Below are 57,507 nucleotides of genomic sequence, written 5' to 3' on the forward strand. Positions count from 1 at the left end.
TGGCACCGCGCCGCTTGGTCTCGACGATCGCCAGCTTGCAGAACTCGATACCGGTGCAGGCCATCGTGCCGCGCCGGAAAGGTGACGGATTGACCCGCAGGTCCAGCGCCTCAAGACCGGCCACCAGCGAGTCGATCCGGTCCTCCGCCACATCGAGCACGATCATCTTCTGCTCGGCGGTGGTACGCAGCCGGCCGGAGCCGTGCGCCGCCGCCAGCTCGGCGATCTTCGTCAGCGTGGCGCCGTCGACCCGGCCGACGCGGGGCGCGAACCCGACGTAGAAGCGGCCGTCGCGCTGCCGGTGCACACCGACATGGTCCCGCCAGCGGTGCACGGGCTGCTCGGGCGCGGGGCCGTCGACCAGCTCGCGCTTGAGGTACTCCTCCTCCAGGATCCGGCGGAACTTCTCCGCGCCCCAGTCGGCGAGCAGGAACTTCAGCCGGGCGCGGGTGCGCAGCCTGCGGTAGCCGTAGTCACGAAAGACCGAGATGACACCGGTGTAGACGTCCGGGATCTCGTCGAGCGGCACCCAGGCACCGAGCCGCTGGCCGATCTTGGGGTTGGTGGAGAGCCCGCCGCCGACCCAGAGGTCGAAGCCGGGGCCGTGCTCGGGGTGGTTCACCCCGACGAACGCGATGTCGTTGATCTCGTGCGCGACGTCCAGCGACGGCGATCCGGAGATCGCGGACTTGAACTTGCGCGGCAGATTGGAGAAGTCGGGGTTGCCGATGATCCGGCGCTGGATCTCGTCGATCGCCGGGGTGCCGTCGATGATCTCGTCCTCGGCGATACCGGCCACGGGTGAACCGAGGATCACCCGGGGGGTGTCACCGCAGGCCTCGGTCGTGGAGAGCCCCACCGCTTCGAGCCGGTGCCAGATCTCCGGCACGTCCTCGATCCGGATCCAGTGGTACTGGATGTTCTGCCGGTCGGTGATGTCGGCCGTCCCGCGCGCGAACTCCTGCGAGATCTCACCGATGACCCGCAGTTGCTCGGTCGTCAGCCGGCCGCCGTCGATCCGTACCCGCAGCATGAAGTACTCGTCGTCCAGCTCCTCCGGCTCCAGGATCGCGGTCTTGCCGCCGTCGATCCCGGGCTTGCGCTGGGTGTAGAGACCCCACCAGCGCATCCGGCCGCGCAGATCATTGGGGTCGATCGAGTCGAACCCGGCCTTGGAGTAGACGTTCTCGATGCGCGCCCGCACATTGAGGCCGTCGTCGTCCTTCTTGAACTGCTCATTGCCGTTGAGCGGAGTGAAGTGACCCACGGCCCACTGGCCCTCGCCGCGGTGACGGCTCACCTTGCGGCGTGGCGTGGCGCTGGAGGGCTTTTCCGGGGTGGCGGCCATGGCGGATACGTCCTTCGAGACATGCAGGAGGGCGGCTCTGAGCCGCACACGCGCGCGTGGGCGCGGCGGTGCGCGGCATGGTTCAGAGAGGAAATCGAGAATTACGGGAGAGCGGGAGACCGCGGCATCGCGGCGGTGCTGGGACTCTCAGCCCGCCGGACAGATGGCGCTGGACATGCGGCCGAGGTCGACGTGCAGCCGACTCACCAAGGCAATACCAGCTCGGGACATGACGGAAGCGTGGCACGCGGGTCTCCGGGCAGTCCACTGTTATCCATCATGTGGATTCAGTCGTCTCATATCGCGAGACGATGTGGTGACCGTCACGGGCCCTCGGGGTTTACGCGGTGGCCGGGGGCTCCTCCTCGACCTTGGTGTCGAAGAGCCTGAAGCCCCGGCGCAGATAGTTGTCCATGGCGTACGGCCCGTCCTTCGAGCAGGTGTGCAGCCAGACCCGCTTCGTCGGTTCCGTCCCCGGCCACCGCTCGGCCAGATCCCAGGCCCTGGCCACCCCGTACGACAGCAGATGGCCGCCGATGCGCCGGCCCCGGAAGGCCGGGATCAGCCCGAAGTACACGATCTCGACCGTGGCCCCGTCCTGCGCCGCCAGCTCGATATACCCCGCCGGGGTGCCCCGCTCATACGCCACCCATGTCTCCACGCCGGGCGCGGCGATGATCTCCTGCCACCGCTCCCGCGTCAGCGAGAGCCGGTCACGCCAGCTCACATCGTCGCCGACGGCCGTGTACAGGAACCGGCTGAACTCCGCCGACGGCACCTGCGCCCGGACGATCCGCACCTCGCCCGGGGGCTCCGCCGCGGGCCGCAGATCGTCGGGTGAGGTCTGTTCCAGGGACCAGGTGGTCACAGAGATGCTCATACCGGCCAGCGAACCACGCCGCCAGGACGCCGCGGGACGCGGCCCCGTACCGGCCGGGCCGCACCGCCCCTCAGGGACAGGGCAGCCGCCGCGCGCCGAGCACCGCCGGGGCCGTCGAGTGCGGCAGCAGATCGGCGGGGTCCCGCGGCCGTACGACCTCCACCTCGACCTCCTCGCTGAACCGGTAGGGCCGGTGCGCCAGCACACCGGACAGATGGCGCCGCACCCGCGACATCTCGGCCCGTACCGTCACCGTCCTGGTGGGGTCGCCGAACACATCGCCCGCCAGCTCCGCCGCACTGCGGCCGGTGCGGTGCACCGCGAGGATGTACAGCAGCTCGGCATGGCGCGGGGTCAGCTCCTGCGCCCAGCTGCCCGCGGACCCGGACACCGCGACCGACCAGCGCCGCGGGCGGCTCAGGTCCAGCACCACCCGGCTGATCGTCTCACTGTGCGGACGCTCCTCGTCCACCTGTATGAGCCAGCCGCCCGGCAGCGGCTCGACCGAGCACATGCCCAGCGAGGGCTGCCACAGCCGGCCGGCCCGCAGTGTCTTCGGCAGTGGCAGCCGGTCCACCGGCGGCATGCCCGTCACCGCGGCCGTCCAGCCATGGGGGTCGACCGCCAGGGCGCGGCCCCCCAGCCGGCACAGGATCGGCGCCGCCACCGAACGCAACCGTTCCACGGCCCTGCCGTGCCGCTGGCGCAGCTCGCTCTCCGCGAGCCGGGCGACGGAGCTGACCAGCGCCAGCGTCGTCGGATGGAAGCCCGTCGCGGGGCCGCTCACATCGACCACCCCCAGCAGCCGCCCGTCGCGCGGATCGTGCACCGGTGACGCCGCGCAGGTCCAGGTGTGCAGACCGTGCACGAAGTGCTCGGCCGAGTGGACCTGTACCGGTGTGCGCATCGCCAGCGCCGTGCCTATCGCATTGGTCCCCATGGCCCGCTCGGACCAGCCGGCGCCCTCTTCCAGACAGATGCCGTTCGCCTGCCGCAGCGTGGCGGGACAGCCTTCCCGCCACAGCACCCGTCCCTCGTCGTCGGTCACCACCATCACCTGGTGCGAGGAGTGGACGATCTCGCGGAGCGCGCCGCTGAGCGTGTCCATCGCCTCGCTCAGCGCGGAGTCACGCCTGCGCCGCTCCAGTTCGTCCGGCGCCAGCAGCACACCGTACGCGGACAGGTCGGGGTCGAGACCGAGCCCGAGCATCCGCCGCCAGGACGCCTCGATCAGCGGCCGGGGAGCCACCGGCGGCGGTTCACCCGCCAGCGCGGCGTCCCGTACGCGGTGCAGCAGCCGGGCGGCCCGCGCACCGTCCATGGCCATGAGGCGCGTCAGATCGAGCGGCCCGTCGTTCAGCGGTGTGTCCTTCAGCGGTACGTCCTTCATCGGGCCCCCGGGTCACCTGCGGTGCAACGGATATCCAGCGCACCCGCATGCAACGGCCTGCAACTCTGGCGGACCGCGGGCGAGTACGTGAAAGTGAAAACAAGTCAGGGGTGGTGCCGTGTCGGCGCGGCGCCACCCCGGCTTGCCGCCGGACAGCGCCAGGGCCTGTCCGGCGGGCCCCGTCAGCCGACCGGCCGCGCCCGGTCCACGACGGACGCCAGATCGAGCGTGGGGGGCAGCGTGCCGAAGGCCGTACCCCAGTCCCCGCCCAGCCGTGAGGCACAGAACGCGTCGGCCACCTCCGGCGGTGCCCAGCGCACCAGCAGTGAGCCCTGGAGCACCAGCGCCAGCCGTTCCACCAGCCGCCTGGCCCGCGCCTCGATGCCGGACAGATCCGCCAGTTCGGTCAGCAGCCCCTTGATCGCGCCGTCCAGCCGGTGATCGGCTCCGCGCGCCTCGCCGACCTCCTGGAGCACCGCGTTCAGCGCCTCGGGTTCGCGCTGGAGGGCCCGCAGTACGTCAAGGGCCTGCACATTCCCCGATCCCTCCCAGATCGAGTTGAGCGGTGACTCGCGCAGCAGCCGCGGCATACCCGACTCCTCCACATAGCCATTGCCGCCCAGGCACTCAAGCGCCTCGGCCACGAGCGGCGTACAGCGCTTGGTCACCCAGTACTTGGCCGCGGGCACCGCGAGCCGCAGAAAGGCCCGCTCCCGGTCCGCGCCGTCGCCGCCGTCCTGGACGGTGTCGTACGCGGAGGCCAGCCGCAGCGCGAGCGTCGTCGCCGCCTCCGACTCCAGCGCCAGATCGGCCAGCACGTTGCGCATCAGCGGCTTGTCGATCAACTCACCGCCGAACGCGCGGCGATACGTGGTGTGATGCACCGCCTGCGCCACCGACTGCCGCATCAGCGCGGCCGAGCCCAGCACACAGTCGAGCCGGGTCGCCGCCACCATCTCGATGATGGTGCGCACCCCGCGGCCCTCCTCGCCGACCCGGCGCGCCCACGTCCCGTCGAACTCGACCTCGGCGGACGCGTTGGAACGATTGCCCAGCTTGTCCTTGAGCCGCTGGACACGGAACACATTGCGGGTGCCGTCGGCCAGCACGCGCGGTACGAGGAAGCAGGTCAGACCGCCGGGCGCCTGCGCCAGCACGAGAAACCCGTCGCACATCGGCGCCGAACAGAACCACTTGTGCCCGGTGAGCAGATACTCCTCGCCCGCGTCCAGCGGCACCGCCCGCGTCGTATTGGCCCGTACGTCGCTGCCCCCCTGCTTCTCCGTCATGCCCATCCCGAAGAGCGCGCCGGCCTTCTCCCCGGCGGGCCGCAGCCCCGGCTCGTAGCGGTGGGAGGTCAGCCTCGGCTCCCACTCGGCGGCCGGCGCCGGATCTGTGCGCAGGGCGGGGACCGCGGCGTGCGTCATCGACACCGGACAGCCGTTCCCGGCCTCCACCTGCGTCCAGACGAAGAAACCGGCCGCACGGCGCAGATGGCCGCCCGGCCGGCCCCAGGCGTCGGTCAGCCCCACCTCGACCGAGCGTCCCAGCAGCCGATGCCAGGCCGGATGGAAGTCCACCTCGTCGATCCGGTTCCCGTAGCGGTCATGGGTGCGCAGCTTCGGGGGATTCTCATTGGCCAGCGCACCCCACTCCTGGACCTCGGCGGATCCGGCGGCCCGGCCGAGGGCCGTCAGCTCCGCGCGGGTCACATCGAGGAGTGCGGGCGCGCTGTGCCGCTCCACGCCCTCGGTCAGGGCCCGGTCGGCGTTGAAGACGTCGTACCCCACCAGGGGCGGAACCTGGTTGGTCACTGTGTGGGTGCTGGCTGCCATGCCGATACGGTAAGGAGGTGCAGGCAGCAAAAGAAACACCCGAGCGGCCAGCGGGTCGACTCCACCGGGCCCGAGTCCTCTATCGCGACGTATCCAAACGGAAGATGGCCTGGCTGCTGCTGAAGGACACCGTCAACTCGTGCATCGAGTACCGCATCCTGGGGCTCGCGGCCGAGGCGGCGTTCTTCACCCTGCTCTCGCTGCCCCCGCTGCTGCTCGGACTCATCGGGCTGCTCGGCTATGTGGACGACTGGACCAACACCACCACCGTCGCCTCCATCGAGAAGAACATCCTCTCAGCGGCCGGTACGGTGCTCTCGGAGCGAGGCGTCGACGAGATCGCCAAACCCCTGCTGAAGGACATCACCCATGGCGGGCGGCCCGATGTGATCTCGCTCGGCTTCGCGATCGCGCTGTGGTCCGGCTCCCGCGCGGTCAATGTCTTCGTCGACACCATCACCGTGATGTACGGGCTCGACGGCCGGCGCGGCATCGTCGCGACCCGGCTGCTCGCCTTCCTGCTGTACCTCGTGGCGATCGTGATCGGCGCGGTGGTGCTGCCGCTCGCGGTGGTCGGCCCCGACCGGGTCGTCGAGCTCATCCCCTGGGGCACGGAGGTCGTCAGCATCCTCTACTGGCCGGTGGTGATCCTGCTCTCCATCGTCTTCCTCACCACGCTGTACCACGTGTCCGTACCCGCACGCTCACGCTGGATCGAGGACCTTCCCGGCGGTCTGGTCGCCCTGGGGATGTGGGTGCTCGGCAGCTTCCTGCTCCGGATCTATCTTTCCAACGCCGTCGAGGGCCCCACCATCTACGGCTCCCTCGCCGCCCCCATCGCCGTGCTGCTCTGGATCGGTGTCTCCGCGTTCGCGGTGCTGGTGGGCGCGGCGGTCAACGCCGCCATCGACCGGGTCTGGCCGTCGGTCGCCACCGCGGCGGCGCGGGCGGCCAACGAGCGGCTGCGCGCCGCCCAGGCGGCTGAGCTGGTGGCCCGTACGGCAGGGATCGAGGGGCAGGAAGGGCCGCAGGACGACGATGTGACCGATCCGGACATGCCCTCGGAGTTCCCGGAGCGATGGTCCAGGTTCCTGCCGCCCGACGATGTCAAGTCGCGGATGAGGTCGGGGCTGCACGGGACACGGGACAACCGTGACAAGGACGGGAACGGCCAGGGGAATTAGAGCCAGGTCCTAGGTATCTGTGTTCTCGTCCTCGGCGGCGGTATCACCGCCGCCGAGGAGACGGCGCCACCAGGACGGCCGGCCAGGGGGCTGGGGCGGCGCGTAGTGAAACACCCGGTACCAGACCACATGGATGGTTCCGTCCTCGGCCGCCGTGTCGAAGGGGAGGTAGCCCTCGGGCGCGCCGGCGCGCCGGTACAGGTCGTCCCGTAGCCCCAGCGTCATGGCGATCTTCCCGAACCCCAGGCCGCCCAGTGATCCCAGGGCCGGGGACTTCCGCTCCAGTTCCAGCGCCAGGGGGTCCGGCGGCCCCGAGTGGAGATGGACGGTCAGCGCCACCGGCAGCGGGAAGAGCAGACGCGACATCCCCTCGGTGAGGGTCGGCGCGAACGGGTCGGTGAGCCGGTCGAGCACCTGGGCCAGGGTGTATTCCGGTGCGGCCGCGACCCGGAGCAGGGTGTCCGGCACCATGGCGGTGCCGCGCTCCTCGAAGACGCCCGGGTCGCCGAACGCCTCCCGGCACGCCCGCCGGAGCCGGGGGATGAAGAACAGCGAGGCTTCGGTACGGGTGTCCCGGGGGACACCGAACAACTCGGCGCCACCGATGGAGAGGTGGACATCGTCGCCCTGGACGATCTCGGGCCGGGCCTCCACCGGGGCGCCGGTCCCGGCCGCGGGCGCGGCCTGCCGCGGGGACATGGCCCCCTGCGGGGGTAAAGCCTGCCACCACGCCGTGCCCGGCTCCGGCAGCGCGTCGCGCGCGGCCTGCAACGAGTTCCGCCACCTGCGCAGTCGCGCACGCTCATGCTTCGCCCAGGCGCCCTCGACGCCTTCCAGCGGCTCGCCGTACCAGCCCCCGAGCGCCGTCTCGTACAGCTCGGCGGCGCGCTGTGTCTCGCCCGCCTCCGCCGCGAGACGGGCGTCGGCGGCCAGCCGCTGCGCGACGGAGAGGTCCAACTCGGTTTCGAGCCGCAGACGGTAGGCCCCGTCGGGTCCCTCCACGGCATGCCCGTTGTCCAGCAGGACATCGAGGACGTCCGTGACGAGGGCCTCGTCCCACGGCGATCGCACGCTCCCCAGCGCGAGGCCCAACTCCTCCCCGGACACCGGCTCGTCGCCCGCCAGCAGCAGTCGGCTGAGGACGATCCGCCCGGCGGGCGAGGCGGGGGTACGGTCGCGCCCGCCGTGGAGCGCCCTCAGCGGCCCCAGTACGCCGTACTGCCACGTGCTCCCCGGTACGCGCGACCTCAGCGCGTCGGCGCCGCGTCGGCGGGTCTCGGGGACGTCGGAGAGGAGATTCAGGATCGGCGCCTCCAGTGAGGGGGGTGGCCGTCGCGTCGGTGGCGGGACCTCCGCGGTACTGAGGGGGCCGTGGCCGGTGGCGAGTTCGAACAGCACACGGCCCAAGGCATGGAGTGCGTCGTGGACTTCGTCGTGGGCTTCGTCGTCCCGATGGGCGCCCCCGAGGCCGAGGAGCTTCACCGTGCCGTTCGGCAGCCGGATGATGTTGGTCAGGGAGGGGGGCTCCGCCCGGACGTTCTTCTCTCCGGCGTAGGACAGCACGTCGAGCACCTGTGACGCGATATCGATGATCTCGCCCACGGGGAGCGGACGGTGCCCGTTCTTCACCATGAGTTCGCGGAGGGTGCTCCCCTCCAGAGGCTCGCTGACCAGATGGACGACGCCGCTGTCCGTGCCGCTCTCCTGAAGCTTCACCACACCGGGGTGCCGCAGCCAGGTGAGGGAGTCCTGCTCCGATCGCGCCATCGCCCAAAGGGATTCGCGGGTCGTCCCCGGGTGGGCGAAGATCTTGACGAGGACCGTGCGGTACTGGTCGCGCGCGCGCCACACCACCCCGTGCGTGCCGCGATCGAGGATGTCCACCGGCCGGTACCGCCCGGCCAGCGGCCACGCGTCGTGCCCTGGCTCCGGCGCGGATCCCCGGAGCAGCCGTACGCTCTCCCGGCTGACCAGTGCGAACGGTTCGCCCGCCGCCCGGCCGGGACCCGCCGGGCCGCCGACGGACAGCAGCGCCCGGAACTCGCCGCGCGCCGCTCCCGCGCGCGATTCGATCACCGCCCCCACCCGTTCGAGCAGGCCGACCGTGTGGGCCAGCCCCGTACGCGGCAGCGCACCGAGCAGCAGCTCACGCACGCCGGGGCGGAAGTCGTAGGAGCCCGCGGGGCCCGGAACGGCCGTGAGCATGCCGCTCAGCACCACCTCCGCCAGATGCTGCGGCTGCGGATGCTCCTCGATGGCCGCCTGTACGAGTCGCATCACCGGCAGGTGCGGTGGGCCCACCGCCAGATGGGCCGCCAGCCGGACCGCCTGCGGGGAGGCGACCGAACGGAAGCGCAGCACCAGCTCCCTGGCCGACAAGTCCCCGTATATAACCCCGGCCTCGTCCTGCCCGTCCCCGTCTCCGCCCTTCCCGGGGAGCGTCGCGGAACGCCCGGCCACCGGTCCGGCGGGCAACAGGGCCGCCGCTCCCGGGAATTCGGCCCCGGCCGGGGAGGCCACCAACCCGGCCCAGTGGCCGAGCCACTCCGCCGTCGGTTCGAGCACCGGCACGGGAACGCCCCGCGCCTCGCCGTCGTATGGTGTGAAGCCCAGCGCGCTGGTGGGCGCGCCGGGACCGGCCGCCGTGAACAGCCCCGGCACCGGCTCCGGCGGAGTGTGCCGCCACATCCGCTCCGGCAGCGGCTGGACGACGGCCACCGGGACTTCACGGATCCAGCGCCGCAGCGTCGGATACCACCGCCGACCCGCGTCGCCCGCCGCTCCGAACACCTCCGGTCGCCACTGCGGACCCATCGTGTCGCTGAGGACGAGCACGATCGTCCGCCCGGGGGTCCACTGCCGAGGGGGTACGAAACCGTCCGCGCCGAGCCGTACCAGCTCCACCGTACGGAACGCGCCCGTCTGTCCGAAGGCCGTGTACAGATCGCGCGCGAGCGGCTGCCACATGGCCATCGTCGGGCCGCAGTCGAGGACGAGCCGCAGATGGAGCCAGCGCTCCGGCGCGGGCCGCAGCTCGGGCAGCCAGCGGCCGCGCCGGGCGCCGAGCGAGGCGATGCGGTGCGCGGTGCCCGTCTCGTCCAGTTCCCGTTCGCGCGGCGACGGCACGGTCCTGCGCAGCGGACGCAACGCCCGCTGGATCGCGAGCGGATGGGAGATCATCGGCGGGGCGGGGGCGAGCACCTCGGCCCGCGCGTCCGCGGCCGGGGGCGGCGAAGCCGGTTCGGTGCGCGGGGGCACCGCCCGGCTGTGCAGGGCGATCCTGTCGTCGGTGTGGTTCGGGGAACGGGGATCGCCGGGACGCGGGTACGGCATGGCCCCCCCTGGGGGAGTCCCCCCGAGCATCCCGGGCACCCCGATTCCCCCGATCCCCCCGATCCCCCCGGGTTCCGGGCTCCGAGGAGCATCGTGGGAGATGGTCATGCGCTGGGTCTGGGCACTCGACCCGAGCGGCGGGAAAATGCCCTCGGGGCCGGCTTCGGTGGCGGTTTCGGGCTCGGCGTCCGGCTCCGGCTCGGGCTGTACCTGAGTCGCCAGCCACAGCACCTCGGCCAGTTCCCTGCCGGTGGGCGGGTCACCACCCGCCGCCGTCAGCACCTCCCGCAGCGCGGCCAGTTCGGAGAGCGCCCGGTCTGAAGCCCGGTCAGAAGTCATCGGGTTCCGGCGTCCGGCTCAGATAGCTCATCAGCCGGTCCGCGAGTTCGTCGCGCGTCGGCGCTTCGAGCCCCGAAGTCCGCGCCAGATAGATGGCGTTGAGCAGCTGGTCCGTCGCCAGCTCGCCACCGCTGCCGCGCTCCAGGAAGCGGTGGACCAGCTCCCGTGCCTGCCCGTCGAGCGGGCCCAGATGCGCCTGGACGATGGCCTCCAGATGCGCCGCCTCGGGCTGCTTCAGCTCCAGCGTGACGCAGCGCCGCAAGAACGCCGGCGGGAACTCCCGCTCCCCGTTGCTGGTCAGGACGGTGAACGGGAACGCGCGGCAGCGCACCCGTCCGCGTTCCAGCGCCACCAGCCGGTCCGCGTCGGCGACCAGCACCTGCGCGGTGGAGCGGGTCCGCGCGGCGCGCACCAGCTCGGGGATCTCGTACTGGCCCTCCTCCAGGATGTTCAGCAGATCGTTCGGGAGATCGAGATCGCTCTTGTCGATCTCGTCGATCAGCAGCGCCCGGGGCCGCTCGTACGGCAGCAGCGCCGTGCCCAGCGGGCCGAGCCGCAGATGGTCCTCGATGTTGGTGTGCTCGGGATCGCCGCTCTCCGGGCCCCGGCCCGCCGCGTAGAGCCGCGAGAGCGGGTCGTACTGGTAGAGCCCGTCGCCGAGCGCGCTCCGGCTGGTGATGTTCCAGCGCAGTACGGGACCGAGCCCCAACTCCCGTGCCACCGCGTACGCGAGGCTCGACTTGCCGCTGCCGGGGGGACCCGTCACCAGCAGGGGCCGCCGCAAGTACAGCGCGGCGTTGACCAGTTGGACGCTCTCTTCCGTCGCGCGGTACGCCTGCGCGCGGTGCGTCCGGTCCGGCGAGGGCGCCGGGTCGTCCTGGGGCGGCTCGATCACGGGACCGCCGTTGAAGGCGCGCCAGGGCGGCGGCTCGGGCAACCGTCCGATGCCGTCGTGCGGTTCATCGGCTCCGGTGTAGACCGGCCACAGGGGCATCGCGTTCTCCAGGTCTCGGCTTCGGCGGCGTCGGGCGCTCTGTTCGGCCGGGGCTCAGCCGACCGGCATCGTGCTCAGCGGGGGAACATCGGGGAACCACCGCGGATCCTCCCAGACGAAGGAGAGGTCGGCCGCCCAGTGCGGCTCGGGTCCGTCGTGGCCGAAGGCGCTCTTGCGCAGCTCGAAGATCAGCTCGGGCAGATCGCCGGGCGGCAGCACGGAGAGCTGGTCGGCCAGGGCGTTCAGGAACGCGGCACCCCGGCAGGAGCCGCCGCACGCCGCGCCGTCGGCGCAGCCCGTGCGCGGCCACAGCACGATCGGTGCCGGGGCGTCCAGCACCGCGGTGTGCAGCCGGTCGCGCGGACCCTTGGGCGGTCTGGTCAACCCCACCGGTCCCGCCACGTCCTGGAGTTGTACGGTCAGCCACTCGGGCCTCGCGGTGCCCGCGCAGTTGACCCCGTAGACGACCGAGCCCGGCTGCCGGTCGAGCGTGTCCCACATCTTCTTCAGCCGGAACTGGAGCCGCTTGTTGGCCCGCCGGTCGTGGTCCATCACCACCACCGGCGCGACACACCCCAGCGGTGTGCTCATCCCCTTGCGCGCGCTCCACTGGTCGACCGGCTTGTTGAGCCAGCGGCGCGGCAGGGCGAACGCGATCAGCTCCCTGCCCTCGGTGTCGATCTCGGCGAACGCGTCGTCGATACGGTCCAGCACCCAGGCCCGGACCTCGCGCTCCGCCAGCCGCTTCTCGCCGACCAGCCGTCGGCCGCCGTCGCGGTACGCGGAGACCTCGACCAGCAGCGCGCCGCGGTCGGCCCCGCTGCGCTTGATCTCGACGAGGATCGGCGACCAGCGACGGGTGGCGGGGTGGACGGGCGGCGCCCCGAGGGCCGGCCCCGGGACCGGCGCCAGGGCCGGGGCGGCCGCGTACGGTACGGCGTGCTCCGCCGAGAGCGGTGCCGCGTGCGGTACGGCGTGCTCGGCCGCGTGCGGAACGGGCTGCGATGCGACGTGCGTCGCGGCGTGCTCGCCTGTGTACGACGGCGTCGGTGGCGCATGGCTGAGCAGGCCCACGGCCTTGTGGCTCGGGGCGGGCGGCGCCACGGGCGGTGGGTCGTGGCGCGCGCGGTGCGCGCGGGACCAGTCGCGTAGCTCCGCGCCCAGCGTCTCGTCATCGACCAGCCCGGCCAGCCGCACCATGAGCTCGGCGAGCGGCAGCGCTCCCGGCTCCGGCCGCCGGGCCTCCGACAGCAGGAACCAGACCGCCGCCCAGAGGCTGCCCGGCTCACCGGGCGGCGGCTCGACGCCCAGCGGTCCGGCGGCGGCGCGCAGCAGCGCGCCGAGGGCCCCGGCGCGCGCGGGCGAGCCGACGCGGGCCACCAGTTCGCGCAACAGCCGCTTCTCCTCCCTCGGATAGCCGGGGGTGGGGACGAGTTCGGCGAGCGGCGCCCAGTGCCGCGCGAGGATCCGCGCCGGGATCATCCGGCTGGTGTGACTCACCGGGTCGTGCGAGACGACCATCCCGGCCACCGTGCCGGTGCCCTCCAGCATCACGGCGGCGCCACTGAAGCCGTGGTCGGTCTCCTGCCCGTAACCGCGCCAGCCACCCAGCTGTGCCCACTCGTCGCGGATCAACTGGCTGGAGACGGAGCGTAATTCGCTCTGCACGCCCTCTTCGCCGTAGCCGTAGGGGAAGCCGTACGCCACCAGCTTCGGCGCGGGCGAGGCGTACGGCGCGTCGAGCGGGGCGAAGACCGCGGGGGCGAGGGCCGGCGGCCGGGCCAGCTCCAGGACGGCCAGATCGCCCGGGTCGCGGTCCCCGCCCGCCCAGGCGTCTCCCCGTACGACGACCCTGGCCGGTACGGGGGCGAGCCCCGGGGCGCCGGGGAAGACCACCGATGCCCAGTCGCCTGCCACCACATGGGCGCAGGTCAGCACCGTACGGTCGGAGATCAGGAAGCCGGAGCCCACCGCCCCGTCGGTGTCGATCCTGGCGTGCCAGGCCGGAGAGCGCGTCACTGGCCCCCCGTTCCCTGACTCCCCGCCGATCCGGGGTCGCCGGTGCCGGCGGCCGGGCCATCGACGGCGCCCGGCTGCCACGAGAGCTTGACCGTCATATGGCCCTCGGCCGAGGTCTTGGCGATCACCGCACCCGCCTCCGCCATCAGCTTCACCCCGAACTCCAGCTCCACGGCGTCCGGTTTGAGCGAGCCGTCCCGGAACACCGCGAGGGCGGATTCCGCGGCCGAACGGATCCCCTGGAGCGCCTCGCCGAACGTATGGCCCGCCTGCGCGAGGGAGTTGCCGCGCGCCACCGGTCTGGCACCGGGGGTGTCACGGTCGACCTCCACCACGACGGTGGCACCGCTGTCGGTGGTGAACTCCATCAGTGCCGTCATCGTCGCCCCCGCGATCGAAACATCTCAGGTCCCGCCGGACCCGCCGGACGCCCATTCTGGATCAATGGCCCTCTTCCCGGCGAGGCTTTGGTGTCTTTCGCTCGGATCGGCCGCGAGGCGTGGTGCCGGGGTACGCGGCCCGACCCAAGAGGAAAGGTCCTAACCTGATCCGTATGTACGAGGAACGGACATCGCGGCTGGACGGCGCGATGGTCTGGACACGGACGGTACGGGCGGACGACGGCGCCCCTGCCTATCCGGTGCTGCCGGACGGCTGTATGGACCTGCTGTGGATCGGCGGCAGACTGCTGGTCGCGGGGCCCGACACCCATGCGTACGCCCCTGCGGGGATCGACGGGCTGTACTGCGCCGGAGTGCGCTTCGCGCCCGGGAGCGCGCCGACGCTGCTCGGCGTGCCGGCGCACGAGCTGCGCGACCGGCGGGTGGAGCTGGCCGACCTGTGGTCCCCTGCCGAGGTGCGCCGGCTCACCGCCCGGCTGGCGGCGGCCCCGGACCCGGCGGCGGCCCTGGAAGCCGTGGCACTGCGCCGGGCCGCCGTGACGGGACCGCCGGACCCGCGGCTCCGGGCGGTCGTCGACGCCTTGGAAGCGGGCCGTACGGTCGCCGCCAGCGCCGACGCCGTCGGCCTCGGCGCCCGGCAGCTGCACCGCCGCTCGCTGGACGCCTTCGGCTACGGGCCCAAGACCCTGGCCCGGGTGCTCCGGCTCCAGCGCGCGCTGACGCATGTACGGGAAGGGGCGCCCTTCAGCGACGCGGCGCTCGCCGCGGGCTGCGCCGACCAGGCGCATCTCGCCCGGGAGACCCGCGAGCTGACCGGGCTCACCCTCGGTGCCTACGCGGCGCTGGCGAAGAGAGAGACCGCGCAGCCGTCCGGGTCGAGGACCACCGCGTAACGCTGTCCCCAGACCGCGTCCCAGGGCTTGAGATGCCCGGTGTGCCCGGCCGCGACCAGCGCCTCGTACGTGGCGTCCACCTCGGCAGGACCGGCGCAGAGGAAGGCGAGTCCGATCCGCTCGCCGCCCTGCGGCCGGGTCCATCCCGGGTCGTAGGAGCGGACTGTCTCCTCCGTGTCCCAGAGGACCCGGAGCCCGCTGGGCAGCGTCGCCTCGGCGTGGGGCGCGGCGTCGGCGTCGGCGGGGACATCCACACCGAGCAGGCGGTAGAAGGCGAGCGAGGCGGCCATGTCGGAGACGACCAGGCCGATGGCGTCGAGTCGCGGTGCGCGTGGAACGGTAGTCATGCGTTCACCGTAGGACCGCGGGCCCGCCGGGTCTTGAACGAATCGGACGTGCGGGGTCGGACGCGTGTGGTCCGACGCGTGTGGTCGGACGCATGTGATCGGACGTACGGGCCGGACGTACGGGCCGGACGTTCGTGGTCCGATGTGCGCGGCTCGATGTGCGCGGCTCGATCCGGGGCCGTCATGGTTTCGTAAGGGGTGGGGGGCGATGCACCGGCCACCGCCCGAGGAGACTGGACGTATGCACACCATCCTGGTCGTCGACGACGATCCGACCGTCGCCGAGGTCGTCACCGGCTATCTGGAACGGGCCGGTTTCTCCGTGGACCGCGCGGCCGACGGCCCCCAGGCACTGCGGCTGGCCGCCGCCCGCCCGCCCGCTCTGGTGGTGCTCGATCTGATGCTGCCCGGCATGGACGGCCTGGAGGTGTGCCGACGGCTGCGGGCCGCCGGTCCCGTACCGGTGATCATGCTGACGGCCCGGGGCGACGAGGACGACCGGATCCTCGGGCTGGAGATAGGGGCGGACGACTATGTCACCAAACCCTTCAGCCCCCGGGAACTGGTCCTCCGCGTCGAGTCCGTCCTGCGCCGCCACGGCGGCGACCAGGGGCGCGCGACGGGCGTCGCGGAGCCCGGGCTGCGCCGGGCCGGAATCACCCTGGACCCGGCGGGCCGCCGCGCCACCAAGGACGGCCGGCCGCTCGCGCTCACGCTGCGCGAGTTCGATCTGCTCGCGCACCTCATGCGCCATCCGGGGCTCGCGATCGGCCGGGAGACGCTGATGCACGACGTCTGGGGATGGGAGTTCGGCGACTTGTCGACGGTCACGGTGCATGTACGGCGGCTGCGCGGCAAGATCGAGGACGACCCGGCCAGGCCCCGGCTGATCCGGACGGTCTGGGGTGTCGGCTACCGCTTCGACGTGCCGTCCGACGACGCGTCCGACGATGCGTCCGACGACCAGGGCGACGGCCCGGCCTCCGCGCCTGGTTCCGTACCCGCGACTTCCGCGGCTTCCGCGGCTTCCGCGGCGCCCGTACCGGCACCCGCACGCGCCCCAGCGTTGGAATCCCCACCACCGGAATCCCCACCGGAATCCCCACCCGTATCCGCGTCCGTGGCCACACCCTTCGACGGGAGCCGAGCGCACCGTGCGTGACATGGCGCTGATCGCGCTCTTCGCCTTCCTCGGTGCGGCCGCCGCCGGTCTGCTCGGCGCGCTGGTGCTGCGGCTGCTGCGGGACCGCTCGGTCGCCGTCGCCCTGACCGTCGTCGCCGCCGTCACCGTCACCGCGATGCTCGCGGGCACGCTCGTCGTCGCCCAGGCGATGTTCCTGTCCGCCCATGACCTCTCCGTCGTCACCACGGTCGTGGCGATGGCCGCGGTCGTCTCGCTGGCCACCGCGCTGCTGCTGGGGCGCTGGGTGGTGGCCCGCAGCCACGATCTGACGCTGGCCGCCCGCTCGTTCGGCGACGGCGGCAGCTTCGCCGCGCCCGACGGTGCCTCCACCGCCGAACTCGCCGCCCTGGGACGCGAGCTGGCGGCCACCAGCGCCAAACTCACCGCTTCCAGGGAGCGCGAACGGGCGTTGGAGACATCCCGGCGTGAGCTGGTCGCCTGGATCTCGCACGATCTGCGTACGCCCCTCGCCGGGCTGCGCGCCATGTCGGAGGCGCTGGAGGACGGTGTCGTCCAGGACCCGGACCGCTACTTCCGCCAGATCAGGGCGGAGGTGGAGCGGCTGAACTCGATGGTCGGCGATCTCTTCGAACTGTCCCGTATCCACGCGGGGGCGCTGGCGCTCGCCCCGACCCGGATGTCGGTGTACGACCTGGTGGGCGAGGCGCTCGCGGGCGTCGATCCGCTCGCCAGGGAGCACGGGGTGCGGCTGGTCGGCGGCCGGGTGGAGGCCGTGCCGGTCGAGGTGGACGGCAAGGAGATGACCCGTGTCCTCGCCAATCTCCTGGTCAACGCGATCCACCGGACTCCGGCGGACGGCACGGTCGCGGTGGCCGCGGAACGGCGCGCGGGCTCCGTCGTCCTCTCCGTGACGGACGGCTGCGGCGGTATTCCGGCCGAGGATCTGCCGCGGGTCTTCGACACGGGCTGGCGCGGCACCCAGGCGCGCACCCCGCCCGCGGGCGCGGGCCTCGGTCTGGCGATCGTCCGGGGCATCGTGGAGGCGCACGAGGGGCGGGCCGAGGTGCGCAATGTGACGGGCGGCTGCCGGTTCGAGGTCACGCTGCCCGCGGCGGCCACCGGCTGACACCGGCGGCCATCGGCACGGTGCGGGGCCGCGCAACGGGACACGACACAAAGGAACACGACACAAAGGACACGACACAACGGGCCGCGCACCAGGTGCGCGGCCCGTCGGGCTGTACGAGGAAGGGTGTCGCTGGTGTCGCTTAGAAGACGCTGACGCCGTAGGCGTTGAGGGCCTCGACGACCGGCTGGAAGAACGTGGTGCCGCCGGAGGAGCAGTTGCCGCTGCCGCCGGAGGTCAGGCCCAGCGCCGTGCTGCCGGCGAAGAGCGCGCCACCGCTGTCGCCGGGCTCGGCGCAGACGTTGGTCTGGATCATGCCGTAGACGATCTGGCCGCTACCGTAGTTGACGGTCGCGTTCAGGCCGGTGACCGTACCGCCGTGGACACCGGTGGTCGAGCCGCTGCGCCGGACGCTCTGGCCCACAGAGGGGTTGGCGGCGCTGGTGATGTCCTGGTACGTGCCGTTGTACAGGTACACCCGGCCGTCAGCCGCCGACGGGTTCGAGTGCTGGATGATGCCGTAGTCGTTGGTCGGGAAGCTCGTACCGGCACGGGTGCCGATGCTCCAGGAGCTGCTGATGTTGGTGCAGTGTCCGGCGGTCAGCGCGTAGTACGTCGAGCCGCTGCGGACGTTGAAGCCGAGCGAACAGCGGCTGCCGCTCGTGGTGATGGCCTCGCCACCGGCGATGAGCTTGTTGAACTTGCCGGGGGTGTGCTTGATCGTGACGCCCGCGGCGTCGCCCACGGAGTCCTTGATCGTGGCGATCTCCGAGTCCGTCACCGTGCTGTCGACGGTGACGACGACCTTGCCGGAGGCCTTGTCCGTGTACCAGGCCGTACCGGCGATGTCCGCTTCGGCGATGGCGGCGCTGGCGGTGGCGAACTGCGCCGCGGTCGGCTGGGGGGCCGGGGCCGGGGCGGCGACGGCCGACGGGGCCGCAAGCGCGACGGCGGTCACCAGACCGGAGGTGACGGCGAGAAGCCGAGCTCGTCTGGAAACCGCGCCGAGGGGGGAGAAGCGCTTGAAGGTCACAAAATCCTCCATTGGTGGGGGCAAAGCGTGGCCCGTTGGGTGAGCGGGCCGCTGGGGGATGCGGTTGTCCACAGCCATTCGGTTTTGGCCGTGAACCTGTCAACCGCACGCTCCGAATCGTTGACTCCGTTTGCTTTTGAAGCAAGGCCGAGTTCTGGACCGACGGCGGGGATCGACCGACGGCGGCCCGGGTCCCCCCGAAGTCATGGGGTCGAGGGCCCTGTTGGTCGGTCCATCGGTCCGGTCGAGGGTGTCTGCGTGAACTGCTGCAAAGCCCGTGCCGACGGCAAAGCACCGGCAAATATCCCTCAAAGCCCACGCCAGACGGGGGTTTGTGTTCTGACGTCATTCGGCCACGCGAAGACTCATCACAAACACATATGCTTCACCGAGGGTGTCGGATGGATGACCCAGCGGCTTCAAGTAGCCGGGGAGGGGCGGCTGATCGATCGTATCTATGCGCGTCCGTCGCCCGTTTAGGTGCCGTACCACCGAATTGCCCTCGTGTTGATCATGGCTGAATCTCGTCGGTGCGGGCATGGAATGGTGCGCAACGGCCCGAGACCGTACGGTGATTCGACCGGCGGGGCGCTCTTGCGTACCGGAGTGACGTGTGCTGCCAGTGGGCCGGGGCGGACGACCGTTCGGCCCCTCGGACGGGCGAGGCGGGTGGGCGGTCGGAGTTGGCCCACGACCTGTCCAGCCGATCGTGTCGGACGCGCCCCGGCGTGCTCCCGGCCCGCGCTCGCGCGGGGCGCCGTCCGTCCGTCCCCGTCGGTCGTCGGCTGGGCCCTGGTGGGGCTACAGCGCGCTGTACAACGCGTCGATCAGCGCCATCTTGCGGGGATCATCAGCGATGTTCGACCCCATCCGGTTCATCACATATCCCAGGCTGACGCCCGCCTCCGGATCCGCGAGTCCGCAGGAGCCGCCGAAACCGTCATGGCCGACCGCCCTGGGATTGGGCCCGTACGAGCCGTTCCCGCCGCTCAGCCAGAGCCCGAGGCCGATCTCCGTGTCGTGGGCGAAGCCGGCGCCCAGCACCAGGTCCCGGCAGCCGCCCTGGCCCTCGCGGACCCGCTCGACCGTCTCCGGGGAGAGCACGCGGTGCTCGCCGAGGCGTCCCCGCCCGGCCAGGATCCCGTACAGCGCGGCGACCGCGCGTGCCGTGCCGTGGCCGTTGGCGGCGGGGATCTGCGCGGCGCGCCACGCGGCCGTGTTGGCATCGGCGGCGCCTGTCGCGGGGTTGCCCAGGGCCGCGAGTGCGACCGGCTCCATGTGCGCGTAGGCGGCGGCCTGTTCGCCGGTGAGCGGGGTGCGCGGATGCACCAGTTCGGCGGCGCGCCCGGCCTCCTTCTCCGGCAGCCCGATGGTGAAGTCGATACCGAGCGGAGCGGTCACCTCCCGGCGCAGGAGCTCGCCGGGCAGCAGGCCCGTGACGCGTCTGACGACCTCGCCGACCAGGAAGCCGTAGGTGAGGGCGTGATAGCCGGACCGGGTGCCAGGCTCCCACCAGGGCTCCGTCGCGGCGAGCCGGGAGGTGGTCAACTCCCAGTCGTAGAGCTGCTCGACGGAGTGTGGTTCGCGCAGTCCGGCCAGCCCCGCGCGGTGCGCGAGCAACTCCCGTACGAGCACGGACTCCTTGCCGGCCGCGGCGAACTCGGGCCAGTACGTGGCGACCGGCGCGTCCGGGTCGAGCAGTCCGCGGTCGATCAGCAGATGCGCGCACAGGGCCGTCGCGCCCTTGGTCGTCGACCACACGTTGACCAGGGTCTCGCGCTCCCACGGCCGGGTCCGCGCGCCGTCCGCCCACCCCGCCCACAGGTCGACCATCGGCTCGCCGTCGGCGAGCACGGTGACGGCCGCGCCGAGTTCGTCCCGCTCCTCGAAGTTCCTCTCGAACGCGGCGCGCACGGCGGCGAACCGTTCGTCGCAGTGCCCCTGTATCCGCGGTGCGCGTGATGTCATCTGGCCCCTCCGTCGCCCCGGGGCGGGCCGGGTGGCCCGCCGGTGGATCCGGTTTGCCAGGAAACGTACCGACTGGTCGGACCGGCGGGAAGGCGTCGGGCAGCGCCGCACGGAACGTCCGATGTGTGAGGCGATCCATGTTTGTTTATGGTTGAACGAATATATCGACCCGTCGCACACCGGAGCGCGACGGCATCAAGTTGCCGGTCCTGAAAGGGGATAGGAGGGTGAGCCTTAGCGTGCAATCCACCATGAAACGGACCATGAGGAGTGATTCACATGCCACGAGGCTCCAGCCCCAAACGTGAGCGCCAGTACGAACACATCAAGGACAGCGCGCGAGCGCGCGGCGAGAGCGCGGCGCGGTCGGAGCAGATCGCCGCACGCACCGTGAACAAGGAAAGGGCCCGGGCGGGGGAGTCCCGTACGGCGAGCAAGTCGTCCACTCAGGACATGGCCTCCTCCAGGCGTGGCGGACAGCGCTCGCACAGCGGCGCCGCGGGCCCCACGTACGACCAGCTGTACGCCGAGGCGCAGCGCCGTAATGTGCATGGCCGCTCGTCCATGAACAAGGCCGAGCTGAAGCGCGAACTGGGGCGCTGACCCGCTCATGGCGGCCGGCGGGGCCCGGAAGGTGGACGGGGCCCGGGAGGCCTGAGGTGCCGAGGAGGCCTGCTGGGCCCGGGGCGCCGCGCGGCACCTCGACGTGATCGCGCGGCGCCGACCCCGTCCGTGCCGACCCCGGCCGCGTCCGACGCGCCCTCCGCGCCCGACGCGCCCCAACGGCCGCCGAACGGCCGCCACATGCCGGTGCCCTGGACGATGCCGTGACCGTCGCCTCGGAAGGGGACGGCCGCCCGTCCGCCCACCCGTCCGCCAGGATCGCCGCCCGTCCGGGGCGCCCGGGCCGTCCGGGCCACTCCGGGCCGCCCGCGATCGACCGTACGGCGCAGACGCGCCAGGTTTCTCACGCGGCGCCGGATCGTCACACGGTCACTGCCGCGCTCGCCGCCGCCGGGCGGGACGTACCGCGCCGGGGATGCCGGGGTCGAGATCTTCCGCTCCGGTCCGACCTCCGGTGCGGTGAAGGGATGATCGCACCGCGCCACTACAGTTTCAGCGCCCCCTCAGCTCGGCACGAGAGGTATCTGTGACTCAGCACGCGTTCCCGGACGGCAATGGCGACGGCCACGACGGCGGCCACGACGGCGGCTACGGCGATGGCTACGGCCACGGCTACGGCGATGGCGACGGCGCGAGAGACCGCGGGCGTGACTGGTGGCGGGAATCCGTCGTCTACCAGATCTATGTCCCCAGCTTCGCCGACGCCGACGGCGATGGAATGGGCGACCTCCGCGGGATCACCGACCGGCTCGGCCATGTCGCCGAACTCGGCGCGGACGCCGTCTGGCTCACGCCGTTCTACCGCTCCCCGCTGGCCGACGGAGGCTATGACGTCGCCGACTACCGGGACGTCGATCCGCGGCACGGCACCCTCGACGACTTCCGCGCGCTGCTCGGCAGGGCCCGTGCGCTCGGGCTCCGTACGATCGTCGACATCGTGCCGAACCACTGCTCCGACCAGCATCCCTGGTTCGCCGAGGCACTGGCGTCCGAGCCCGGCTCGGCCGCCCGTGACCGCTTCGTCTTCCGGGAGGGACGCGGCCCCGACGGCGCCGAGCCGCCCGCGGACTGGCAGTCGAAGTTCGGCGGCCCGGCCTGGACGCGCGTGCCCGACGGGCAGTGGTACATGCATATCTTCGCCGCCGAGCAGCCCGACCTGAACTGGGAGAACCCCGACGTCACGGCGGAGTTCGAGAGCATCCTGCGCTTCTGGCTCGACCTCGGGGTCGACGGCTTCCGCATCGATGTGGCGCATGGCCTGCGCAAGGACCTCACCGCGCCGCTGCGCGACACCCGGGGCGGTGACACGGCGCCCCTCAACTCCCCGCCGAGCGGCGAGAACCACCCTTTCTGGGACCGCGACGAGGTCCATGACATCTACCGCGTCTGGCGGAAGATCACCGACTCGTACGCCCCGCCCCGGATCATGGTCGCGGAAGCGGGCGTGAGCGCCGCCAGGCTGCCGCTCTACACCCGGCCCGACGAACTGCACCAGGCGTTCAACTTCTTCCATCTGCGCTGCCCGTGGGACGCCGGTTCCTTCCGTGAGGTCATCGACACCTCGCTCAGCGGCGCGGCCTCTGCCGGGGCCCTGCCGACCTGGGTGCTCTCCAACCACGATGTGGTGCGCCACCGCAGCCGTTACGGGCTGCCCGAGGGCACGGACCTCCGTGCCTGGCTGGTGACCGACGGCCGGGACCCGGAGCCCGACGACGCCCGGGGAGGCCGACGGGCGCGGGCCGCCGCGCTGCTGACCCTCGCGCTGCCCGGTACGACCTACCTCTACCAGGGCGAGGAACTGGGCCTCTCCGAGGTCGCCGATCTACCGGCGGACGCGCTGCGCGACCCGATGTGGGAGCGCACGGGCCACCGGGTGAAGGGCCGCGACGGCTGCCGGGTGCCGCTGCCGTGGACCACGGCCGGCTCCTCGTACGGCTTCGGACCAGGCGGCAGCTGGCTGCCGCAGCCCGACGGGTGGGGCGAGTGGTCGGTGGAGGCCCAGTCCGGCAGGCCGGACTCGTTCCTGGAGCTGTACCGTACGGCGCTGTCCGCGCGCCGGGGCTTCCGCGGCGACGAGAGCTTCGCGTGGCTGCCCTCGGCCCCGGGTGAACTGGCCTTCAGGAAGGGCGAGGGCCTGGTCTGCCGGGTCAACCTGTCCGACGCGCCAGTGCCGTTGACCCTGCCGGCCGGAACGAGGCCACTGCTGGCGAGCGGCGAACTGACGGCCGACGCGGGGCAGGACATCACCCTGCTGCCGCCGGACACGGCGGTCTGGCTGGACACGAGGAAGATCTAGGAAGGGCAGGGAAGGTCCGGGAAGGTCAGACCGGGCGGGCGGTGAAGACGCGATCCCTGGGTATGCGTACAGTTGCGCAACTAAGCAATGTAAGCGGACTGGGGAGAACGACGTGGGCATCATCAGCTGGATCATTCTGGGGCTGCTGGCCGGGGTGATCGCGAAAATCCTGCTGCCCGGACGCGATCCCGGAGGGCTGGTCGGCACCACGCTCATCGGTATCGCCGGTGCCTTCGTGGGTGGTTGGCTCTCCGCGAAGATCTTCGACCGCCCGGTGCAGAAGGAGTTCTTCGACGCGGCGACCTGGGGCGCGGCGATCGGCGGCTCGCTCGTGCTGCTCATCCTCTACCGGCTGCTCTTCGGTAATTCACGCGACTGACGCGACTGACGGGACTCACGCGACTGACGGGGCTGACGCTTCCGACGGGACCGTGGGACCCACGGGGCGAGATGAGACGCGGGGCGGTGGCCGACGGCCACCGCCCCGCGTGCGTCCGCCCAGTCCGAGGGCGGGCGGGCCGCTACTCGTCGCCGCCCTCGTCCTCCTCGCCCTCGAACGCGTCACCGATCTCGTCGACGACCTCGGCGGCCACCATGCCGCCGATCACACCGACCGCCACGCCCGCGGCTACGCCGGCCACCACCGCCCCCGTGCTGGGGCCGGACCGATGCCCGCCGGAGTGGTGCTCCCCGTGGTGCTCCCCGTGGTGCTCCCCGTGATGTGCGCCGTAGTGGCCCGGGTGCGCGCCGCGGCTGTCGACAAGTTGCTTGATCCACCTGTCGACTTCGGCGTTCCAGTCCATGTGCGGGACGTTGTGATGCGAGACCGTGAACCGGTTGACCGCGTCGTGTCCGCCGGAGAAGAGCCCACCGCGCTTGTCGGCCTCGATGACGACGTCCATTCCGCCGGCGGTGGCGAGGAAGGTGACCTCGATCTCGTTCAGCGCGTGCGCGTAGTGCGCCGGCGGGGTGAGTTCGAGCTCCTGGTAGAAGGGCAGCCGCTGGTCGGTGCCGTTGATACGGCCCAGTTCCAGATCGGCCGATTTGAAGCCCCAGCCCAGCTGCCCCAGGGCCTCCAGAACGGCCTCCTGGACCGGCAGGGGAGAGACGGTGAGCTGGTCCAGATCGCCCTTGTCCCGCGCCCCGGACACCGCCAGCTCGGTCCGCACCCCAAGGACCACGCCCAGTGGCTGGCCGTGGAGTTCGGTCACGGGCGTCTCCCACGGCAGGGTCAGCGTGAACGGAATCGTCTGCTCCGACTCCTCCGCCAGCCGGAACCCACCGGCGACGGTGACCCGGTCGAAGACGACCGTGCCCTCGGTCTCCTCGTCATGTCCCTCGGCCTCGACCCGGGCGACCAGGTCCAGCGTGATCTGCTCGATCTCCAGGTCCGTACGGCCGCCCCGCAGCCGCACCTGACCCGACAGCGGGCCGCCCGGCACGGCGGCCACGCTGTCCAGCACAGTGTCGACAGACGGTCCGCCGACACCGACGGCTCCGAGCAGTTTCTTGAACACCATCGTGGCGTCCACTCCTTCATAGGGGTGTTGAACGCCACCAGAACTACCCCAGGAGGTAAAGCGGTTCCCAAGAGGCGCCCCGACCAGGCATATTTCCAGCCACTCGGCCGACCGCGCCCTACGCCGACCGGGCTCCGAGTCGGCCGCGTTCCAAGCCGACCGCGTTCCAAGCCGGCCGCGCGGGGACTACGCGGAGCGGTCGCGGCGTTCCCTGCCGCGGCCGGGCTTCTCGCGCGGTACGAGCGTGGGGTTGACGTTGTCGAGCACGGTGTCGCGGTCGACCACGACCCGCGCCACATCGTCCCGGCTCGGTACCTCGTACATCACATTGAGCAGCACCTCTTCAAGGATCGCGCGGGCCGCGCGGGCGCCGGTGCGGCGCAGCAGCGCCTGCTCGGCGATCGCGCCGATGGCGTCCTCGGTGAACTCCAGCTCCACCCCGTCGATTTCGAAGAGCCTCTGGTACTGCCTGATCAGCGCGTTGCGCGGCTCGGTGAGGATCCGTGTCAGCGCCGCCCGGTCCAGGGGCTGTACGGTCGTCACCATCGGGAGGCGGCCGACGAGCTCCGGGATCAGCCCGAACTTCAGCAGGTCCTCCGGCAGCACCTCGCGGTAGAGGTCGCGCCGCTCCCGCTCCTCCTTGCCGGCGATCGTCGCGCCGAAGCCGATGCCCCCGCGGTCGGCCCGCTGCTCGACGATCCGCTCCAGGCCGGCGAAGGCGCCGCCGACGATGAACAGCACATGGGACGTGTCGATCTGGAGGAACTCCTGCTGCGGGTGTTTCCGGCCGCCCTGGGGCGGTACGGAGGCGACGGTGCCCTCCAGGATCTTCAGCAGCGCCTGCTGGACGCCCTCGCCCGAGACATCGCGGGTGATCGACGGGTTCTCGCTCTTGCGGGCGACCTTGTCGATCTCGTCGATGTAGATGATCCCGCGCTCGGCCTTCTTGATGTCGTAGTCCGCCGCCTGGATCAGCTTCAGCAGGATGTTCTCGACGTCCTCACCCACATAACCGGCCTCGGTGAGCGCGGTGGCGTCGGCGATCGCGAACGGTACGTCGAGCATCCGGGCGAGCGTCTGGACCAGATAGGTCTTGCCGCAGCCGGTCGGACCGATCAACAGGATGTTGGACTTGCCGAGTTCGACCGGCTCGCCCCCGTCCGCGGTCTCCGCCCGCTCGTCCCCGCTGATGCGTTTGTAGTGGTTGTAGACCGCCACCGAGAGGGCCATCTTGGCGTTCCTCTGCCCGACGACATACTGATCGAGGAAGGCGTGGATCTCGCGCGGCTTCGGCAGCTCCCGTAAACCGTCCGCGTGGGCGCCGTCGAGCTCCTCCGCGATCAACTCATTGCAGAGCCCGACGCATTCGTCACAGATGCAGACAGGGCTCGGACCCGCGATGAGCTTCCTGACCTGCTTCTGGTTCTTCCCGCAGAAAGTACATCTGAGCAGTTCGCCGCCGTCACCGATGTGTGCCACTGGGAAGCGTCTCCTCAACGGTTGTGCGGCATTCGCATGGTTGGACCATATGACATCACCATCTGAGTGGTCACGGTATCTTGAAGCGGCACTGAACAGCAACGCGGGGACGAGTGAGGGCGATGGGCCGGCTCAGCAGGGCGGAGCTGCAGGAGCACAACCGCGCCAAGGTACTGGCCGCCGCCAGGGACGAGTTCGCCGAACGCGGGTTCAGGGACGCCAAAGTCGACGGTATCGCCGAGCGCGCCGGGTTGACACGCGGGGCGGTCTACTCCAACTTCCCCGGGAAGAGAGCACTTTACTTCGCGGTCCTGGCCGATCTCGCCGAGCGCGAGTCCATATCCGCGTCCGAGGCCGACGACGAGACCTCGTCCGTGTCTGTGTCCGTGCCCGTGTCCGACGCCGCGCCCGCACGGGATTCCGCGCGTGATTCCGCACGTGATTCCGTATCCGGGACCACGCGTGACGCGCTCGGCGCGCTCGCCCGCGCCTGGGTCGCCCGGCTGCCGCTCGCCGACACCGACGAGGAACACGGCCCGGCGCGGCTCGATATGCATGTGATGCCGGAAGTCCTCGCCGAGGGGCGGATCCGGCGCCCCTTCGCGCAGTTGATGAAGCTGGACGCGATTCTGCTCGGGCTGGCTCTGGAGCGCCTTCGGCCGCCCAAGGGGCACGACGGGATCAGCGGTGACGGGCCCGGCGCCGACGGGTCGGGCAGTGACCGGTTCGGCAGCCAGGTGCGGGTCGCGGAGGCCGCGCTCACCACCCTGCACGGCGCCAGTCGGCTCGCCGCCGTCGCTCCCGGCTTCGTGGAGCCCTTCAACGTCGTCAGCGCCGTCGAGCAGTTGGCCGGCCTCGCGGTCCACGACTGGTGGCCGCCGCCACATGTGATCACCCAGGCATGGCCGACCGACGAGCCGTGGGACCCGCCGCCGGTGCGGGACGCGGTACGCGGCGAGCCCGCGCGGCTCACGGGCGACGGCGTGGTGGCGATTCTCGGGCTGCACCGCATCGAGGCCGTCGAAGAGGCGGTACGGGCCGCACCGCCCGGCGCCCGGATCACCGCCGTCCTGGTCACCGGCGACCCCGCGGAACTGGCACCACTGGCACGGCTGACCGTCGCCGGTCTCTGTACCTGCCTGCGCCAGGCCTTCCCGCCCTCGGCCTGGCCCCGGCTGCAAGTGGTGTTCGACGAGTCGGGCGCCTTCGCGGCGGCGGCCGGCCTGCCCGCCGTCAGTGACGCGACCGAGGCCGCCGTACGGGTCGAGGCGGGCCGTATCGTGGCCCGCGCCGACGGCCGCGGCGCCTGCCACGCGGCGGCGTCGGCCGAGGTGGCGGCCCCGCGGATCAGCGGGTAAGTACGGGCTCCGGTCCGCCCGTTGGCGCGGTGATCCGTCGATCCGGCGGCCCGGACAAATAATTCGCGTCACCTCGTCCGGTACGGCTAGGGTGAGCGCCGTAGGACGGGCCGACGCTCGTCGGCCGTCGGCCGTCAGCCGTCGCGGCCCGCCCCGGACCGGACCGAGGAATCAGGAGGTGAGGACATTGATGACTGTCACCACGCTGGGCGCTGCCCAGGAGCAGAAGTTCATCAATCCCACCCCTGTGGTCTCCGGCTGACCTTCCACCTCATCTCTCGCGCCCACGGGCGCGTGCCGGGGCCACCCTTGTGAAGGGTCCCCCTTGTCTCTCTCTTCTCTGCTCGCTTTCCCCTCCTCCCACCCGCTCGTTCCGTACGGCTGGGACGAGGGCTGGGAAGCCGCGTTCGCCCCGTACGCCGAACGCGGCCTGGTGCCCGGCCGTGTGGTGCGGGTCGACCGCGGTCAGTGTGATGTCGTCACCCCGGACGGCCTGGTACGGGCCGACACCGAGTTCGTGACCCCGCGCGATCCACTGCGGGTGATCTGCACCGGCGACTGGGCGGCCGTCGACCCGGGCGGCGATCCCCGGTTCGTACGGGAGTATCTGCCGCGGCGTACCGCGTTCGTACGGTCCACCGCCTCCACCCGCTCCGAGGGCCAGGTCCTCGCGGCCAATGTCGATCACGCGGTCATCGCGATCTCCCTCGCCGTCGAACTCGACCTCGGGCGCGTCGAGCGCTTTCTCGCCCTCGGCTGGGAGAGCGGCGCCCTCCCGGTCATCGTGCTCACCAAGGCCGATCTCGTGGACGATCCCGCCGTGCTCGGCCATCTGGTCGAGGACGTACGGATCAGCGCGCCCGGAGTGCAGGTGCTGACCGTCAGTTCGGCCACGGGGGAGGGGATCGATGTGCTCTCCGCCGTGCTCTCGGGCGGCACCAGCGTCCTCCTCGGTATCTCCGGGGCCGGCAAGTCGACCCTCGCCAACACCCTGCTCGGGGAGGAGGTGATGGACGTGCGGTCCACCCGTGACGCGGACGGGAAGGGACGGCACACCACCACGACCCGCAATCTCCTCGCCATGCCCGGAGGCGGCGTGCTCATCGACACCCCGGGGCTGCGCGGGGTCGGGCTGTGGGACGCCGAGACCGGGGTCGGGCAGGTCTTCTCGGAGATCGAGGATCTCGCCGAGGAGTGCCGGTTCCACGACTGCGCGCATCTGGCGGAGCCGGGGTGCGCCGTGCTCGCCGCGATCGAGGACGGCTCGCTGTCGGTGCGGCGGCTGGAGAGCTACCGCAAGCTGCTCCGCGAGAACCAGCGCATCGTCGCCAAGACCGACGCCCGGCTGCGCGGCGAGATCCGGCGGGACTGGAAGCGCAAGGGCGCGGAGGGCCGCGCGGCCATGGAGGCCAAGCGCGGACGGATCCGGTAGCGGCGGACCGGGAGTCCGGCCGGCCCGCCCGGCAGCCCGTCCCCGGGCCGCCGGGCGGCCGGCCGCGCCGCCGGGCTCAAGGAACGTGGTGTCCGAAATCCGCCAGTCCCGTGCGGCGGGCCGTCGCACACTGGGAACCGTGATGGACGAGGAGACGAGATACGAGGCGGTCGCCAGCCGCGACGCGCGTTTCGACGGCGCGTTCTTCTTCGCCGTCGAGACGACGGGGATCTACTGCCGGCCGAGTTGCCCGGCCGTGACCCCGAAGCGGAAGAACGTACGGTTCTACCCGACCGCGGCGGCAGCCCAGGGCCATGGCTTCCGCGCCTGCCGCCGGTGCCGGCCGGACGCCGTGCCCGGGTCGGCGGAGTGGAACGTACGCGCCGATGTCGTCGGCCGTGCGATGCGGATGATCGGCGACGGGATCGTGGACCGGGAAGGGGTGCCGGGGCTGGCCGGGCGCCTGGGCTACAGCGCCCGGCAGGTGCAGCGCCAGCTCACCGCCGAACTGGGCGCCGGACCCGTCGCCCTCGCCCGTGCCCAGCGGGCGCACACGGCACGGGTGTTGCTCCAGACGACCGGGCTGCCGGTCACGGAGATCGCGTTCGCGGCCGGTTTCGCGAGCGTGCGCCAGTTCAACGACACGATCCGGCAGATCTACGCCCGTACCCCCAGTGCGCTGCGCGCCGAGTCGGGGACCGGCGTCCGCACCGGGACCGGCGTCCGCACCGGGACCGGGACCGCGACGGGGACCCGGACCGTGACGGGGACTGGGACCGCGACCGGAACCCGGACCGCGACGGGGACCGGGGCCCGTGCGGGCACCCGCGCGGTGACCAAGTCTCCTTCGCGGGCCACCGCGTTCCCTCCCGACCTGGCACCGTGCACCGACGTGCCACTTCTCACCGGCATCCCCCTGCGGCTCGCCTACCGGGGCCCCTACGCGGCGCGCGAGGTCTTCGACCTCCTCGCCCGGGAAGCGCTCCCGCACACGGAAGAGGTGATCGGCGAGGCCGGCGCCCGCACCTACCGCCGTACGCTACGGCTGCCGCACGGCCCCGGCTTCGTCTCCGTGGACGAGACCCGGCCGGTCGGCGACGTACGCGACGCACGCGACCCACGCGCCCGGAGCGGCTGGCTGGAGGCGCGGATCCATCTCACCGAGCTGCGCGATCTCACCACCGCCGTACAGCGGTTGCGCCGGCTCTTCGACCTCGACGCCGATCCGTACTCCGTGGACGAACGCCTCGGCGCCGACCCGCGGCTCGCTCCGCTCGTCGCGGCGCGCCCCGGGCTGCGCTCGCCCGGCGCCGCCGAACCGGAGGAGTACGCCCTGCACGCGCTCGTCGGCCACACGGCGGCCGCCCGGCTCGTCGAGAGATACGGCGAGCCGGTGGAACTCCCCTGCGGACGGCTCGACCGGCTGTTCCCCGAGCCGGCGGCCCTGCGTGACGACCCGGTCGCGGGCCCGCTCGCCGCCGCGCTCGCCGACGGGACCGTACGGCTCGACCCCGGAGCGGACCGCGACGAGTCCGAGCGGGCCCTGCTGGCCGTGGCCGGGGTGACCCGGCGTACGGCGGCGCTGATCCGGATGCGGGCGCTCGGCGACCCCGATGTGGCACCCGAGGGGGAGCGGGACGACGAGGTGTGGCGGCCGTGGCGGTCCTACGCGACGTGGCATCTGCGTCTCCACGCGGACCACGCCGTCGGCCACGCCGGCCCGGCCGCATAAGACCGGCAAGACCGGCAAGACCGGCAAGACCGGCAAGGCCAGCAAGACCGGTCAGACCGGGAACCAGGCCCTGCCCGACCGGACCGTCAGTCGAGACCCCAGCTGTGGATCCTGCGGGGGTGAATGCGGATCAGCTCCTCGCTGAAGTGCGGACCGAGGTCGTGCGGCCCCGTCAGCAACTCCGCCTCGCCCCGGATGTCGAGCCCGCGTACCTTCCACGGATCGGTGCTCACGATGTCGTCGACGACCAGCGCCACTCGCGGATTCGCCTGGAGATTGCGCCACTTCTTCGTGGTTCCCAGCGCCAGACCACCGATCAGGATGGTGTCGTCGTCCTGTGGGAAGAAGCCGACCGGGTTGGCCTGGGGCTGGCCCTTGGGATCCACGGTCGCCATCCGCCCCAGCCGCTGGGACCTCAGATACGCGCGCTCGGCCTCACTGAATTCGGTCATGCTCCCAGCCTCACACGGATACCTCCCACGGCGCATCAGCCCCGCGACCCGCCCAGGGACCAGGTCCGAGGGCGTCGCGCTCCGTGCCGTAGACGGACGAGCTGCCACACTTCCCTCTGCCCCCTGTGCGGGATCGGGCTCAGCGGCGCGGGTCGCGCGCCACCCAGCCCTTCTCGTAGGCGTGCCAGCCCAGCTGGAGACGGGTCGTCACCCCGCTCAGCTCCATCAGCCCCTTCACCCGGCGCTGTACGGTGCGCAGCCCCAGGTCCAGCTGTTTGGCCACGCTCGCGTCGGTCATGCCGGCGAGCAGCAGGGACAGGATCTCCAGGTCGGTCGTGTCAGGGCCGGGCAGGCCGAGCTCCGTGACCGTGCCGTCCGTACCGAGCCGTAGGGGCAGCGCCTCGCGCCACACCGCCTCGAAGAGCCCCGTCAGCGACTCCAGTAGTCCGCTGGCATGCACGACCAGCGCCGCCGGCCCGAGCCCACGGCCCGTCAGCGGCACCATCGCGAGGGCACGGTCCGCCACCACCAGCTTGGTCGGTACCCGCTCGGTCACCCGGACCTGCTCGTCGCGGCCGAGCGCGGCGGACAGTTCGGTGATTCCGGTGGGCAGCGACAGCACCTCGCGTTCGAGCACCACCCGGTACGTGACGCCGCGCGTGGCCGCCCGTTCCTCGGCCTCGTTGTCCATCCCGGTCACGGCCACCGGCCGGCCGGTGACCAGGGCACAGACCTCGTCGGTGGCGCCCAGTTGCAACTGGCGGAAACGGTGGGCGACCGCGCTCGCGCCCGTCACCACCTCGATCAGATCGTGCACCGCCGGTTCCGTGGCCTCCGCGCGGTACTCCTCCGCGAGCAGTACGGCGGCCAGTTCGGCCTGTTCCAGCTCATGGCGGTGCTGGGTGAGCAGCGCGCCGAGCGCGACGGCGGGCGGCGCGGCGACCCACCGTCCGGTACGGGACGAGGACTGCGCGGCCAGACCCTGGCGCTCCAGCCGGCGCAGCGCCCGTTCGGTGTCCGGCTCGGGGAGTGCGAGCCGATGGGCCAGATCCGCCACCTCCGCGGCGCCGATCGCCACCAGCGCGCGGTACGCGGACTCCTGTCTCTCGTCGAGACCTATCGCTCCCAGCATCCCTGACAACCCCTCCCTGGACGCCCGCGCGGCCTCCCCGGCCGCACTCTTTCCGCCACGGGCCGTGGCGGAAACCGGCCACGGCGTAAACCCGCCGCTCCCCATCATCCCTGTACAGGCCGTCTGTCTGCCAAGGTGGCGCCATCACAGCTGCAACAGACCCGGTCATATTCCTCCTGGGTATGCATGACCGGCTCTGCTCGAATCTGTGAATGTCCGCCGGGTGTCCTTCCCGTGGGGGGTGGGGTCGCCCGGCGGACTCCGCGGCTCGTCTCCGCGGCCCTTTTTCCTCTCGCCCCGTTTTCCCGTCCTCGGCGCGGTCGACAATAGGGTCATGAGCCAGCAGGGGGAGAGGTCGCCCGACGGCGACTGGTGGAACCGGCTGTACGACGACTCCACACCGGACACGGGCCCCGCCCGGGCGACGGGTGACACGCTCGACGATCGCTTCGACTCGGCGGCGCAGGCGGTGTCGGATCCGTCCTCGGGTCAGGTCTCGGATCCGGTCTCGGATCTAGTCTCGGAACCGGCGTCCGAGGCGCTGGGGGTCCAGGCGAAATCCGTGACGACCCCGAAGCCACCGCGACCGCGGCCCCAACCCCCCGTCGCGGGGGCGCCATGGGAGCCGGCCGTGCCGTACGCGCCCAGCGACGCACGGCCGTTGCCGGGCGCCACGGCCGAGTCACCCCCCTCCTCGCCCCCGACCCAGCCCTCACCCTCGCCCCGGCCTCCGGACCCGCGTCGGTCAACTCCCCTGCCCCCCGCGCCTGTCGCCTCCCCGGCCGCCCCCGTCACCCATGTCGGCGACGGGCCGCCCGCCTACGACCCCGAGCCCACCGCCCTGCCCGCCACGCACGCCGACCGGCTGGACGAGATCGTCGCCGACACCGTCCTCGACGGCGCGCGTTACGGGACGTACACCCTGCGCGCCATGTCGGTACGGGGCGACTCCGCGCGCCACCGCGGCGAGCCCCGCCGCGACGCCCTGCTGACCGTCCGCTTCGGGGCCGGCGCCGACGCGCTCGTCCTCGTCGCCGTCGCGGGCGGCGCCCGAGCCACCGAGGGCTCCCACCGCGCCGCGGCGGACGTGTGCCGGTGGATCGGCGGCGCTGTCGGACGCAGCCACGACAGCCTCTCCGCGGACATAAGAGCCGGCCGCAGGGACGACCTCAAGTCCGGGCTGCACCGGCTGACCGACCGGGGGTTCGGCAAACTCCGGGCCCGCGCCGCCGAACTGGGGCTGCGCCCCGAGCAGTACACCGCGGGCCTGCGCTGTCTGCTGCTCTCCGCCGACCCCGACTGCCGTACGCGCGTGTTCTTCGGGGTCGGCGACGGCGGCCTCTTCCGGCTCAGGGACGGCGCGTGGCAGGACCTGGAGCCGCCCCTCGCCAGGCCGGGCGCCTCCACCGGCCCGCCCGTGACCGGCTTCGGCTCCCCGCCCGCCGAGACGCCCGAGGGCGACCGGCTGACCATGGACCTGGAGATCACGAAACCCCCGTCCGCGTACGACACGTTCCGGAGCGACGGGTCCCGGCGCGACGCGTTCCCGTATGCCACCTCCCCGTACGCCGAGGGGCCGCCTCCGCCGCCGCCCGAGCCGTTCCGGTTCCGCGCCTCGGTCGCCCGGCCGGGCGACACCCTCCTGCTGTGCGGCCCCGGCCTGTCGGAGCCCCTGCGCGCCGAGCCCGCACTCGCCCGCGAACTGGCCAACCGCTGGGGCCCGACCACCCCACCGGGTCTGGCCGAGTTCCTCGTGGACACCGGGCTGAGGGTGAAGGGCCACGCCGACGACCGCACGGCGGTCGGCGTCTGGGAGGCGTGAGCGCGCCCGGCGCTGACCGCGTCCGGCGCTGACCGCGTCCGGCGCTGACCGCGTCCGGCGCTGACCGCGTCCGGCGCTGACCGCGCACGGCTCGCGAAGGTCCGCACGGACGGGACAGGGCCGACGCGCGTCACGGCCGTCGGTCCTGTCCCGTCCTGCGTACCCGCTACGCGGGCGTGAGCCGCAGCGTCAGGATCTGGAACGGCCGCAGCCGCAGCCGCAGTCCCTCCTCGTCCGTCTCCGCGTCGTGCAGCGGCCGCTCCAGCAGATCCGTCACCCGAGCGCCGATCACCGGGAAGCCGACCCGCAGCGTCGCCCCGGCCCGGCCGCCGGCCGACTCGTAGAGCCGTACGATCACATCCCCGCTCCGGTCCTCGGCGAGCTTGACCGCTTCCACGGTCACCGCCGGGTTGTCGACCTTCACCAGCGGCAGCTGCTCCGGTGCCGGTGCCCCGCGCAGCGGCAGATTGAGCGCCAGACCCTCCTGTACGGTCTCCTCCACCGTCCCGCCGGGCAGCAGGGCGTACTGGAAGCGGTGCGTGCCGAGATCGGTCTCGGGGTCCGGGCTGTGCGGGGCGCGCAACAGCGTCAGTCGTACCGTCGTGCCGAGACCGTCCCGGTGCGGCGCGCGCGTCACCTCGTGACCGTAGGTCGAGTCGTTGAGCACCGCGACGCCGTAGCCGGGCTCGGCGACCCGCAGCCAGCGGTGCGCGCAGATCTCGAACCGGGCGGCGTCCCAGCCGGTGTTGTCGTGCGTCGCCCGGTGCACATGGCCGAACTGCACCTCGGCGGTGGACCGTTCGGCGTGCACGTCCAGCGGGAACGCGGCCTTGAGGACCTTCTCCGACTCCTGCCAGTCGACCTCTGTGACGATGTCGACCCGCCGGGTGTCGGCGGTGAGCCGGATCTCCTGGGTGATCCGGGACGACCCGAACGTCCGTACCACCCGTACCGCCGCCCTCAGCGGACCCTCCTCGATCAGCTCGACGGAGTCGGCGGTGGTCAGATCGGTGTGCCGGCGCCGGTAGTGCCGGTCGATGTCCCAGGCGTCCCACTGATTGGGGTGGTCGGGGTGGAGCTGGAGCAGATTGCCCCGGCCGCCGGGCGCCAGCACCTCGCGATCACCGACGAGATCGCGTACGGAGGAGAGCAGGCCGTCGGCGTCGACGACCACCTCCAGCCGCTCATTGCGCAGTGTGAATCCTCCATTGGCGGGCGCGGCCGTCACGGGGGCGGGGGCGAGTGTGGTGAATGTGCCCGGTGCCAACGCCCTGACCAGGGCCGGGGCCAGCACCTCACCGTCGGCCAGCGGCTGGGTCAGCACCCCGGGCGCCAGGTCGGAGGCGCGCGCCGCGACGACATCGCGGCGGGCGAACGGGGCCGCGTTCCAGACCCCCACCGCGCTGCCGCCGCCCAGCGCCGCGAGCGCGTCGTCGATGATGCCCGTGAGCTCGTCCTGTACCGCCGCGTAGGTCGCGCGCGCCTCACGGTGCACCCAGGCGATCGAGGAGCCCGGCAGGATGTCATGGAACTGGTGCAGCAGCACCGTCTTCCAGATCCGGTCCAGCTCCTCGTACGGATACATGTACGCGGCGGCGCGGCCGCCCGAGTGCAGCGCCGCCGCCGTCGCCCACAACTCGGCCTCCCGCAGCAGATGTTCGGCGCGCCGGTTGCCCTGCTTCGTCTTGGCCTGGGTGGTGTACGTGGCGCGGTGCAGCTCCAGATACAGCTCGCCCGACCAGACCGGGGCCCGCGCGCCGTACTCCTCCTCGGCCGCCGCGAAGAAGGCCGCCGGCGGCTCGATCTCGACCCGGGGCGAGCCCTCCAGGGACTTCAGCCGCCGTGCCCGCTCCATCATCTCCCGGGTGGGGCCGCCACCGCCGTCGCCCCAGCCGAACGGCACCAGGGACCGGGACGCCCGCCCCTTCTCCGCGAAGTTCCGCTCCGCGTGGGCCAGTTCGGAGCCATGGAACTGCGAGTTGTACGTGTCCACCGGCGGGAAGTGGGTGAAGACGCGCGTGCCGTCGATGCCCTCCCACCAGAAGGAGTGGTGCGGCATCTTGTTGGTCTGGTTCCACGAGAGCTTCTGGGTGAGGAACCACCTCACCCCCGCGAGCTTCGCCAACTGCGGGAAAGCCGCCGTGTATCCGAAGGAGTCGGGCAGCCAGATCTCCTCCGTCTCGACGCCCAGCTCCTCCTGGAAGAAGCGCTTACCGTGCACGATCTGCCGGGCCAGCGCCTCACCACCCGGCATATTGGCGTCCGACTCCACCCACATGGAGCCCACCGGCGCCCATGTCCCGTCCGCCACCGCCTGCTTGATCCGCTCCCAGATGTGCGGCTGGTGATCCCGCACCCAGGCGTACTGCTGCGCCTGCGAACAGGCGAAGACCAGCTCCGGGTAGTCGGCGGCGAGCGCCGTGACATTGGCGAAGGTCCGCGACGCCTTCCGTACGGTCTCGCGCAGCGGCCACAGCCAGGCCGAGTCGATATGGGCGTGCCCCGCCGCCGAGATCCGGTGGGCGCTCGGGGACGCGGGCCGGGAGAGCGCCTCCGCCAGCTCACCGCGGGCGGCGGTGGCCGTGCCCGCCACATCGTGCAGATCGAGCGCGTCAAGCATGGACTCAAGGGCGCGCAGGATCTCATGGCGCCGCGAGCGGTCCACGGGCAGCTCGCGCATCAGCTCCGCGAGCACCTCGATGTCGAGGATCAGATGCCAGACCTCCTGGTCCAGAACGGCCAGGTCGGCGGCGGCGAAGCGGTAGAGCGGACGGTCGCCCGCGGTCAGTACGTCACCGAGAGGCGTCGGCTGGAAGTCATGCAGGACGGCGGGGTTGGCGGCCGCCTCCAGCAGCAGCCGGACGGGTTCGCCGCCGGCCGCGGGCGACGCGACGGGGATGTACCGGTTGCGTGGATGGACGCCCTTGAGGGGGACTCCCGCGGCGTCGTACACCAGCCCCTCGGCCTGGAATCCGGGCCCGTCACCGGTGAACCCGGGGTCGATGACCACCTCCACCGGCAGCCCCGCCCAGGACTCGGGGACCACGCCCTCCAGCCGGAACCAGTGGGTGGACCAGGGCGAGCCCCACTCCGTGCCCGTGGTGAACGGCTCGTACGTGCCCTGGAGCGCCCGCTCCACCGGCACCGGCTCGCCCGGCGCGTGCCAGACGGAGAGCGAGAGCGGCTCCCGTGCCGCGTACTGCGCGGGACGGATGAACTGGCGCAGGGCCCGCTCCAGCCGCCCTTCCACCAGGGATCGGTCGTCGTGCATCGGTGCTCCTCGCTCCTCGGGATCGGCTCGCACGGTTTCACTCCCCCCGCACATCCCCGGACAGTCCTCGCGCACCCGTCGCGCGCCCTCTGCCCCCACCGCGACGATCAGGTGATGAACACCATGAGTGGTCCATTCCGGGTGGGGAATGCATCTCCTGTACGCGTACGAGCGTGGGGCGGGTCCGGACCGGCGAGGAGAGGGACGTCATGAGCGGGGGGACAGAGTGATGAGAGGTCTGCGACGCAGAGTGGGGGGCGCCGATCTCGCGGCCGTCCCCGAAGTACGCCACGCGTTGCGGGAGATGCTGCGGCACTGGCAGGAGCGGGACTCCGCGGCGGTGGCGGAGCTGCTGATCAGCGAGCTGGTGACGAACGCGCTGGTGCATACGGACGACGGCGCCGTGATCACGGCGACCGTCGCGGACTCCCGGCTGCGGGTGGAGGTGCGGGACTTCGTCGCGGGCGTGCCGACACCGCCCGCGCCCGAGCGGCCGGTGCCCGATGACGCCACGCACGGCAGGGGGCTCGCGCTGGTACGGAGCCTCGCGGACGACTGGGGGATACGGGCGCGGCCGGTGGGCAAGGTGGTCTGGTTCGAGCTCAACGGCGAGGCGGCGTAGGAGCGGTGAGAAGGAGTGCGCGGTGAGGAGCCGTGCGCGGTGAGGAGGAGTGCGCGGTGAGCGTGGTGGGGGACGGACGAAACAGCGGACCGGCGTGACGGCTGTCCGTCACACCGGTCCGAGTGCTGCTTGCTTGTGCGGTCGCCCCGCGTCAGCCGAACTGCTTCTCAAGGTCCTTGAGTTTGCGCTCCAGGGAGTCGAGTCTGGGCAGCGCCATGGTGTCGTCCTCCGCGGTCAGGTCCACCGTACGGGGAGTCTCCGCGGCCTTGACGGGCTGAAGGGAGAGCCGGGAGTGCTGGGTCAGCTGGCCGGGCTCCACTATGGCAGGCTCCGCTGCGGCTTCGACGGCCGGCGGCGAGCCCGATCCCGAGTTCACCGCGGGAAGGGCCACCTGACGGCCGCCACGCCCTCGGCCCCAGGCGCGGTGCTGGCGGTTGAGCGCCTTGATCTGCGCTCGGTCCAGCTTCTCCTGCTCCCGCCTGCGGTGCCGGTTCTGCTCCTTCTGGCGACGGTCCTCGCGGACCTCGTCGACCGCCTCGTCCAGCGTACGGACACCTTCGAGCAGCATCAGCGACCAGGCGCCGAAGGTCTCGCGGGGCGCCCGCAGCCACCGTACGATCCGGATCTGCGGCAGTGGACGGGGGACAAGACCCTGCTCACGCAGCGCCGCACGGCGGGTCTGCTTGAGCGCGCGGTCGAACAGGACCGCGGCCGAGAGGGACATACCGGAGAAGAACTGCGGAGCGCCTTCGTGACCGATGCCCGTGGGCGCGTGCACCCAGTTGAACCAGGCGGCGGCGCCGGCGAACGTCCACACCAGCAGTCGCGAGCCCAGGGCCGCGTCGCCGTGGCTGGCCTCACGCACCGCGAGTACGGAGCAGAACATCGCCGCGCCGTCGAGACCGAACGGGACGAGATACTCCCAGCCGCCGCTGAGACCGAGATTCTCCTGGCCGAAGCCGACCAGGCCCTTGAACGAGAGCGCGGCGGCGACCGCCGCGCAGCAGAACAGGAGTGCGTAGGAGGCGATGCCGTAGATGGCTTCCTTCCGTCTGCGGCGCTCCTCGCTGCGTTCCCAGGAATCCTCGACGGGTGCGGACTTGTCGGCCGCCGCGCGCTTGCCGCGCGCGAACACCGCCACGGCCACCAGGATTCCGACGAGCAGGACGACGCCGGGAAGCAGCCAGTTCAGCGATATGTCAGTCAGTCGCATGCGGTGTTCCTTGCACGGCAGTAGGGCGTTTGGGTCGCCATTTTGGCGGAAGTGCGGTGACGCTCAGGGGGTTTTGGGACAAGAGAACACCAACGAGGCGGTGCAGCACGTGAAGAGGCACGAACGGCTGACACCGCCGTTCGGCAGGTGGCTGTCATGTTCGATTAATATCACCCCTGCGGGTGGCGTGGGAGCGAGGGTGACGCGGGGTCAGACGCTCGCGGCGAGCTTCCGGACCCGCTCGTTGTCGCAGGTACGCGGGCAGGTCACGCAGGTGTCCTCCGGGCGCAGCGTGTAGAAAAGGCAGCAACTGGCCCGGTCACGGGTCGGCAAAGATTCACCGTCCGGTCCGGTCAGCTCGCGGAAACCCGCCGCACCGACGTAGGGCGCGGTCGTGCCCGGCATCAGCCGCTCAAGCTCCGCCATCGCGTACCGCTCCTCGCCCAGCAGATGGGCGATGTACCACAGGCCCTCGACGATCTCGTCGGTCGCCATCCCCCACAGCGCCCGCCGGCCGCGCCGCAGCCGGGGTGCGAAACCGTCGAGGACCGGCGCGAGATGGCCGGCGACGGCCGCCCGCACCTCGGCGCGCAGGGCTTCCTCGTCCGGCACGACCCGCGCGCCGGGCAGTATCGCGGCGGGGTCGTCCGGCAGACAGGCGAACTCGTCGATCCGTACGGTCATCCGGCCCAGCGCCCGCTGGAAGGAGACGGCCTCGACGGGCAGACGGGGCACCCTGCGGCGCAGGAACCAGGGCATCGTGATCAGCAGACAGGCGGGCCAGGCGTACCGGTGGAAGGCGAAGCCGGCGATCACATCGGGGCGCGCCTCCTGCCCGTAGTCCCGGCGTACCTGCGCCTCGTCCCAGGCGAGGAACGTGTCGAGGGCCGCGCCCCCGGCCGCCAGGTCCGCCGCGCTCACCCAGCCGCCACCCATCGGTGGCCGCTCACTCTCGGTGAGCTGGTCGATGCTCAGCGCGGGGAACACCTCGGCCAGACGGGCGTACGCGTCCGTCACGGGCGAGGCGAGGGAGCCGGGCAGCAGCGTGGGCAGGGTCATGCGGGGGACCACCGAATCGGGATCGTTTGGAGGTAAGCCTTACCTTATCCGATGTGATCGAGGTTTGAACTATGGCCCGGTCGGCCTATCGTGCACGGGTACGACGGGTAAGGAGGTGGGCCGGAATGGAGCAGGGCAGAGCGCGCGACGCCGCCGTGCCCCGGCCGTACGCCACGGACGCGCCGGAGGCGCCGGCAGCGTCAGGATCGACGGAGGCGCCGGGAAGTTCCAAGGGGTCCGCCTCCGAGACCCGGCGGGTGCCGGAGCAGGTGCGGGGTGAGCACACGCACAGTGACTCCGACCGGTCCGGCTGCCCCGCGCCGTCCGCGGCTCCGGTTGCTGCACCGTCCCCTTCCCCTTCCCCCTCTCCATCTCCTTCCTCGCTGTCCTCGTCCTCGCCGGTGCGCCGTCATTCCGTGCGCGGGCAGATCCTCGACGCCCTGCGCACCGCGCTCGTCAGCGGTGAGCTGGCCCCCGGCGAGGTCTACTCCGCCCCCGTGCTCGGCGAGCGCTTCGGCGTCTCCGCCACCCCCGTACGGGAGGCCATGCAACAGCTCGCGCTGGAAGGCGCCGTCGAGGTCGTGCTCAACCGCGGCTTCCGCGTCATCGCGCGCAGCGCCCGTGAACTGGCCGAGCTCGCCGAGGTGCGTGCCCTGCTCGAAGTGCCGGTGATGCTGCGGCTGGCCCGTACCGTTTCCGCCGAACGGTGGGCGGAACTGGTTCCGTTGGCGGAGGCGACCGGTGCCGCCGCCGCGATCGGGGACCGCGCGGCGTACGCGGAGCGCGACCGTGCCTTCCATCGCGCGCTGCTCGCCCTCTCCGGCAACCAGCAACTGGTCATGGTGGCGGACGATTTGCACCGCCGCTCGCAGTGGCCGCTGGTCAGCGCCCCGACCGTGCGCCGTGCCGATCTCGTCGCGGACGCGGCCGAACACTCCGCGCTGCTCGACGCGTTGACGGCGCGGGACCTGCCGGTGGTGCAGTCACTGATGAGGGAGCACTTCACGGGCTCGGCCGACTGAACCCGCACCGAGGTCATGGCGTCACCGACATGTCGACGTCACCGGTGTTCCGTGTCACCGGTGTTCCGCGTCACCGATGACGGGAGGCAGCCGCCGCCACTGCCAGCGCGGAGGTCATCACATCCGGGTCGAGAAGGGTGGTGTCCCCGAGACGGCTCGCGCCCCCATACGCGTTCAGCATCGCCTTGGCTGTCCGCAGAGCCGCGGGCGACCTGCGGGCCATCGGCCTGACCCACTGCTGGACAGCGTTGTCGAGCTCTTCCACCGGGACGACCTTGTGCAGAACGGACAGTTCCGCCGCCGTCGCCGCGTCGAAGTTGTCGCCGGTCAGCAGAAGCTCACGGACCCTGGCCGCGCCCGCCTCCTGTATCAGCCGGGGCAGGGCACCTCCCCAGGCCGGAGGCATACCCAGGGCGAGTTCGGGCATACGGAAACGGCAGTCGTCCGCCCCTGCCCTCAGGTCGCAGAACACGGCGAGAGCGAGCCCCGCGCCTATGACTCCGCCGTGCAGCCGGGCGATGGTCACGGCATCGGCCGTCGCGAGCGCGTCGCAGACCCTGCGTGCCTTCTTGCCCAGGGTGCGCAGGCTCGCTCCACTGGGGTCCGCGGCCAGGAATTCGGCGAATTCCGCGCGGTCTCCGCCCAGACAGAAGTCCTTTCCCACGCCGGAGAGGATCAACACCCGGATTCCGGGGTCGTCCTGAAGGGCGCTCAGTACGGAGAGCAGTTCGTCCAGGAGCGTCCCCGAGACGGCATTGCCGGTTTCGGGGGAGTTCAGCTCCACCGTCAGCACGGGCCCTTCCTGAATGACCCGGAGCGCCTTGAAGTCTTCCACCACGCCGTTCCCTGTGTATGCGTCGGATCTCACTGTGCCGCTACGTCTCATTTTTCCCTGATGCCAGGTCAGGCTCTGGTCACCGGAAGTTCCGTGATCCGCCGGAAGCCCACGCGAGGCGCCCAGACCGGATCACCGTCGAGACGGAGATCGGGCAGCCTCCTCAGCAACGACGTCAGCAGAGTCGTCGCCTCCAGCCGGGCCAGGGGCGCGCCGAGGCAGTAGTGGATTCCGCCGCTGAAGCTGAGGTGCGCCGCCTTGCGCCGTATGTCGAAGAGCTCCGGCTCGGTGTGCTGCTCCGGGTCGTGGTTGGCCACCCCGACCATGAGGTGAACCATCTGGTCACGCTGGATGTACGCGCCGCCCAGGGTGGTGTCCTCGCCGGCGACTCTGCTGATCACATGGTTCGGCGAGTCGTAGCGGAGCACCTCCTCGACGGCGCCCGGTATGTGCTCGGGGTGCGTGCGCAGCCAGGCCAGTTGGCGCGGATGCTTCAGCAGGAGCCACACCATGTGGGAGAGGAGTGTCGCGGTCGTCTCCGGCGCGGCCAGGAGGAAGAGGAACGAGAGGAAGTACACGGCTTCGTCGACCGTCTCCCGGTCGTCCTCAAGATCGTCCCAGGTCCGCAGCCACTCCGAGATCGGATCGTCGCCCGGTGCGCGGCGGCGTTCGCGTATCACCGCGGTGAAGTACTCGCGCAATTGGGCGGTGGCGGCGTCCGACAGCGCGAGCTGACTCGGCGTCGGCAGCAATTCCTGCGAGAACACCTGATCGCGGGTGAGTGAACGGAGCAAGTGGTAATCGGAGGGCGGCAGGCCGAGCCATTCGCCGATCGTAATGATGGGCAATTCGTCGCTGACCAGCGAACTGAAATCGGCCCGGCCGCTCCGCAATTTCTCGGCGAACCGGTCCAGCAATTGCTCCGTGGTCCTCTCGATCGAACCCTTGGAATTCGCGAGAGATTTACGGTCGAAAGTGTTGCCGACCGAACGCCGCACCCTGGTGTGGTGCGGCGGATTCAGTGCGGGCAGGGTCTTTCCCATTTCCTGCGAGGAGGAGGCGTTCCAGCGGGTCGCCGCGCCCTGCCTGGCGCGCCACTCGCTGTCGGGCACCTGCCAGGTCTTGTTCCTCAGTACCTGGTCACAGAGGTGGTAGGAGGTCACCAGATGCCCGCCCCAGGGAGCGGGGATGATATCTCCCATTGCTCGGAGCTCTGCGTAGAGAGGCAGTGGATTCGACTGGCCATTGGATGTACGCAGACGGGAAAATATCGAGACTACAGCACGTCGATCTACTGACGAAGTAGTCAGGGAGGGCTCCACAGCGTCTCCTTTTCAGGGGATCACGTAAGATTCGCCCACCCTGTCTACCCCTACGGTTGAACGTTCATGCGAAGGTAAAGGGCCCTGCTTTGTTGCGGATCTCACACCTTCCACCAGGCGAGGAATCCACTCCAGAAGCTACCCTTCTGCGGCTTGGCCTGATGGGCCGCAGCCGGGGCATTTCCGGCGGTACGCGCGCCGCTGGTCGGATAGGGTACGGATTCCGACTTCTCTTTCCGTACCGGGGTGAAACGGGCCGGAAGCGCGGTGAGCGCCCGGTGGAACGGGCCCGGCCGGGAGAGCAGGCTGTCCGCGGGCACCGCGAGCTCGATGTCCGGCAGGCCGTTGAGCAGCTTCTCGATGGCCAGTACGGAGATGAGCAGCGCCGGGTCCTTCGCCGGGCAGGCGTGCGGACCGGCACCCCAGGCCAGATGCGCCCGCTTGCTGAGCGTCTGACGGCTCATGGACAGGCTCGGGTCGGTGTTGGCGGCGGCGAAGCTGATGAGCACCGGATCGCCGGCGTCCAGCTTGCTGCCGTTGAGGTCGACGTCGTACAGCGGGTAGTGCGCCGCGTAGTTGGCGATGGGGGTGCTGTTCCACAGGACGTCGTTGATGGCGTCCTCGACCAGCAGGCCGGCCGAGTGCGGTCCGTCGGCGTACTTCTCGTCGGACAGCAGCACGCGCAGCGAGTTGGCTATCAGATTCGACAGCGGTTCCGTGCCCGCGCCGATGAGCAGCAGGATCTGATGGATCATCTCCTCGTCGGTGAGCCCGACCGGATGCTGCATCAGCCAGGAGGTGACGTCCTCGCCGGGCCTGGCCCGCTTGAGCGCGACCAGTTCGCTCAGCGCCTCGGTCAGGACCTCGTTCGCCTTCTCCGCCTCGATGCCGTCGAAGATGCCCGAGAGCCCGAAGACCAGCCGGTCACCGATCTCGGCCGGGCAGCCGAAGAGGTCGTTGAAGACCAGCAGCGGCAGCACCTGCGCGTAGTCGCCGATCAGATCGGCCTTGCCCCGGCCGCTGAACTGGCTGATGAGGTACGAGGCGACCCGCTCGACATGCCGGGTCACCCGGTGCGTGTCGATCTTGGCCAGACTCTCCGTCACGGCCTGACGGAGCCTCAAGTGCTCGGCGCCGTCGGTGAACATCGGGTTGGGCCGGTACATCATCATGGGCAGTACGGGGCTGTCGAGCGGCACCCGGCCCTCGTTGAGCGCGCGCCAGCGGCGCGAGTCCCGCGCGAACGCCTCGGGGTTCTGCAGCACATGGAGCGCCGCCGCGTAGTCCGTGACGAGCGAGGCCTCCACCCCGGGGGCCAGCTCCACGGGCGCGGCTGGGCCGTACTGCCGCATATGTTCGTAGAAGGCGTCCGGGTCGGCAGCGAATTCGGGACCGTGCAGGGGCACGCGCATACCGCTGTTGTGCGCCGGGCAGCCTGGTGGCGGGGCCTGGAACTCCGAATGAGATTGCATGCCGAACTCCTAGCGAAGGCGTGACTGGAGGTAACGGACGAGGACGATGAGCGCGTTCGCTGACGACCGCTGGTCCCGCGCGTCGCAATTGACGAGGGGCGTCTCGGGAAGCAGGTCGAGAGCCTCTCGTATTTCCTCGTCCTCATGGGTCGTTGTGTCGTCGAATCGGTTTACCGCTATGGTGTAAGGAATTCCGTAGTGTTCGACCAGGTCCATCACGGGGAAGGACTCTTCGAGGCGCTCGGGATCCACCAACACCAATGCCCCGAGGGCGCCTCGGGACATGTCTTCCCACACCTGGACGAAGCGCTGCTGCCCGGGTGTGCCGAAGAGATAGAGGACCAGCCTGTCGCTGAGCGTGAGGCGGCCGAAGTCCATGGCCACCGTCGTCGTGGTCTTGCCGGGCGTGGCCTTGAGGTCGTCGATTCCCTCGCCGGCCTGCGTCATCAGTTCTTCGGTGCGCAGCGGCGGGATCTCGGACATGGTCCCGATGAATGTCGTCTTGCCCACGGCGAAATGTCCGACCACCAGGATCTTCGCAGCGGTCTGCACGGATTCGCGCAGATAGACACCGTCATCCAAAGCGGGCTTGAAGACCATTCAGCACCTCCTCAAGTATTTGCCGGTCGACAAGTTTCGCGGCAGGTATGGGGGCGCGTGTGAAGAGATACCCCTCCTCCGTGAGGTCGGACAGCAGGATTTTGACGACACCCACGGGAAGATGAGAGTGTCCCACTATTTCGGCGACCGAGAGATAACCTCCCGAACACAGGTCGAGCAGACGGCGCTTCTCAGGATCGAGATTCCCCGCCCTGGGTATGTCCTCGGCCGCTGTGACCAGAGTGATCAAGGAGAACTCGTGGTCACCGAGCAGACTGCGGCCGTTGGTGATGACATACGGTCGCACTAATGTCGGGGCTATTGGTTCCTGATCCGGCTCATCTGATGTGGTCATGCCTTGGTATCAGCAATCTCGCGAGGGGGACTGGTCAGGGATTTGCCGAGCTGGCCGACAAGCTGCTGCATACGGAAGGTGATCTCGGCCATGTCGACTTCGGGCGACGCGGAAACGGCGAGATAGGCGCCCTCGCCGGCGGAGATGAGAAAGACCCAGCCGTGGTCGAACTCCACCAACGTCTGGCGCCACTGCGGCCGCGTGCTCGGCGGGCCGCCACAGAACTCGGCGACCGTACGGCTCAGCGACTGCATTCCGCTCATCGCCGCGGCGACGGTGTCGGCGTGATCCTTGCCGACGTCCTTCGAGCGGGCCATGAGCAGGCCATCGGCCGAGACGAGGATCGCGTGCCGTGCTTCGGGCACTTCAAGGGCACTGTCAAGCATCCATGACAGATCGTAATTCACTGAGTCTCATGCCCTTCGCTGCTTACGTTGGTGGTACGACGGCCGGACTGCGTACCCCGTTGGAACGCGCCCATGACGGAGGCGGCTTGTTCGCTGGAGCGAGCCGGGGCTTCCGCGCTGTCCGCGGTCGGCACGATGGATATCGCGCCTCTCCGCCGGCGTTTGGGAAGACCGCCGAATGTGGTCGGGGGAGCCACCGGATTCTCCTCGGGCGGCATCGGGGAGGACGCGGCCACGGCGGGGAACTCCTTGGGCTCGGGCTTGGGCTCGGGCGCGGGCTCTGGCATGGCGGTGAGCAACTCGTCGGGGAGCAGCACCACGGCGCGCACGCCGCCGTAGGGGGAAGTGGAATCCACGGACACGGTGAAGCCGTAGCGAGCGGCGAGTACACCGATCACGGTGAAGCCGAACTGCGGCGGGTTGCCGAGACCGGAGACGCCGGGGGAGCGTTCGCTCGACAGGAGCTTGGCCGCCCTGGCCTTCTCTTCCTCGTTCATACCGACACCGGCGTCATCGACGATGATGCAGACGCCCTTGGGTACCGGCCGGATATTGATCTCGATCACTGTTTCCGGCGCCGAGTAACTGGTCGCGTTGTCCAGTAGTTCGGCGAGGGTGAGCGCGACCGGCTCGACGGCCCGGCTGACAATGGCGAAATTACTCTGGGCCCGGATCTCGACCCGGGTGAAGTGGCGAATGCGGCCCTTCGCGCTGCGGACCACGTCGTACAGCGAGGCGGGATCGCGCTGACGGCCCAGCCATCCGTCGCAGAGCACCGCGATGGACTGCGCACGCCGGGCGAACTGCGAATTCATGTGGTCGATGTCCAGGAGGTCCTGGAGAATCTGTAGTTCGCCGTACTTGTCCTGAAGTTTGGTAATGGCAAGCTGCTGTTCGCTGGCCAGACCCTGAAGCGTCCGCATGGCGGACTTCAGTGCGGTTTTGGTGGCTTCTTCCGCCCTGTCCTTGGCCTCTTCCACGGCCTCCGCGTAGTGGTCCTCAAGGGTGGCGTAATGGGCCTTGAGCTCCTGCTTCTCCTTCCGTAGGTCGGCGATCGACTTTCTTCCGCGAATGATCGCGGTAGCGGCGACAGGAGTACCAGCGATCAGACCCCAAAGCGCTGGATCCTGGAAGTATTGCGTCATAAGACTCTCTTCGGGCGACTGGGCCACCGGGTACTGAATGTCTGGAGGGTACGTTCGAGTGATCTCGCGGTCACAGACATATCGCGGTCACCGATGAGTGGGAATAGGTCGGCGCATGGTAGCCTGCCGGACTGCCTTGAAGGCCCGGCTGATGGCATAGTTCTCCCCCGGGGGTGGCGGAATTCTGGGCCGATGCGCTGACTTTTCCTTTATGCCTTAGCGGGTTTGGCACCGCTTGGCAAGCTTGGCGATCTTATCACCACACGATGGGGGGACGTCCATGCCGTTCTGTTCTGTTTCTGGCATCTGACGGAAATTCAGCAAGGCTCCCCTTTTGGGGTTGTTGGTGATCCTTCTTCGTTCGCCCACGGGCGCTCCGAGCGCGAATTATTGCCCGGATTACGGGCGATGTGTTCCTTTTGATCTTCCGGTGAGGGTGTACCGGAGACGTCAACCCGGGGTGTTCGTGGTGAGCCGGTGGTGAGGTCGTGCGGAGGCCGTAACGGTACGCGCGGCGGCGTGCGGCCCTGGATGCCGCGCGGCGTTCCTCGGTCGGCGCGCGACGCGGACCGGTCCGGTCCGGTCCGTCACGCTCATGCCCCCGGCGGTCAGCGGCTGAACTGCACCGAGGCGAAGGCGAGGAAGTCCTCTCCACCGGGTTTGATCCGGGTGGCATGGCCCGCGCACCGCTTCTCGCTGTACACGATCGCGACACGGTCGGTGGAGTTCTGCGGGTCCTGTGCGCGTCCGACGCTGTAGCACAGGCCGTCCGCAGGGTTTTCGAGGACGATCGGGCCGTATTCCGAGGTGTAGAAGAAAAGCCCCTCGGCCGCTTGGGCGTTGAGCGGGAAGCCGATGCAGAGAACGGCGGCGGCACCGGCGGTGACCAGCGTCCTTCCGAGACTCTTCACGGGAACCTCTTTCGTGGGGGTGCGGGGCGAGACGGGGAGAGAGGAGAGGAGAGAGGCGCTTGGCGGTGGAGCGGGGGCAGTCTGGCCACCTCGTTACGCGCGTATGCGTCGCCTCACTCGAACAGCCGCTGCGGAAACGTTTCCCTGTCACCCGTCCGTGGGGCGGCCGAGGGCACGATCGACCGCCCCACCAGACGTTCTCACCGCTCAGACCGCGGGGGCCGCCGACGCAGGAGGAGCGAGCTGGTCCGCCAGCCAGGTGGGGACTCCGCCGAGCAGTCTGAACAGACGGCCCGCCTCCGCGCGAAGACGGGTCGCCTCCGGTTCAGGTTCCGCGTCGGCCAGGGCCGCGAGGGCCGGGGCCGTGCCCACCAGGTAGCCCAACTCCTCCCGGATACGCAGGGACTCGCCGAAGCCGTGCCGTGCCTCCGCCAACTCCCCCTCGCGCAGGGCCAGTCCGGCCAGATGGCGCCAGGTGAAGGAGAGCAGAAGCGTCTCGCCGTGCGCCGTGGCGGCGGCATGGGCGCGGCGGTAGGCGGCGCGGGCCGACTGCGGGGAGTCCGAGAGGTGTTCGGCGACCAGACCGCGCCGGAAGTCGAGCAGGGCGCGCCCGGGAGCCGTCGGATCCAACAGCGCCGCCGCCCGCCCCAGCGCCGACCGTGCCTCGTCCGCCCGGTCGCGTACACCGAGGACGGTCGAGGCATAGGCGAGATGGCCGCGTTCGCACGCCGCCGCACCGCGTTCGTGGTCCTCGCGCGCCGTGGCCTCCGCCGCGCGGAGCGCGTCCTCGGCCTCCGGCCAGCCACCGCCCGTGAACAGACAGCGCTCCACGAGCAGCGCGGCCCGCTGGAGGGTCCGGGCGGGGACGGAGCTGTGCGGTGCGAGCAGGGCCGCTGCGTCGGTCCAACAGCCGCGCGAGCGCAGCCGCCATACCGCGGTCTGGAGAGGGTCGTCACCAGCGGTGGTTCCGGAACCAGACATGGCGGTATGCGCCACATTGCCCTCCCCGAGCGCGCCATTGTGCTGTTGAGTGTGGACGCATCTCAGCATGGATCGGCACGCCGGGCCAATAGGTCAGGTGAAAAATTTCACAATCGCGTGGTCGTCGGCGGTGGCGGTGAGGCACGGGCGACGGGGGTGTCCAGCGGGGCCGACTGGGGCGGGCGGGATCGCCACGAGTGCTCTCACCTGGGGCGACTCGTAGGGAGCGAGGCGCGGCGGGGCCCCCGGGGCCCGACCTCGCGGCGCGAGCGGATCTTCCGCTGACCGTTCCGGGTGATGGCGGTCAACCTCGGTCTCCCTGGCACCCGGTGACGTCTTGATGACGAGGCGGTGACAGGAGCGCGGTCTCAGCTCAGCCGAAGCACCGGTCACATCCGAAGCCCGGGTCACAGCCGAAGCACCGGTCTCAGCTCATTCGCAGCGCCAGGAAGAAGTCCAGCTTGTCCTCCAGGCGTGCCAGGTCACGGCCCGTCAGCTGTTCGATCCTGCCCACCCGGTAACGCAGCGTGTTGACATGCAGATGCAGCCGGGCCGCACACCGTGTCCAGGAGCCGTCGCAGTCGAGGAACGCCTCCAGCGTGGGGATCAACTCCGCGCGATGGCGCCGGTCGTAGTCGCGCAGCGGGTCGAGCAGGCGTGCGGTGAAGGCGCGCCGTACGTCGTCCGGGACGAACGGCAACAGCAGTACGTGCGAGGCCAGTTCATGGTGGCCCGCCGCGCAGACCCGGCCCGGTCTGGCCGCCGCCACGCGACGCGCGTGGCGGGCCTCCTCCAGCGCGCCGCGCAGCCCCTCCGCGGAGTGCACCGCCGCGCTCACGCCCAGCGTCAGCCGGCCGTCGTCCGCGAGCCCCGCGGACAGCGGATTCCGAACGGCGGCCAGCAGCGCGTCCGCGTGGATGCCGGGGTCCGCCGCGGGGGTGTCCAGGGGCTTCTCCGCCCCGGAAGCGGCTCCCGGCGGCGCCTCCTCGCCCGCTTCCGGGACGGCCGAGGGATCCGGGGACATCGCGGGCAGGGGCACCAGCGCGATCGCCTCATCACCCATATGGGCCACCGCGATCCGGTCGGAGGCGTCCGCTCCCGCCCCGACCCCGGTGCCCGCCCCCGTCCACGCGGGGTCGACAAGGATCTCCTCCAGCAGCGACTGGGCCACCGGCCCGCCCTCGATCAGCGCCGCGCTCGTACCGGCCGTACCACCCGCGCCTGCCGTACCACCCGTACCGGCCGTACCACCCGTACCGGCCGTACCGCTCGCGCCTTCGGCGCCGTTCCCGGTGGCGCCCGCGCCGTTCTGTGCCCACTCCACCCGGGCCACCACGACCTGCCAGTGCGGCGCCGAGCCCAGCCCCGGCAGCAGCACCGGAGCGGCCACGCGCAGCCGGGCGGCGATCTCGGCCGGGGCGGCGCCCGTCTGTACCAGCTCCAGGACTTCCTGGGCCAGTCGGCGTCGTACCGTACGGGCCGCGTCGCGCCGGTCGCGTTCCACCGCGATCAGCTGCGTCACGCCCTGGAGCAGGTCGAGCCGGGCCGCGGGCCAGTCTCCCGCGTCCGCCTCGACCGCGAGCAGCCAGTCGGAGAGCACGGTCTCGCGCACATCCCGGAAGGCGGTGGGGGTGGTTCCGCGCCCCGCGTTGCGTACGGGAAAGAGGGAATACGCCGTCCCGTCGACGGTCGTCCGGAAGGGGCTGTGGCGGCCCGCGCGGGTCGCGGCGAGGTGCTCGCCGGCCAGCACGGCGGCCCTCGCGGGTGGCAGCGGGGCACCGGCGCCCGCGATCAGCCGCCCGGTGGGGGAGAGCACCCAGGCCCGCAGATCGAGGTCGGAGCCGAGGAGGTCGAGGACCACCTCGGGACCGCCGCCCGCCGGGCCCGAGGTCATCAGCCTGCGGTGCCGGTCGACCACCGCCGCCAGATCCCCGGCGCGCTCGCCGGACACCTGGCGCACCACATACTCCGTGATCGTCGCGAACGCCACGTCCTCGTTCACCGCGAAGAGCGGCAGCCGGTGCTGCTCACACGCCGTGACCAGGTCCTTCGGGACGGCGCCCAACTCCGCCTCGCCCGCGGCGAGCCCGGCGACCCCGGCGCTCGCCAGGATGCGTACGAACGGTTCCGAGTCCTCGGCGGAGTGCCGCCAGGCGAGGCCGGTGAGGACCAGCTCTCCGCCCGACAGATAGCGGCTCGGGTCCCGCAGGTCGGTGGTCATCACCCCGCGGACCGTCCGGTCCAGCTCCTCCTCGCCGCCGAGCAGTCGCAGGCCCAGCGCGTCGGTTTCCAGCAGTGCGCGCAGCCGCATCTCGTCGCCGCCGATCTCTGATCTCGTCCCTTCGTACCGTGCGTTTCGGTACGAAGACCGTTTGGTTACCGGGCATTCGCCTTTCGTTCGAATCTACAAGACTCGGAAGGCGACCAGCCAATTCCTTCATGGTTTCGGTGACTGCACCAGGCGGAAGCGCTGCTTGTGTACTTGTGAGACCGGCCGTCCCCGGAGCCCAGCGATCACCAGCGAGCACCACGATCACAGCGAGCACCACGATCACAGCGAGCACCACGATCACAGCGATCACCGAGACGATCAAGAAGAGAGCCGCATATGGACTTCCTTCGCCCCGCCGGCTGGGAGGAGGCGCTCGCCGCCAAGGCCGAGCACCCCACGGCCGTACCCATCGCGGGTGGTACGGACCTCATGGTCGAGATCAACTTCGATCACCGGCGGCCGGATCAGCTGCTCGATCTCAACCGGATCGACGAACTGCGCGACTGGGTGGTCGGCGAGGAGTACGTCCAGTTGGGCGCCTCCGTCCCGTACACCCACATCATGGAACACCTGCGGACGGAGCTGCCGGGCCTCGCGCTCGCCTCGCACACCGTCGCCTCGCCGCAGATACGCAACCGCGGGAGCGTTGGGGGCAACCTCGGCACGGCCTCCCCGGCCGGTGACGCGCACCCGGCGCTGCTCGCCGCGGGCGCCGAGGTCGAGGTCGAGTCGGTACGCGGCTCGCGCCGTATCCCCATCGACGCGTTCTACACCGGTGTGAAGCGCAACGCCCTCGAACCCGACGAGCTGATCAAGTCGGTGCACATCAAGAAGGCGGCCGGGCCGCAGCAGTACTCCAAGGTCGGCACCCGCAACGCGATGGTCATCGCGGTCTGCGCGTTCGGGCTGGCCCTGCATCCCGAGACCCGGACCGTGAGGACCGGCATCGGCTCGGCGGCGCCCACCCCCATCCGGGCGCGGGACGCGGAAACGTTTCTGAACGCGGCGCTCGACGAGGGCGGCTTCTGGGACAGCGGCAAGATCATCACGCCGTCCGTCGCCAAGCGGTTCGCGGACCTCGTCGCGGGCGCCTGCAACCCCATCGACGATGTGCGCGGTACCGCGAGGTACCGCCGTCACGCGGTCGGCATCCTGGCCCGCCGCCAGCTCGGCTGGACCTGGGAGCAGTACCGCGCGGACGGTGGCGGCACCGGCCGGACCCTCGAAGGAGCTGCGTGAGCATGCGCGTCCATTTCACGGTCAACGGCCGAAGGCAGGAAGTCGACGACGTCTGGGAGGGCGAGAGCCTGCTCTACGTACTGCGCGAGCGCATGGGCCTTCCGGGCTCCAAGAACGCCTGTGAGCAGGGTGAATGCGGCTCCTGCACGGTACGGCTCGATGGCGTCCCGGTCTGTTCCTGTCTGGTGGCGGCCGGTCAGGCCGAAGGCCGTGAGGTCATCACCGTCGAGGGGCTCGCGGAGCACGCCGGGCACGGCGGCGCGGCGGGCGAACTCTCCCCGATCCAGCAGGCGTTCATCGACGCGGGCGCCGTGCAGTGCGGCTTCTGCACACCGGGCCTGCTGGTCGCGGCCGACGAGATGCTGGAGCGCAATCCCTCGCCGAGCGACGCGGACATCCGGGAGGCGCTGTCGGGCAACCTCTGCCGCTGCACCGGCTACGAGAAGATACTCGACGCGGTCCGCCTCGCGGCCGCCCGTCAAGGAGAGGCGGTCTGAGCATGGCCGCGACCGATACCCCCTCCCGCCGCAGCGCCTCCTGCGGCGCCGGGGCTCCCATCGGGGCTCCCACCACCATCAGCCAGGGCACGAGGACCAGGGGCGGCATAGGCGAGTCGACGCTCCGTCCCGACGGCACACTGAAGGTCACCGGCGAATTCGCGTACTCCTCCGACATGTGGCACGAAGACATGTTGTGGGGACACACATTGCGCTCCACCGTGGCGCACGCCGAGATCAGGTCGATCGACACCGCCGAGGCGCTCGCGACCCCCGGTGTCTACGCCGTCCTGACCTATGACGATCTCCCGACGGCCGTCAAGAACTACGGTCTGGAGATCCAGGACACCCCCGTCCTCGCCCATGGCAGGGTCCGGCACCACGGCGAGCCGGTCGCCCTTGTGGCCGCCGACCACCCGGAGACCGCCCGTCGCGCCGCCGCCAAGATACGGATCGACTACGCCGAACTGCCGGTCGTCACCGACGAGGCATCCGCGACCGCTCCCGGCGCCCCGCTGATCCACGAGAACCGCGACGACCACCACATCGGACATGTCCCGCACCCCAACATCGTCCACCGCCAGCCCATCGTCCGCGGCGACGCCGACGCGGCGGCGGCGCGCGCCGATGTCATCGTCTCCGGCGACTATGTCTTCGGCATGCAGGACCAGGCGTTCCTCGGCCCCGAGTCCGGTCTCGCGGTGCCCGCCGAGGACGGCGGCGTCGATCTGTATGTCGCCACCCAGTGGCTCCACTCCGATCTGCGCCAGATCGCCCCCGTACTCGGCCTGCCGGCGGACAAGGTCCGGATGACGCTCTCCGGCGTCGGCGGCGCCTTCGGCGGCCGGGAAGACCTCTCCATGCAGATCCACGCCTGCCTGCTGGCGCTGCGCACCGGCAAACCCGTGAAGATCGTCTACAACCGGTTCGAGTCCTTCTTCGGCCATGTGCACCGGCACCCCGCGAAGCTCTGGTACGAACACGGCGCGACCCGCGACGGCAAGATCACCCATATGAAGTGCCGGATCGTGCTGGACGGCGGCGCGTACGCCTCCGCCTCCCCCGCCGTCGTCGGCAACGCCTCCTCCCTCTCCGTCGGCCCCTACGTCGTCGAGGACGTCGACATCGAGGCGATCGCGCTCTACACCAACAACCCGCCCTGCGGCGCGATGCGGGGCTTCGGCGCGGTCCAGGCGTGCTTCGCGTACGAGGCGCAGATGGACAAGCTGGCGGCGGCGCTGGACATGGATCCGGTGGAGTTCCGCCGGCTCAACGCCATGGAGCAGGGCACGCTGCTGCCGACAGGGCAGCGCGTCGACTCCCCGGCGCCCGTCGCCGAACTGCTGCGCCGGGTCAAGGCCAGACCGCTCCCGCCCGAGCGGCAGTGGCTCGTGGCCGGCGAGGCGGCCGACGTACGGGCACTGCCCGGCGGGCTCTCCAACACCACCCATGGCGAAGGGGTCGTACGAGGGGTCGGATACGCGGTCGGCATCAAGAACGTCGGCTTCTCCGAGGGCTTCGACGACTACTCCACCGCGCGCGTCCGGCTCGAAGTGATCAACGGGGTGCCGGTGGCCGTCGTCCACACCGCGATGGCGGAGGTCGGCCAGGGCGGGGTGACCGTACACGCGCAGATCGCCCGTACCGAGCTGGGCGTCACACAGGTCACCATCCAGCCGGCCGACACCCAGGTCGGTTCCGCGGGGTCCACCTCCGCGTCCCGTCAGACGTATGTCACGGGCGGAGCGGTGAAGCACGCCTGCGAGAAGGTCCGGGAGAAGGTCCTGGAGATCGGCCGGCGCACGTACGGTACGTACCACCCGGCCTGGGCCACCGCCGAGTTGCTGCTCGAAGACGGCAAGGTCGTCACCGACGGCGGCGAGGTCCTGGCCGATCTGGCGGACGTGCTGGCGGACGAGGTCGTGGAGGTGGAGCTGGAGTGGCGCCACCGTCCCACCCAGCCCTTCGATCTCCGGACGGGACAGGGCAACGGCCATGTCCAGTACTCGTTCGCCGCGCACCGCGCGGTCGTCGAGGTCGACACCGAACTGGGCCTGGTCAAGGTCGTCGAACTGGCCGTCGCCCAGGATGTCGGCAAAGCGCTCAACCCGCTCTCCGTCCTGGGGCAGATCCAGGGCGGTACCACCCAGGGCCTGGGGGTGGCGGTGATGGAGGAGATCATCGTCGATCCCGTGACCGCGAAGGTGCGCAACCCGTCCTTCACGGACTATCTGATCCCCACCATCCTCGATACGCCGACGATCCCCGTCGACATCCTCGAACTGGCCGATGAACACGCGCCGTACGGTCTGCGCGGCATCGGCGAGGCTCCGACCCTCTCGTCGACTCCGGCGGTCCTGGCGGCCATCAGGAACGCCACGGGTCTGGAGCTGAACAGGACGCCGGTACGTCCCGAACACCTCACCGGCACCGAAATCGGCACCGAAACCGGCACCGCAACCGGTACCGGCACCGCAACCGGCAGCGGCATCTGAAGCATCTGATTCGTCTCGGGCCGTCCCCCGGGTCGTGCAGCCCCGCACCATCCCAAACCCCGCGATTCCAGTCTCTTCGCGGGTGCCCCTTTGAACCTTGGGAGCAGGCACACATGACCCATTCGTCAGTGGATTCCAGGACCACCGCCGAGGACGCCGGCCCAGGCTCACGTCCCCCGGCCGGCAGGTCCTGGCTCGACCGTTACTTCCATATATCCCACCGCGGCTCGACCGTCTCGCGCGAAGTGCGCGGCGGCGTCACGACCTTCATGGCCATGGCGTACATCCTGCTGCTCAACCCGCTGATCCTCTCCGGCGAGGACGCCGCGGGCGACACTCTCGGTCAGCGGGCCCTGATCACCGCGACCGCCTTCGCCGCCGCCCTGACCACCCTGCTGATGGGCTTCGTGGGCAAGGTGCCCCTCGCGCTCGCCGCCGGGCTCTCCGTCTCCGGTGTGGTCGCCGGCCAGGTCGTGCCCGTGATGACATGGCCGCAGGCCATGGGCATGTGCGTGTTGTACGGAGCGGTGATCTGCCTGCTGGTGATCACCGGCCTGCGGGAAATGATCATGAACGCCATCCCGCGTGCGCTCAAGCACGCGATCACCATGGGCATCGGCATGTTCATCGCACTGATCGGGCTGGTGAAAGCGGGCTTTGTGCACGCCTCGCAGGGCGGGGGCCCGGTCTCGCTCGGCCCCGCCGGTGAACTCGTCGGTTGGCCCGTCCTCATCTTCTGCGTCACCCTGCTGCTGATCTTCATGCTTCAGGCCCGCGAGGTGCCGGGCGCCATCCTGATCGGTATCGTCATAGGCACGGTCATCGCCGTCGTCCTCAACGCCACGGGCGGCATCGGCCCCAAGGCGTGGAACAGCGGTCCGCCGGAGCTGACCGGCGGCGCCGTCTCCATGCCCGACTTCTCGCTCTTCGGAAAGGTGGAGTTCGGGGGCTGGGGGCAGGCCGGCGCGATGACCGTCGGCATGATCGTCTTCACCCTCGTACTCGCGGGCTTCTTCGACGCGATGGCGACCGTCATCGGCGTCGGTACGGAAGCCGGGCTCGCCGACGACAAGGGCCGAATGCCGGGCCTGTCCAAGGCGCTGTTCATCGACGGCGCGGGCGGTGCCATCGGCGGGGTCGCGGGCGGCTCGGGCCAGACCGTCTTCGTCGAGTCCGCGACCGGTGTCGGTGAGGGAGCGCGTACCGGCTTCGCCTCCGTCATCACCGGCCTCCTCTTCGCCGCCTGTCTCTTCTTCACCCCCCTCACCCAGATCGTCCCGGGCGAGGTCGCGGCGGCGGCCCTGGTCGTGATCGGCGCGATGATGACACAGAACGCCCGGCAGGTGGACTGGGGCGACCGCGCCGTCGCCATCCCGGTCTTCCTCACCGTCACCCTGATGCCGTTCACCTACTCCATCACCGCCGGGGTCGCGGCGGGCGTCATCTCATACGTCGCGATCCGCGTCGCCCAGGGCAGGGCCCGGGAGATCGGGGCCCTGCTGTGGGGCCTCACCGTGATCTTCGTGGTCTTCTACGCACTCCACCCGATCGAAACCTGGCTGGGCGTTTCCTGACCCGTGTGCCAGGGGCCGGCCCCGCCCGGCCCCGTCCATCCGACCGCGACCACCAGACCTGAGGAGACCGACATGCTGGACATCGCCGAAGAGCTGAACCGGTGGGTCGAGCAGGGACGTGACTTCGCCGTCGC

The 57,507-nt window shown here is 70.9% G+C and carries 46 protein-coding genes and 1 pseudogene (2 of these 47 cut by a window edge); 18 read left to right on the forward strand and 29 right to left on the reverse strand.

What is annotated here, in order from left to right:
- The 5 genes from ABTZ59_RS22050 to ABTZ59_RS22070 form a co-directional block, all read right to left on the reverse strand.
- Nucleotides 1–1,348, reverse strand: partial view of a nitrite/sulfite reductase gene (locus ABTZ59_RS22050; RefSeq protein ID WP_351409587.1) — the 5' portion only. 350 nt of this gene lie to the left of the window's left edge; the window shows 1,348 of its 1,698 coding nt (coding positions 1–1,348); its start codon is at nt 1,346–1,348; the stop codon falls past the left edge of the window.
- 147 nt (nt 1,349–1,495) lie between these two features.
- The gene (locus tag ABTZ59_RS22055) at nt 1,496–1,579 is read right to left on the reverse strand and encodes a putative leader peptide (protein WP_326614601.1); all 84 of its coding nucleotides are present in this window, start codon (nt 1,577–1,579) and stop codon (nt 1,496–1,498) included.
- Nucleotides 1,580–1,688: 109 nt separating this feature from the next.
- Nucleotides 1,689–2,228: a GNAT family N-acetyltransferase gene (locus ABTZ59_RS22060; protein ID WP_351409599.1), complete on the reverse strand. Its 540-nt coding sequence runs from the start codon at nt 2,226–2,228 to the stop codon at nt 1,689–1,691.
- A gap of 70 nt (nt 2,229–2,298) precedes the next feature.
- Nucleotides 2,299–3,618: a GAF domain-containing protein gene (locus tag ABTZ59_RS22065; RefSeq protein WP_351409616.1), complete on the reverse strand. Its 1,320-nt coding sequence runs from the start codon at nt 3,616–3,618 to the stop codon at nt 2,299–2,301.
- Nucleotides 3,619–3,800: 182 nt separating this feature from the next.
- A complete protein-coding gene (locus tag ABTZ59_RS22070) occupies nt 3,801–5,453 on the reverse strand; it encodes an acyl-CoA dehydrogenase family protein (protein ID WP_351409639.1) in 1,653 nt (550 codons plus the stop codon).
- 17 nt (nt 5,454–5,470) lie between these two features.
- Between ABTZ59_RS22070 and ABTZ59_RS22075 the strand changes: the two genes are divergently transcribed.
- On the forward strand, nt 5,471–6,637 hold the full coding sequence (locus ABTZ59_RS22075; protein ID WP_351409646.1) for a YihY/virulence factor BrkB family protein: 1,167 nt from the start codon (nt 5,471–5,473) through the stop codon (nt 6,635–6,637).
- A gap of 9 nt (nt 6,638–6,646) precedes the next feature.
- On the opposite strand, the gene ABTZ59_RS22080 is transcribed toward ABTZ59_RS22075, so the two are convergent.
- From ABTZ59_RS22080 to ABTZ59_RS22095, 4 genes are read right to left on the reverse strand one after another with little or no spacing between them, the layout of a single operon-like run.
- Nucleotides 6,647–10,309 (reverse strand): SAV_2336 N-terminal domain-related protein, encoded by a 3,663-nt coding sequence (locus ABTZ59_RS22080; RefSeq protein WP_351409656.1) that lies wholly within the window; start codon nt 10,307–10,309, stop codon nt 6,647–6,649.
- On the reverse strand, nt 10,299–11,303 hold the full coding sequence (locus ABTZ59_RS22085) for an AAA family ATPase (RefSeq protein ID WP_351409671.1): 1,005 nt from the start codon (nt 11,301–11,303) through the stop codon (nt 10,299–10,301). Before ABTZ59_RS22085 ends, ABTZ59_RS22080 begins: the two co-directional genes overlap by 11 nt.
- Nucleotides 11,304–11,357: 54 nt before the next feature.
- Nucleotides 11,358–13,322, reverse strand: a complete 1,965-nt coding sequence (locus tag ABTZ59_RS22090) for a VMAP-C domain-containing protein (protein ID WP_351409678.1) — start codon at nt 13,320–13,322, stop codon at nt 11,358–11,360.
- Nucleotides 13,319–13,702 carry a CU044_2847 family protein gene (locus tag ABTZ59_RS22095; protein WP_351409685.1) on the reverse strand — a complete coding sequence of 128 codons (384 nt, stop codon included), beginning with the start codon at nt 13,700–13,702 and terminating at the stop codon, nt 13,319–13,321. The genes ABTZ59_RS22090 and ABTZ59_RS22095 overlap by 4 nt, the downstream gene beginning before the upstream one ends.
- Nucleotides 13,703–13,875: 173 nt before the next feature.
- On the opposite strand from ABTZ59_RS22095, the gene ABTZ59_RS22100 reads away from it, so the two are divergent.
- Nucleotides 13,876–14,616 carry a helix-turn-helix domain-containing protein gene (locus ABTZ59_RS22100; RefSeq protein ID WP_351409693.1) on the forward strand — a complete coding sequence of 247 codons (741 nt, stop codon included), beginning with the start codon at nt 13,876–13,878 and terminating at the stop codon, nt 14,614–14,616.
- Here ABTZ59_RS22100 and ABTZ59_RS22105 read toward each other — a convergent pair.
- On the reverse strand, nt 14,556–14,963 hold the full coding sequence (locus ABTZ59_RS22105; RefSeq protein ID WP_351409700.1) for a VOC family protein: 408 nt from the start codon (nt 14,961–14,963) through the stop codon (nt 14,556–14,558). The two genes, ABTZ59_RS22100 and ABTZ59_RS22105, sit on opposite strands and share 61 nt — an antisense overlap.
- Nucleotides 14,964–15,171: 208 nt before the next feature.
- On the opposite strand from ABTZ59_RS22105, the gene ABTZ59_RS22110 reads away from it, so the two are divergent.
- Nucleotides 15,172–16,125 carry a response regulator transcription factor gene (locus ABTZ59_RS22110; RefSeq protein ID WP_351409710.1) on the forward strand — a complete coding sequence of 318 codons (954 nt, stop codon included), beginning with the start codon at nt 15,172–15,174 and terminating at the stop codon, nt 16,123–16,125.
- Nucleotides 16,118–17,233, forward strand: coding sequence for a sensor histidine kinase (locus tag ABTZ59_RS22115; protein ID WP_351409721.1), 1,116 nt, complete (start codon nt 16,118–16,120; stop codon nt 17,231–17,233). Before ABTZ59_RS22110 ends, ABTZ59_RS22115 begins: the two co-directional genes overlap by 8 nt.
- Before the next feature lie 142 nt (nt 17,234–17,375).
- Here ABTZ59_RS22115 and ABTZ59_RS22120 read toward each other — a convergent pair whose 3' ends face one another.
- Both ABTZ59_RS22120 and ABTZ59_RS22125 read right to left on the reverse strand, forming a co-directional pair.
- On the reverse strand, nt 17,376–18,266 hold the full coding sequence (locus tag ABTZ59_RS22120; protein WP_351409728.1) for a S1 family peptidase: 891 nt from the start codon (nt 18,264–18,266) through the stop codon (nt 17,376–17,378).
- Between the two features lie 801 nt (nt 18,267–19,067).
- Nucleotides 19,068–20,234 carry a serine hydrolase domain-containing protein gene (locus ABTZ59_RS22125; protein WP_351409733.1) on the reverse strand — a complete coding sequence of 389 codons (1,167 nt, stop codon included), beginning with the start codon at nt 20,232–20,234 and terminating at the stop codon, nt 19,068–19,070.
- 279 nt (nt 20,235–20,513) lie between these two features.
- Here ABTZ59_RS22125 and ABTZ59_RS22130 point away from each other — a divergent pair, with 279 nt between their 5' ends.
- The 3 genes from ABTZ59_RS22130 to ABTZ59_RS22140 all read left to right on the forward strand — a co-directional run bounded on the left by ABTZ59_RS22130 (nt 20,514) and on the right by ABTZ59_RS22140 (nt 23,533).
- Nucleotides 20,514–20,837, forward strand: a complete 324-nt coding sequence (locus tag ABTZ59_RS22130) for a plasmid stabilization protein (protein ID WP_351409738.1) — start codon at nt 20,514–20,516, stop codon at nt 20,835–20,837.
- 700 nt (nt 20,838–21,537) lie between these two features.
- Entirely contained in the window at nt 21,538–23,154 is a 1,617-nt protein-coding gene (locus ABTZ59_RS22135) for a glycoside hydrolase family 13 protein (protein ID WP_351410192.1), read from the forward strand.
- Between the two features lie 112 nt (nt 23,155–23,266).
- Nucleotides 23,267–23,533: a GlsB/YeaQ/YmgE family stress response membrane protein gene (locus tag ABTZ59_RS22140; protein WP_351409743.1), complete on the forward strand. Its 267-nt coding sequence runs from the start codon at nt 23,267–23,269 to the stop codon at nt 23,531–23,533.
- Nucleotides 23,534–23,675: 142 nt separating this feature from the next.
- Here the strand turns inward: ABTZ59_RS22140 and ABTZ59_RS22145 are convergent, their stop codons facing one another.
- Together ABTZ59_RS22145 and clpX are read right to left on the reverse strand one after the other, a co-directional pair.
- A complete protein-coding gene (locus ABTZ59_RS22145; RefSeq protein WP_351409748.1) occupies nt 23,676–24,674 on the reverse strand; it encodes a sporulation protein in 999 nt (332 codons plus the stop codon).
- Between the two features lie 186 nt (nt 24,675–24,860).
- Nucleotides 24,861–26,153, reverse strand: coding sequence for an ATP-dependent Clp protease ATP-binding subunit ClpX (gene clpX, locus ABTZ59_RS22150; RefSeq protein ID WP_351409753.1), 1,293 nt, complete (start codon nt 26,151–26,153; stop codon nt 24,861–24,863).
- Between the two features lie 122 nt (nt 26,154–26,275).
- On the opposite strand from clpX, the gene ABTZ59_RS22155 reads away from it, so the two are divergent.
- The 3 genes from ABTZ59_RS22155 (at nt 26,276) to ABTZ59_RS22165 (ending at nt 30,675) form a co-directional block, all read left to right on the forward strand.
- The gene (locus ABTZ59_RS22155) at nt 26,276–27,511 is read left to right on the forward strand and encodes a TetR/AcrR family transcriptional regulator (RefSeq protein ID WP_351409761.1); all 1,236 of its coding nucleotides are present in this window, start codon (nt 26,276–26,278) and stop codon (nt 27,509–27,511) included.
- Between the two features lie 325 nt (nt 27,512–27,836).
- Complete coding sequence (gene rsgA / locus ABTZ59_RS22160) at nt 27,837–28,943, forward strand: ribosome small subunit-dependent GTPase A (protein WP_351409780.1); 1,107 nt, start codon at nt 27,837–27,839, stop codon at nt 28,941–28,943.
- A gap of 142 nt (nt 28,944–29,085) precedes the next feature.
- Nucleotides 29,086–30,675, forward strand: coding sequence for an Ada metal-binding domain-containing protein (locus ABTZ59_RS22165; RefSeq protein WP_351410199.1), 1,590 nt, complete (start codon nt 29,086–29,088; stop codon nt 30,673–30,675).
- Between the two features lie 86 nt (nt 30,676–30,761).
- On the opposite strand, the gene ABTZ59_RS22170 is transcribed toward ABTZ59_RS22165, so the two are convergent.
- The gene (locus ABTZ59_RS22170; RefSeq protein ID WP_351409796.1) at nt 30,762–31,127 is read right to left on the reverse strand and encodes a PPOX class F420-dependent oxidoreductase; all 366 of its coding nucleotides are present in this window, start codon (nt 31,125–31,127) and stop codon (nt 30,762–30,764) included.
- 139 nt (nt 31,128–31,266) lie between these two features.
- Nucleotides 31,267–32,259 carry a helix-turn-helix domain-containing protein gene (locus ABTZ59_RS22175; protein ID WP_351409805.1) on the reverse strand — a complete coding sequence of 331 codons (993 nt, stop codon included), beginning with the start codon at nt 32,257–32,259 and terminating at the stop codon, nt 31,267–31,269.
- Nucleotides 32,260–32,593: 334 nt separating this feature from the next.
- Between ABTZ59_RS22175 and ABTZ59_RS22180 the strand changes: the two genes are divergently transcribed.
- The gene (locus ABTZ59_RS22180; protein ID WP_351409818.1) at nt 32,594–34,081 is read left to right on the forward strand and encodes a protein phosphatase 2C domain-containing protein; all 1,488 of its coding nucleotides are present in this window, start codon (nt 32,594–32,596) and stop codon (nt 34,079–34,081) included.
- Between the two features lie 166 nt (nt 34,082–34,247).
- On the opposite strand, the gene ABTZ59_RS22185 is transcribed toward ABTZ59_RS22180, so the two are convergent.
- Complete coding sequence (locus tag ABTZ59_RS22185; RefSeq protein ID WP_351409826.1) at nt 34,248–37,352, reverse strand: alpha-mannosidase; 3,105 nt, start codon at nt 37,350–37,352, stop codon at nt 34,248–34,250.
- Between the two features lie 229 nt (nt 37,353–37,581).
- Here ABTZ59_RS22185 and ABTZ59_RS22190 point away from each other — a divergent pair, with 229 nt between their 5' ends.
- Nucleotides 37,582–37,974, forward strand: a complete 393-nt coding sequence (locus tag ABTZ59_RS22190) for an ATP-binding protein (protein ID WP_351409834.1) — start codon at nt 37,582–37,584, stop codon at nt 37,972–37,974.
- A 151-nt stretch (nt 37,975–38,125) separates the two neighbouring features.
- Here ABTZ59_RS22190 and ABTZ59_RS22195 read toward each other — a convergent pair whose 3' ends face one another.
- Both ABTZ59_RS22195 and ABTZ59_RS22200 read right to left on the reverse strand, forming a co-directional pair.
- Complete coding sequence (locus ABTZ59_RS22195) at nt 38,126–39,187, reverse strand: DUF2637 domain-containing protein (protein ID WP_351409840.1); 1,062 nt, start codon at nt 39,185–39,187, stop codon at nt 38,126–38,128.
- A gap of 210 nt (nt 39,188–39,397) precedes the next feature.
- Nucleotides 39,398–40,246, reverse strand: a complete 849-nt coding sequence (locus tag ABTZ59_RS22200; RefSeq protein ID WP_351409847.1) for a (2Fe-2S)-binding protein — start codon at nt 40,244–40,246, stop codon at nt 39,398–39,400.
- A gap of 125 nt (nt 40,247–40,371) precedes the next feature.
- Between ABTZ59_RS22200 and ABTZ59_RS22205 the strand changes: the two genes are divergently transcribed.
- Entirely contained in the window at nt 40,372–41,268 is an 897-nt protein-coding gene (locus tag ABTZ59_RS22205; protein ID WP_351409853.1) for a GntR family transcriptional regulator, read from the forward strand.
- A gap of 70 nt (nt 41,269–41,338) precedes the next feature.
- Here ABTZ59_RS22205 and ABTZ59_RS22210 read toward each other — a convergent pair whose 3' ends face one another.
- From ABTZ59_RS22210 to ABTZ59_RS22255, 10 genes are all read right to left on the reverse strand, one after another.
- Nucleotides 41,339–42,106, reverse strand: a complete 768-nt coding sequence (locus ABTZ59_RS22210; protein WP_351409868.1) for an enoyl-CoA hydratase/isomerase family protein — start codon at nt 42,104–42,106, stop codon at nt 41,339–41,341.
- Between the two features lie 65 nt (nt 42,107–42,171).
- The gene (locus ABTZ59_RS22215) at nt 42,172–43,305 is read right to left on the reverse strand and encodes a cytochrome P450 (RefSeq protein WP_351409892.1); all 1,134 of its coding nucleotides are present in this window, start codon (nt 43,303–43,305) and stop codon (nt 42,172–42,174) included.
- Between the two features lie 221 nt (nt 43,306–43,526).
- The gene (locus ABTZ59_RS22220; protein WP_351409921.1) at nt 43,527–44,897 is read right to left on the reverse strand and encodes a cytochrome P450; all 1,371 of its coding nucleotides are present in this window, start codon (nt 44,895–44,897) and stop codon (nt 43,527–43,529) included.
- Nucleotides 44,898–44,906: 9 nt separating this feature from the next.
- Nucleotides 44,907–45,497, reverse strand: a complete 591-nt coding sequence (locus tag ABTZ59_RS22225; RefSeq protein ID WP_351409936.1) for a GTP-binding protein — start codon at nt 45,495–45,497, stop codon at nt 44,907–44,909.
- A complete protein-coding gene (locus tag ABTZ59_RS22230) occupies nt 45,472–45,852 on the reverse strand; it encodes a DUF742 domain-containing protein (protein ID WP_249947756.1) in 381 nt (126 codons plus the stop codon). Before ABTZ59_RS22230 ends, ABTZ59_RS22225 begins: the two co-directional genes overlap by 26 nt.
- Nucleotides 45,849–46,259: a roadblock/LC7 domain-containing protein gene (locus ABTZ59_RS22235; RefSeq protein ID WP_351409945.1), complete on the reverse strand. Its 411-nt coding sequence runs from the start codon at nt 46,257–46,259 to the stop codon at nt 45,849–45,851. Before ABTZ59_RS22235 ends, ABTZ59_RS22230 begins: the two co-directional genes overlap by 4 nt.
- A complete protein-coding gene (locus ABTZ59_RS22240; protein WP_351410209.1) occupies nt 46,256–47,404 on the reverse strand; it encodes a sensor histidine kinase in 1,149 nt (382 codons plus the stop codon). Before ABTZ59_RS22240 ends, ABTZ59_RS22235 begins: the two co-directional genes overlap by 4 nt.
- 608 nt (nt 47,405–48,012) lie before the next feature.
- The gene (locus tag ABTZ59_RS22245) at nt 48,013–48,315 is read right to left on the reverse strand and encodes a hypothetical protein (RefSeq protein ID WP_351409952.1); all 303 of its coding nucleotides are present in this window, start codon (nt 48,313–48,315) and stop codon (nt 48,013–48,015) included.
- Nucleotides 48,316–48,522: 207 nt separating this feature from the next.
- Complete coding sequence (locus ABTZ59_RS22250; protein ID WP_351409958.1) at nt 48,523–49,311, reverse strand: hypothetical protein; 789 nt, start codon at nt 49,309–49,311, stop codon at nt 48,523–48,525.
- A 412-nt stretch (nt 49,312–49,723) separates the two neighbouring features.
- Complete coding sequence (locus ABTZ59_RS22255; RefSeq protein ID WP_351409968.1) at nt 49,724–51,607, reverse strand: PucR family transcriptional regulator ligand-binding domain-containing protein; 1,884 nt, start codon at nt 51,605–51,607, stop codon at nt 49,724–49,726.
- A gap of 297 nt (nt 51,608–51,904) precedes the next feature.
- Here ABTZ59_RS22255 and ABTZ59_RS22260 point away from each other — a divergent pair, with 297 nt between their 5' ends.
- From ABTZ59_RS22260 to ABTZ59_RS22280, 5 genes and pseudogenes are all read left to right on the forward strand, one after another.
- Entirely contained in the window at nt 51,905–52,807 is a 903-nt protein-coding gene (locus ABTZ59_RS22260) for an FAD binding domain-containing protein (RefSeq protein WP_351409973.1), read from the forward strand.
- Nucleotides 52,808–52,809: 2 nt separating this feature from the next.
- The gene (locus ABTZ59_RS22265) at nt 52,810–53,304 is read left to right on the forward strand and encodes a (2Fe-2S)-binding protein (protein ID WP_351409979.1); all 495 of its coding nucleotides are present in this window, start codon (nt 52,810–52,812) and stop codon (nt 53,302–53,304) included.
- A gap of 2 nt (nt 53,305–53,306) precedes the next feature.
- A pseudogene (locus ABTZ59_RS22270) lies at nt 53,307–55,736 on the forward strand (xanthine dehydrogenase family protein molybdopterin-binding subunit); the annotation flags it as partial.
- Between the two features lie 176 nt (nt 55,737–55,912).
- On the forward strand, nt 55,913–57,373 hold the full coding sequence (locus tag ABTZ59_RS22275; protein WP_351410005.1) for an NCS2 family permease: 1,461 nt from the start codon (nt 55,913–55,915) through the stop codon (nt 57,371–57,373).
- Between the two features lie 72 nt (nt 57,374–57,445).
- Nucleotides 57,446–57,507, forward strand: partial view of an XdhC family protein gene (locus ABTZ59_RS22280; protein WP_351410013.1) — the 5' portion only. 1,093 nt of this gene lie beyond the right edge of the window; only the first 62 of its 1,155 coding nucleotides appear in the window; the start codon lies at nt 57,446–57,448; the stop codon falls past the right edge of the window.

It is taken from the genome of Streptomyces sp. NPDC094034 (assembly GCF_040303865.1).
Lineage (GTDB): Bacteria > Actinomycetota > Actinomycetes > Streptomycetales > Streptomycetaceae > Streptomyces.

Excerpts from the sequence above, each read along its gene's own strand:
- ABTZ59_RS22065 (WP_351409616.1), bottom strand. The coding sequence starts at position 3,618 with ATGAAGGACGTACCGCTGAAGGACACACCGCTGAACGACGGGCCGCTC.
- ABTZ59_RS22225 (WP_351409936.1), bottom strand. The coding sequence starts at position 45,497 with ATGGTCTTCAAGCCCGCTTTGGATGACGGTGTCTATCTGCGCGAATCC.
- ABTZ59_RS22100 (WP_351409693.1), top strand. The coding sequence starts at position 13,876 with ATGTACGAGGAACGGACATCGCGGCTGGACGGCGCGATGGTCTGGACA.
- ABTZ59_RS22095 (WP_351409685.1), bottom strand. The coding sequence starts at position 13,702 with ATGACGGCACTGATGGAGTTCACCACCGACAGCGGTGCCACCGTCGTG.
- ABTZ59_RS22145 (WP_351409748.1), bottom strand. The coding sequence starts at position 24,674 with ATGGTGTTCAAGAAACTGCTCGGAGCCGTCGGTGTCGGCGGACCGTCT.
- ABTZ59_RS22110 (WP_351409710.1), top strand. The coding sequence starts at position 15,172 with ATGCACCGGCCACCGCCCGAGGAGACTGGACGTATGCACACCATCCTG.
- ABTZ59_RS22055 (WP_326614601.1), bottom strand. The coding sequence starts at position 1,579 with ATGTCCCGAGCTGGTATTGCCTTGGTGAGTCGGCTGCACGTCGACCTC.
- ABTZ59_RS22130 (WP_351409738.1), top strand. The coding sequence starts at position 20,514 with ATGCCACGAGGCTCCAGCCCCAAACGTGAGCGCCAGTACGAACACATC.
- ABTZ59_RS22155 (WP_351409761.1), top strand. The coding sequence starts at position 26,276 with ATGGGCCGGCTCAGCAGGGCGGAGCTGCAGGAGCACAACCGCGCCAAG.
- ABTZ59_RS22070 (WP_351409639.1), bottom strand. The coding sequence starts at position 5,453 with ATGGCAGCCAGCACCCACACAGTGACCAACCAGGTTCCGCCCCTGGTG.
- ABTZ59_RS22175 (WP_351409805.1), bottom strand. The coding sequence starts at position 32,259 with ATGCTGGGAGCGATAGGTCTCGACGAGAGACAGGAGTCCGCGTACCGC.
- ABTZ59_RS22230 (WP_249947756.1), bottom strand. The coding sequence starts at position 45,852 with ATGACCACATCAGATGAGCCGGATCAGGAACCAATAGCCCCGACATTA.
- ABTZ59_RS22220 (WP_351409921.1), bottom strand. The coding sequence starts at position 44,897 with ATGCAATCTCATTCGGAGTTCCAGGCCCCGCCACCAGGCTGCCCGGCG.
- ABTZ59_RS22180 (WP_351409818.1), top strand. The coding sequence starts at position 32,594 with ATGAGCCAGCAGGGGGAGAGGTCGCCCGACGGCGACTGGTGGAACCGG.
- ABTZ59_RS22265 (WP_351409979.1), top strand. The coding sequence starts at position 52,810 with ATGCGCGTCCATTTCACGGTCAACGGCCGAAGGCAGGAAGTCGACGAC.
- ABTZ59_RS22200 (WP_351409847.1), bottom strand. The coding sequence starts at position 40,246 with ATGACCCTGCCCACGCTGCTGCCCGGCTCCCTCGCCTCGCCCGTGACG.
- ABTZ59_RS22185 (WP_351409826.1), bottom strand. The coding sequence starts at position 37,352 with ATGCACGACGACCGATCCCTGGTGGAAGGGCGGCTGGAGCGGGCCCTG.
- ABTZ59_RS22080 (WP_351409656.1), bottom strand. The coding sequence starts at position 10,309 with ATGACTTCTGACCGGGCTTCAGACCGGGCGCTCTCCGAACTGGCCGCG.
- ABTZ59_RS22085 (WP_351409671.1), bottom strand. The coding sequence starts at position 11,303 with ATGCCCCTGTGGCCGGTCTACACCGGAGCCGATGAACCGCACGACGGC.
- ABTZ59_RS22170 (WP_351409796.1), bottom strand. The coding sequence starts at position 31,127 with ATGACCGAATTCAGTGAGGCCGAGCGCGCGTATCTGAGGTCCCAGCGG.
- ABTZ59_RS22105 (WP_351409700.1), bottom strand. The coding sequence starts at position 14,963 with ATGACTACCGTTCCACGCGCACCGCGACTCGACGCCATCGGCCTGGTC.
- ABTZ59_RS22125 (WP_351409733.1), bottom strand. The coding sequence starts at position 20,234 with ATGACATCACGCGCACCGCGGATACAGGGGCACTGCGACGAACGGTTC.
- ABTZ59_RS22205 (WP_351409853.1), top strand. The coding sequence starts at position 40,372 with ATGGAGCAGGGCAGAGCGCGCGACGCCGCCGTGCCCCGGCCGTACGCC.
- ABTZ59_RS22240 (WP_351410209.1), bottom strand. The coding sequence starts at position 47,404 with ATGACGCAATACTTCCAGGATCCAGCGCTTTGGGGTCTGATCGCTGGT.
- ABTZ59_RS22165 (WP_351410199.1), top strand. The coding sequence starts at position 29,086 with ATGGACGAGGAGACGAGATACGAGGCGGTCGCCAGCCGCGACGCGCGT.
- ABTZ59_RS22260 (WP_351409973.1), top strand. The coding sequence starts at position 51,905 with ATGGACTTCCTTCGCCCCGCCGGCTGGGAGGAGGCGCTCGCCGCCAAG.
- ABTZ59_RS22255 (WP_351409968.1), bottom strand. The coding sequence starts at position 51,607 with ATGCGGCTGCGCGCACTGCTGGAAACCGACGCGCTGGGCCTGCGACTG.
- ABTZ59_RS22275 (WP_351410005.1), top strand. The coding sequence starts at position 55,913 with ATGACCCATTCGTCAGTGGATTCCAGGACCACCGCCGAGGACGCCGGC.
- ABTZ59_RS22215 (WP_351409892.1), bottom strand. The coding sequence starts at position 43,305 with ATGGGAGATATCATCCCCGCTCCCTGGGGCGGGCATCTGGTGACCTCC.
- ABTZ59_RS22190 (WP_351409834.1), top strand. The coding sequence starts at position 37,582 with ATGAGAGGTCTGCGACGCAGAGTGGGGGGCGCCGATCTCGCGGCCGTC.
- ABTZ59_RS22060 (WP_351409599.1), bottom strand. The coding sequence starts at position 2,228 with ATGAGCATCTCTGTGACCACCTGGTCCCTGGAACAGACCTCACCCGAC.
- ABTZ59_RS22195 (WP_351409840.1), bottom strand. The coding sequence starts at position 39,187 with ATGCGACTGACTGACATATCGCTGAACTGGCTGCTTCCCGGCGTCGTC.